The following is a 56,941-nucleotide window of genomic DNA, read 5'->3' on the forward strand; positions in this document are numbered from 1 at the left end:
CGTCGTTGGTTCCCTGGCCGGGAATACGCCACCCGCCATCCGTCTGGATGTCAGTGAGAACGAGGAAGCCTATCAGGTTAGCGCTGAAGTGCCTGGCATCAATAAAGAAGATGTGCATGTCAGCGTTGATGGCAATATTGTCTCTATCAAGGTAGAGAGCCGGCGCACCCATGAAGAGAAAGAGGGTGATACGGTGTTGCGCAGTGAGCGCTACTATGGGGTGCAGACCCGTCGCTTCAGTCTGGCGCAGGATATTGACGAGGCGCGAGCCAGCGCTAAATGCGAAAACGGAGTATTGGAACTGGTTCTGCCCAAGAAAAAGAGCGGAACCGGGGCCAAAAAGCTGGAAGTTCGCTAAGCCTGTGCTGTCAACAAAAAACCGCGCCGTTCTGGCGCGGTTTTTTGTTTTATGCGCGGCATGCAGAGCGACTGCAGGCGTTCGTTATCACCTGTCCACGCCCCGGCCCAGACATCCCCGTATCAAGGAGTGTGGTTGTCGAGCATATAAGTCAATGAACTGGCCAGCAAAGCACGCGTTCCGATGCGCAGGGCCTTTTCATCAATCATGAACTCAGGTGAATGATTGGGCGCACCCATTTTATCCGGATAGGGTGAGGCATTAAGCCGCCAGAAAACCACGGGTACGTTCTTGCCAAACGCGCCAAAATCCTCCGAACCCATACCTGGCGGCACCTCTTTGGCCCCGATACGGTCGCTGGCCAGTTCCAGAGCAGGGATGATGGTTTGAGTCACGTTGGGATCGCTGACCAGGACCTCATAGCCCGTGTCGATGCGAACGGTCGCTTTCACATCATGGTTGGCTGCAATATTTTGGGCATATCGTTCAATCAACTCGTGAGCCCTTGTCTGATTTTGTTTAGACAGTGAGCGCACCGTGCCGCTGATATCCGCAGTTTCAGGCAACACATTTGGACGGTTACCACTTTGCAACAAGCCTACCGTCACCACTGTTGTGCCATCCTGTGGGTTCGTTCGCTGGGCGATGATGCTATTTAGCGCCACCACCGTCTCGGCAGCGGCAACAAGCGGGGAGGCGGCCGTCCAGGGCGAGGAACCGTGGCCGCCTTTACCCGCCAGAGAAATGGAAAACACATCACCACTGGCCATCAGGCTGCCTTTTCGGTAGCCAATGCTCCCTGCGGGGTAAGAAGGTCCGATGTGCTGGCCCATGACCACATCCACTTTAGGCTTGTCCAGTACGCCTTCGGCCATCATGGCATTGGCGCCGCTCAAGGGCTTACCAGGACCTTGCTCTTCGGCGGGCTGAAACAAGAGCACAATCGTACCCGGCAGTTCCTCACGCATGTCGGAAAAAACTTGGGCAGCACCCAACAGCATGGCAACGTGCGTATCGTGGCCGCACGCGTGCGATACCGACACTTCCTTGCCTTGCCAGGTGCCTTTGGCAACGGACTTGAAGGGCAGGTCATTGCGTTCCTGTACAGGCAGGGCGTCCATATCGGCACGCAAGGCTACGACAGGGCCAGGCTTTCCGCCTTTCAAGACGGCCTTGATCCCGGTCTGTGCAATCCCGCTTTGAATCTGATAGCCGGGCATGCTCTCCAGTGCCGCTTTAATATAAGCCGCCGTATTATGCTCTTGATAAGAAAGCTCAGGATTCTGATGCAGGTGGCGTCGCCACTCGATCACCTTTTCCTCCAGGGCATCGGCCTTGCCCATCGCTGTTTCCACCATCGGATGGCTGGTTTGTGCCAACGCCGTCCCGGCCAGCAGGCAACTCGTCACCAATAGGCTCAGGCGAAATGCGTGTCCCATACTGTCTCCTCGCTTTTTTAGTGTCATAGCGATTGATCATAGCACCGGCCCAGCCTGTCACCGGCGCAGTTAATTGACACCTATACCACTGTGAATGCCCGAATGCCCTCGGGCCAGTCCCGTGTGTTCTTTGAAGAAAGCGATAAAAGCACTGTCACTGGCAAAACCCAGGTTCGAGGCCAGCCACGTCACGCGCTGCTCGCTCGCAAGCTGTTCGATCGCCTTGAATACACGCCATTGCTGTCGCCACTGCTGATAATTCAGGCCTGTGTCCCGTTTAAACAGACGACTGATTATTTTTTCGCTAAGGCCCAGCTCCACCGACAGGTCTTTCAGGGCCGGTGGCAGCTTGGCCCCAGCCAGCGGCCGCAAACGACTATCACGAGGCAAGGGCAGAAAAAGAGCCCGCTCGTGCGCGGCTTGCAGCTCATTGAGCAACAGCAATATCAGATGCTGTCGTGGCGGCTGCTCTCAATCCGCGGCCAGATAAACCGAGCGGTACTTGACCTGTTCGCTCAGTTGTACCTGAGGGGCAAGCAGAGCCGGAATCCAGATCAAGCAGCTTGGCGGCAACAAACACAGGTGTTGATCCAGAGTCACGGTCATGCAGCCGCTGTGAGTGTACAGAATCTGCCCTCAGGGGTAGCTGATGCATACCGGAATCATGCTGCGCCAGGCGCGCCGCGATGCCCAGCACATGACGTCCTGTCAGTTCGGGGAAAGGGTCATTGGCGTCCAACTGGGGCATTGTCTTGTTGATGGCTTGCGCCCTCGTTCCTACACATGGCTGGGCTAGTATACTGACGGCTCTGCTTTCCTGAGGCGGTACCCGCAGGACAGACTTCACCAAGGCATTATGAGCAAATCCCCCGTTTCCATCCTGGACAGCAATGTAGAGACCAATATGGCTTTTCAAATGGCCACCATTATCTACAAGCTGGACCAGACCCTTAGATCCACCACCCTGCGTGAACACAATATGACCTACGTGCATTTCAGGGTGCTGCAATACCTGTGGGATAAGGATGGGTGCAGCATAGGAGAAATTGCCAAGGCTATTGTGGTCCATAAGCCAGTCCTCAGTCGGGTGCTTGACCAAATGCAGGATCGTGGGCTGGTGCAGCGTCGCACGGATGAGACGGACAGTCGCTACATGCGCGTCTTTCTGAGCGACACAGGTCGCGAGCGCTACGCGCAGGTCTGGCCGCCTGCCAAGGCAATGATTGACAACGCCCTGTCTGTTCTGACCGTGGACGAGCGCCAGGATTTGGGCCGTATGTTGCGCTCAATGGCTACGCATCTGGCAAATTGACTGGACGCCTGCAAGCAGCCTGACCCGGTAGATTGGCCCGAATCAAACGACCTGCAATGGAGTCCGTATGGGGCAGGTCGGGCAAGGCGTCCTCTGGCCCGAACCAGCGCGCATCATTGATTTCGTCTGCCTGGATACACAATTCCCCGCCCGCATACTCGGCGGTATAAGCCACCATCAACGAATGCGGGAACGGCCAGGACTGGCTGCCGAAATACTGGATATTGTCCACGCGCAGCCCCACTTCTTCCATGACCTCGCGGTGAATGGCTTCTTCCAGGTTTTCTCCCGCCTCCACAAAACCAGCCAGGGCGGTGTAGCGCGCCGTTGCATAGGTGGAGTGGCTGGCCAGCAAGATACGGTTCTTGTCGCGGATCAGCACCATCATGGCCGGGGAGATTCGGGGATAAGCCGAGAAGCCACAAGAAGTACAACGAAAGCACAATTCATGCTTTACACGCTCCATGGCCGAACCACACACACCACAGTATCGATGGCTTCGAGCCCACTCGGATACCTGGAACGCCCGGTTGGCGATGCTGGCCAGTTCGTCCAGTTGCGACAGAACGCCACGCAGGGGACGAAAGGCAAAGCCATCGGGAGCAGGAGTCTGTGCAGCTACATGGCAGGCAAAATCCTGGCAATCCTCTCCCGAAAAAAGCGCATGCCATTGTGCCGGTGGGATATCCAGCGGGGGTTTGGCGGGAATCAAGGCCTGTCCGTCTTGACTGCTGACCAATATTTCATTTCCACGAAAAATGAAATTCATGTGTTTCCTGTCCTTTAATACGCCGCCTAAGCGCAGCACCGAGCCCGCTATTGTACGGGAAGGTACGGGACGCAAAACAGCGAAGAAAATCACCGCTGAAAAAGTGGAGAGGCGGGGTAGGGCGTAGCAAGAACCTGCGGTCCTAAAACAGGCAGCAACAGGAAAAAAGCTTGCATTGGTGTTCAAGCTCTCAAGAAAATAAGCGGGGAAAAGTTGAAAAATACTAGTTAGTGGGCATATGGTTAAGTGAAAATTAATTAAAAAAAGAAAATTAATTTTCAATCCCAAATATTTTTTTATTATTGAAAAAACCATGGTCGATTTTTTGTTTTAATTTTTTATTTTTAAAAATCCTATTTTATTTTTATATATTAAGGCGGCTGATAAAGTGTTTATGTTGTTTCGTCAATTTATCAGGCCACTTTAAAAAAACGAGACTATCTTATTGGGATAGGCTGCAAAAAGGCTCAAAAAAAAACCGTCTGCTTTGAGCAAGACGGCTTTTTGGAGAAAAAATGGCCTACCAGGAGACGGGGCGGTGCTGCGTGGCTGAAAAAAGCAAACCCCTCAGCAGCTAAAGGCAGCAGGCCCCTTGCTACTCAATATTCTGAGTCTGCTCTCGCAACTGCTCAATGCACAGCTTCAGATCAATCGAGGCCCGTGTCATGTCCATGCTAACGGCCTTGGAGCCCAAGGTATTGGCCTCTCGGTTCATCTCCTGAAACAGAAAGTCCAAGCGTTTGCCGGTACTGCCTTGCCGGGCGCTTTTCTTGCCGGGAGCGGCAAGCACGTCTCCGTTCAGGATCAATTCCAGTTCACTCAAGTGGGAACGCAAACGAGCCAGTTCCTCCGCCACATCAATACGCAGGGAAAAAACAGCCGCCTCTTGCGCCACCCGTGCTGACAACTCTTCCCCCGAGATCAGGGCAAAACCGTCGGGGCTGGCTTGCAGCAAGGCATCGTGTAAACGACTGGCGATCTTGTTCTTTTGCTCGGTCAAAATGGACGGCAAGTGCTGTTCAACTTCGTCGACAATCGCACTCATATCCTCACGGATTTCCAGCATGGCCTGAGCCAGACGTTGGCCTTCTCGCTCTCTTGTGGCCTGAAAATCCTGCAAAGCAGCCTGAAAAGCCTCACTGATCATCGGCAACCATAACTCCGGGTCCATGCCCGAATTATTACCACTCTGATTGCTCAACAAGGTTTGCAGCTCCGGTGCCGGCAGATCGGGAATGCTGACGCGGGCAATCTGCAGCATCTGTGCCGTGCGCTCGACCGCTTCCAGATCCAGGGTGCGTTGCTGATCGCTTCCGCTGCGGGCGAAGTTGACCCGAAGCTCCAGCTTGCCGCGTTGTACGCCTTGTGCGGCCAGCTCACGCAGCAGATTCTCCGCAAAACGCAGCTCCTCGGGCAAACGCAGATTCAGGTCCAGAAAGCGATTGTTGACGCTACGCATCTCGATAGTGATGGTGCCTGCTTCGGACTCGGCCTTGGCACTGCCAAACGCGGTCATGCTACGGATCATGGGGGTCACTTTAAGAATGGAATAAAGCCACCGATTGTACTCTTACGCCCCGGCTTTGGCGGCTCCCCAAGCGTCTGCAAAGCTCTATACTTTAGGCTTTTGGCCGATGGCGGCCAATTTTGTCCTTACACTCCCATCCGTACCGCAAAGGCAGGGCCGGGAAGCAGGGTGGTGACCGTTTTTTACCGCCTGTCTGCCCCACGGAGCCTTCCCTCCCTGAGGTGTGGCCGTCCCAGATAGGGGCCTGGGTTTTGGGCGTAACCGCCGAATTGCTCCTGCATGACTAGCGCTCCTACCAAGAGGGCGGCAGTTCACCGGTGCAACACGGAGGCTCTTTTTTAAGGCAAGCTGTCATGCTACGAATCTTGCATACCGCCGATTGGCAAATCGGGCGCCAATACGCGCGCTTTGAGCTGGAGGACGCGGCTGCCCTGGCTGAGGCGCGTTTCAAGGCTATCGAGAAGCTGGCCGCGCTGGCCACCGAGCATCGCGTGAACCTGCTGATGGTGGCGGGTGATGTGTTCGACTCCCAGACCTTGAGTGATCGCAATCTGCGCCGCAGCTTCAATGCCATGGCCGGATTCAAAGGGCCGTGGCTTTTGCTGCCTGGTAATCATGATGCGGCTCTGAGCGAAAGTGTCTGGACACGGGCCCGGCGCCTGAACTGCATTCCCGATCATGTGCATGTGCTCGATGCGCCCGAGCTGTTTCTGTTGGACTCCCTCAAGGTCGCCGTCCTGCCGGCCCCCCTGACTCAGCGCCAGACCTACCAGGATTTGAGCGACTGGTTCGATCAGGCGGAAAGCCCGGCCGGTTACTGGCGCCTGGGTCTGGCGCACGGCAGTGTCAGCGGCGTGTTGGAACATCTGGACAGCCATAACCTGATTGACCAAAACCGCGTGCAACGCGCCAAGCTGGATTATCTGGCACTGGGCGACTGGCACGGCACGGTCAAAGTCAACGAGCGCTGTTACTACAGCGGTACGCCCGAGCCGGATCGCTTTCGGGATAATGACTCAGGCCAGGCCTTGCTGGTGGACATCAGCGAACCGGGCGCCACGCCCGTCGTTCAAGCCTTGCCGGTTGCGCAGCACCTGTGGCGCAGCATTCAATACCATCTGAATGACGACACGGATCTGGACCTGCTGGAGCGGGAGCTCAATGCGTTGGCCGATCAAAGCGTGGTGGAGCTGGAACTATCGGGCCAGTTGAGCCTGAGTGGTTTTGAGCGGCTGGAGAGTCTTCTGGGACAGTCCCAGGCCCGGTGCCGCGCCTGGGACTGCCAGCGCGAGGCCTTGCGGCTGGCGCCTTCCGAAGAAGACCTGGATGCCTTGCAAGCGGATGGCTATCTGCAGGCCGCATTGAACCAATTGCAGGCGCTGCGTCACGGCAGCCAGCAGCAGGCTGCCGAGGATGCCTTGCTGATTCTGGCCAGTCTGCTGCGCGACAAGGAAGGTGGTCATGCACATTAAGTCTTTACGTGTTGAACAATTCAAACGTTTTCGCCAGCCTGTATCACTGGACAAGCTGGAACCGGGCCTGAATATCATCAGCGCGCCGAACGAAGCGGGTAAAAGCACCTTGGCCGAAGCCCTGCGTACGGTGTTTTTCGAGCGTTATGGCACCGGTAGCCTGACAAAAATCCTGCCCTGGGGCGATTCATCGGCCGCGCCAGAAATCGAATTGGATTTCAGTCTGAACGGCCAGGAGATGCGCCTGAGCAAGCGTTTCCTGAAGCGCAAACGCTGCGATTTATACATAGGCAATCACCATCTGGATAATGATGAGGCCGAGCAGTACTTGGCCCAGCAAATGGGGTTTGAGTATGCCGCCAAAGGCAGTAGTCAGCCCCGTAACTGGGGTGTGCCGGGCCTTTTGTGGATTGAGCAAGGGCAAGGCCAGGACCTGCGTAGCTCGGTCGAGCACGCCAGCGGCACCCTGCAGCAGGCGTTGGGTAGCGAAATTGCCGATCTGACTAGTGCAGACGGGGATTATCTGATCGAACAGGCCCAGCAACAGCTGGACCAATATGTGACCCAGGCTCAAGGACAGCCTCGTGGCGTCTGGTTGGCAGCGCAGAAGGAAGCCAAGGAGCTGGAAGACCAGTTGCAGAGCCAGCAATCCGCCTTGCAGCAATATCAGCAATGGGTGGACGAACTGGCGCAGGCCCGCAAGCACATTGCCCACGCCGAAGCGAAGCGCCCTTGGGAACAACTGCGTGAGCAGGCCAAACAGGTACAGGTTCAGTTGCTTCAAGCCCGCCAATTGCAGGAGCGAGCCAAAGAGTTGCAACAAACCCTGACCATGCTGGCGGAGCGTGAAAAGCTCTATCAACAAGCCGGGGAACGCGACCAGGAGTGGGCCAGCCAACGTAGTCAGCGTGCTGAGCAGGTGAAATCCCTGCGTGCCAAACTGGAGCTGGAACAGAGCCTGCTCAGCAGCCTGAGCCAGCGCCTGCAGCAGGCGCGCAGCCATAAAGACGCCAGTCTGCAGGAGCAGGAACGCGCCCGTACCTGGCAACAATGGTTTCAAGATCAAGCCAGCTTTGACAGCACACAGCAGCAGCTGCAGCAGATGCAAGGGCAACTGGAGGAACTGGGTAAGCTGGAAGCCCAACTGGCGCAATGCGGTGCCGCCTTGGTCCAGCTGAAAATCGCCGACGAGGCCCTGGAGCAATTGCGTCAGCAGCACCAGCTCATTCAGCGCTTGCAACACCAGCTGGAGACGATTTCCACCGAAGTACAGATCGAACTGCAAGACGGAGCCAGTCTGGTGCTGGATGGCGAATCCATTCAAGGCCGACACCGCGCTCACCTGAGCGTCAGCACCCTGATTGAACTGCCCGGAATGGGCCAGCTACGCATCATTCCCGGTGGTCGAGACCTGGGTAAAGTGCAACAGCAGTTGGCGAAAACTCAGCAAGAATACGCACAGGCACTTGGACAGTTGGGCGGAAGAAGCCTGGAAGAACTGGAACGCCGCCGCGAGCAATATCGGGAACAAGAACAACAGGACCGACTGTTACGCAGTTCCATGAAAGCGCTGGCTCCGCAAGGAAAAGCACATTTGCAAGGTCTGGTTCAGGCAGCCCAACAGCGCCTCGCACCGCTGCGTCCACAAGGCGAAGCGATTGAGGCGTCGGAATTGAGCCGTATCGTCCAAGCTGCCACTTTGGCTGAGCAGCAGTACCGGGCGCTCGAAAGTGAGTGGCATGATGCCCGCGAGGCCGTTGCCCGCACTCAGGCCCGTCTGGAACAGGCCCAGGCCGAAGCCAATAGTCTGGAACAGCAATGGGCGGACCCGCAACGCCAGCGGGCGCAGCAGGAGCGCGAACAGCAGTGGGGACAGTTGCGCCTGCAACGCGATCAACTGCTGGCCGATCAGAAAGCCTTGGACGCTGAACTTGCCTCCCTGCCGTTGGCCGTGTTGGAACAAGACTTGCAGCGGCTGGAGCGCAGCGCCCAGCAGCAGGAGCAGAGCTACAACGAGGCCTGCCTGGCTGCCCAGCTTGTGCAAACCAAGCTGGAAACGCACGGCGCCCAAGGTCTGGAAGAACAAATCGATCAGACCGTGCTGCGACTGAACGACTGTCGGCGCCGCTGCACAGCGTACGAACGCCGCGTGCAAGCGCTACGGCTGTTGCTATCTGTACTGCGTGAACAGCGCAGCGCCTTGACCCAGCAACTGCACGAACCCTTGCAAAAGCACATCAACCACTATCTACGCCTGCTGCTGGGCAAAGCACGCGTCGAGCTGGACGAGCACCTGGCTCCACGCTGGCTGCAGCGCGACAGTGGGCAAGGCCTGGCCGACGATATTGATGGCCTGAGTTTTGGCGCACGCGAGCAAATCGGCCTGATTGCTCGTCTGGCCTATGCGGATTTGCTGCAGCAGGCAGGCCGTCCTACCTTGCTGATTCTGGATGACGTGCTGGTCCACAGTGACAACGATCGCCTCGAAGCCATGAAACGCATCATTCACGATGCGGCACAGCGCCATCAGATCCTGCTTTTCACCTGCCAGGCCGACAAGTGGATGGACATGGGAGTGGCGCTACGGCCCGTGCCGCAAGGCGTACAATAGATGTTTTCAATTTTGTACGGAGCCTAGCCTTGTCTGAAAACGCTACGATTGCACGCCCCTCGGGTCGATCTGCCACACAATGCCGTCCTGTCGAACTGGTGACTGGTTTCACTCGTCACGCCGAAGGTTCGGTGCTGATCCGCTTGGGCGAGACCCATGTTCTGTGCAATGCCAGCGTGCTCGACAAAGTGCCTCCCTTTCTGAAAGGCAAGGAGCAGGGCTGGGTAACCGCGGAATACGGCATGCTGCCACGCTCCACCCACACCCGTTCCGACCGGGAGGCGGCCCGTGGCAAGCAAAATGGCCGCACCCAGGAAATTCAGCGCCTGATTGGCCGCAGCCTGCGCGCCGTTTTTGATCTGAAGGCCTTGGGCGAGCGCACCATCCATATTGACTGCGACGTTCTACAAGCCGACGGCGGAACCCGCTGCGCGAGCATCACCGGTGCCTGGGTTGCCGCCAGTCTGGCGGTACGCAACCTGCAAGAGCAGGGCAAACTGCAAGCCTCGCCCATTCTGGATCAATTGGCGGCCGTTTCGGTCGGTGTATTCGAATCCCACCCCGTGCTGGATCTGGACTATCTGGAAGACTCCGCCTGCGGCGTGGATATGAATATCGTCATGACAGGCAGCGGCAATCTGGTGGAAGTGCAGGGCACCGCTGAAGGCCAAACTTTTGCGCGCCCCACCTTGAACCGCTTGCTGGATCTGGCCGAGCAGGGCATTGCCGAGCTGATGCAAGCCCAGAAACAGGCCTTGCAGGGCTGATCACGATGAAACGGGTCTGTCCTGCTCCCTTCGCGACACCGCCAGACAGCGTGACAAACCGCTATTGGGACGCCGTCCCATGCAGCACACACTGCCTGGCACGGCGCTTTGTCCTTTTTACTGAACAGGGCGCTTTGCCGCCTGTTGCCACTTATGAACACTACATCCAAGCGTGTTGTCCTGGCCTCCAACAATGCCGGCAAGCTCAAGGAGTTTTCCGCCATCCTGGCCCAGGCCGGTATCAGCATGATTCCGCAAGGCCAATTGAACATTCCCGAAGCCGAGGAGCCCTTTGCCACTTTTATCGAGAATGCGCTGGCCAAGGCCCGTCATGCCAGCCAGTTAAGCGGTTTGCCCGCCTTGGCTGACGACTCTGGCCTGTGCGTGCGCGCCTTGGACGAAGCCCCCGGCGTGTACTCCGCCCGATTTGCCGCTCGCGAGCTAGGTGGTGAGAAGTCCGACTCTGCCAATAACGCCTTGCTGGTCCAGCGTCTGCAAGGACAAAGCGACCGCCGCGCCTGTTATGTGGCCGTTCTGGTGTATGTGCGCCATGCTCAGGACCCACGGCCCATCGTGATTGAAGGGGTCTGGGAAGGAGAGATTCAGGATCAGCCCGCCGGCGAGCACGGCTTTGGCTATGACCCGCACTTTTATCTTCCCGAACTTGGGCAAACCGCTGCACAGCTCGCGCCCGAGGTGAAAAACCAATATAGCCATCGGGCGCAGGCCATGCGAGCGTTGCTGCATCGTCTGGCGGCCGAGTAAAGACATGAGCGTTTTTTCTCCCGAAGTACGAATCCGGCCCGGCTCGGGGCCGGCGACTCTCTTGCCCAGCCTGCCTCCCTTATCGGTCTATGTGCATGTGCCCTGGTGTGTCCGCAAGTGCCCGTACTGTGACTTCAACTCACACGAAGCACCGGCGCAGTTGCCCGAAAACGAGTACCTGGACGCCTTGCAAGCCGACCTGGAGCAAACCTTGCCCCTGGTCTGGGGCCGACAGGTCATTTCCGTCTTTATCGGCGGCGGCACACCCAGTCTTTTATCGGCTCAGGCGCTAGACCGCATGTTGGCCATGCTGCGCGCTCATCTGAACCTGCTGCCCGATGCTGAAATTACACTGGAAGCCAATCCCGGCGCTTCGGAAGCCTCGCGTTTCATGGACTATGCGCACAGTGGCGTAAACCGTATCTCTCTGGGCATCCAAAGCTTTAACGATCAGGCCCTGAAAGCGCTCGGACGCATTCACGATAGTCAGCAAGCACGCCAGGCCATCGAGGCCGCCCTGAAAGCGGTAGACCGCGTGAACCTGGACGTGATGTACGCCTTGCCGGGGCAAACACCCGCCCAGTCCGAACACGACATCTTGCAAGCCATGTCTTACGAAACGGAGCATTTGTCGCTGTATCACTTGACGCTGGAACCCAATACCGTCTTTGCCAAATATCCGCCTGCCTTGCCTGATGACGATGACAGCGCGGCCATGCAGGACAGGCTGATCGAGTTGACGACCAGTCGCGGCTGGGAGCAGTATGAAATATCCGCCTACAGCAAGCGGGGTGGTCACAGCCGCCATAATCTGAATTACTGGGAGTTTGGCGACTACATCGGTATCGGTCCCGGTGCGCATGGCAAATTGTCCTTTCACGACCGTATTATTCGTACCGCCACGACCCGCAGCCCAGCCCAGTGGATGCAGACCGCCGTCAAACGGGATGGCAGCCACTATGCGCACAATGCGCGTGTGTCCCCTCAGGACCTGCCCTTTGAGTTCATGCTGAACGCGTTGCGTCTGAAAGCCGGGGTGCCGTCCCAATACTTTCAGGAGCGCACGGGCGTGCCACTGGCACAGATCCTGCCCACCATCAGGCGCAATATTGAAAAAGGTTTGCTGGCTGCCGATCCGCTGCGTATTCGAACTACGGATTTAGGCTGGCGCTTTCTAAATGACTTACAGGAAGCATTCCTTCCTGATGCAGGTTCCTGACATTTAATTGTTTATTTAAGACATTTTTTATTGTGCATCTGCACAATTGCTCTACAATTAATTTCTGGTAAGTCCTATGCCATAACTACTTTATCGAAATCGGCCTGTTTGGATCAATTCAGATCTGATCCCGGTAAACGTAATTAAGACCTGCCGTAGTGGGTTACACAATGATCCGCGCCACTCCTCCTCACTTTTTGTTAACGTCATTGACGCTGGAGTAACCATGTCCACCCCCGAAGATGTTCTGAAGATCATCGCCGAACGCGAAATCACGTTTGTCGATTTCCGCTTTACCGATACCCTGGGCCGTGAGCACCACTTGACCACCCCCGCACACGCGGTGGACGAGGATCGCTTTGAGTCCGGCGTCGCGTTTGACGGCTCTTCCTTGCCTGGTTGGAAAGGAATTGAAGCCTCGGACATGTTGCTCATCCCGGACGCCAAAACCGCGCGTATGGACCCGTTCCGTGAAGAGCCCACCCTGATTCTGACCTGCGATGTGGTCGAACCGTCCGACCTGAAAGGGTATGACCGCGATCCCCGTTCGCTGGCCAAGCGTGCCGAAGCCTACCTGCGCTCCAGCGGCCTGGGCGATACCGCGTACTTTGGTCCCGAGCCAGAATTCTTCGTGTTCGATGGGATTACCTGGAACGACGACATGTCGGGCAGCTTCGTGAAGATTCGCTCCGAAGAAGCCCCTTGGTCGCGCGGTCTGGAACTCAATGGCAACAACCTGGGTCATCGCCCAGGGGTCAAAGGCGGTTACGTTCCTGTGTCACCCACAGACTCTTTTGCCGATCTGCGCGCAGAAATGTGTTTGTTGATGGAGCAGCAGGGCGTTCCTGTTGAAATCCATCACCACGAAGTGGCGGCTCCCGGTCAGCTGGAAATCGGCACGCGTTTCTCGACCCTGGTCGAGCGCGCAGACTGGAATCAGATCATGAAGTACACCATCCATAACGTGGCTCACGTATATGGAAAAACGGCAACCTTCATGCCCAAGCCTGTCGTGGGCGACAACGGTTCGGGCATGCACGTTCACCAGTCCATCTGGAAAGATGGCCAGAACTTGTTTGCAGGTAATGAATACGCCGGGCTGTCCGAGTTTGCCTTGTTCTACATTGGCGGCATCATCAAGCACGCTCGCGCTCTGAACGCCATCACCAACCCCACGACCAACTCCTACAAGCGTCTGGTTCCGCACTTTGAAGCACCGGTCAAACTGGCGTATTCCGCCCGTAACCGTTCGGCCTCGATCCGCATTCCTTACGTCAGCAACCCCAAGGCTCGGCGTGTGGAAGCACGTTTCCCCGACCCAATGGCCAACCCTTATCTGGCTTTCTCGGCCTTGATGATGGCCGGTTTGGACGGTGTGCAAAACAAGATCCATCCTGGCGATCCTGCCGACAAGAACTTGTACGATCTGCCTCCCGAAGAAGATGCAAAGATCCCAACCGTGTGCGCTTCTCTGGAACAGGCCATCGAGTCTCTGGACAAGGATCGCGAGTTCCTGACCCGGGGCGGTGTGTTCAGCAACGAAATGCTGGATGCCTTCATCGAGCTGAAACAAGCCGAAATCACCCGTTTGCGCATGGTGCCGCATCCGGTCGAATTCGACATGTACTACAGCCTGTAAGATCGCGGGCGCTGGCTTGTGCCAGTGCGGTCAAAAAGAGCGGCCTTCGGCCGCTCTTTTTATGGACACGGCAAATGCAGAAACGGTGTCACTGAGCAATCCGCAGCCTCAGTAACCGCGCTGCTCAAGCCGCCCGGAGCGCCTGGGCTCTGGCAATTTATGCTTGCGACTCGTGCCCAGACCATGACCCTACGCAATCACGCAAACCCTATCGATATGGAAGTAAAGATGACCCTGGATTTTCAATGGAAACGACTGGATGATCTCTCCTCTCGGGAGATGTACGCCCTCATCCAGGTTCGCGAAGCCGTGTTTGTGGTGGAGCAGCAGTGCGCCTATCAGGAAGCAGACGGTCTGGATCTGACTGCCTGGCACTTGTCGGTGTTCAAGGATGGAGAGCTGGCGGCCTATGCCCGCGTTGTCGAGCCGGGACTGAAGTATGCCGAACCGTCCATTGGCCGCGTCCTGACTGTGGCCAAGTTTCGCAGTTTGAAGATCGGTTATGCCCTAGTGGCTGAGGCTATACGATTTACGCATGCTCAGTATCCTGGCGAGGATATTCGCATTGGCGCACAGGCTCATTTGCAGAAGTTCTACGGGTCTTTAGGGTTTGAACCCGTCGGTGAAATCTACGACGAAGATGGCATTGCTCATATTGACATGGTCAAGCCAGCGACTCCCGCCGATGGCAGTATGGATGCTCATCAAGACCACCCGGCTAGGCGTTTAGGTTTGTAGCAATCCAGCGTGCAACGCCCACAGACAGAAAAGGGCACCCTGTGCGGTCAGGGCCGCGGCGCGGGAGAACGCGACCCCAGTCACAGCTCCACGGGCTCCCCACGTAAAAAGGCCTGGGCACGCTGCGCCATAATGGCCTCCCGCCGGATGAAGTCCGCGACAAAGTCATTCACGGGATGATGATGCAGGCTGTAGGGCGTATCCCATTGGATAATCTTGCCCGCCTGCATCACGCCGATGCGGTCAGCAATCGCGAAGGCCTCTGCCTGATTATGCGTCACCAATATTGCCGTGATGCCGGCCTTTTTTAAAATCTCGCGCACCTCAAAGGCCAGCCGCTCACGGGTATCCACATCCAGATTGGAAAACGGCTCGTCAAGCAATAATAAGGAGGGCTTGGGAGCCAGCGCTCGCGCCAGAGCAACACGCTGTTGCTGACCACCGGACAATTCATGCGGATAGCGCTGTGCCAAGCGGGACAGATCCACCAACTCCAACATGTCGTGTACCCGCTCTTGTCGTTCGTTCCGGCCCCATTTGCGCATGCCAAACGCCACATTCTTCTCTACGGTCAGATGAGGGAAAAGCGCGTAATCCTGAAACATCATGCCGACATGCCGGTCTTCCGGTGGAACCTGTTGAGAAACAGCGGATAGCACACGGCCATTGAGCAAAATATGCCCGGCGCGCAAAGGCTCAAAGCCGGCGATCGCACGCAGAACCGTGGTCTTGCCACAGCCGGACGCGCCAAGCAAACAGCCAATTTCCCCTTGTGGCAGGTGCAAACTGAGTTGGTCGACGACCGGCCGAAATCCCTCGGACGTATCGTAGGACAGGGTAATAGCCTGTAAATCCAGAAAATCATTCATGATGCGCGTGGGCCAGAGGCCATCAATTGAGTACGAGCCAATAAAATAACGGGGATCAAACCGGCCAGCACAATGGCCAGAGCCGCCACCGCGCCTTCCTCATAGGTTCCCCGCGCCGCTTCCGCATACAACCAGGTTGCCAGGGTCTCGAAATTCATCGGACGCAGCAGCAAGGTAGCCGGAAGCTCCTTCATGGCATCCACAAAAATCAGCAGGGCAGCCGCACCCATGGCCGGGCGCAGCAAAGGCAAATGCACGCGCTTGAGCGTGCCGGCCGGCGTTTCACCCAATAGGCGGGAGGCCTGCTCCAAGGAAGCGGGAATACGAGCCAGGCCAGCCTCGATGCCGCCAATCGAGATCGCCAGAAAGCGCAAGGTATACGCGAGCACCAAGGCCAGAGTAGAGCCCATCAAGAGCAGTCCGCTTGACGAAATGCCCAACCAGGACAGGAGCTGGTTGTAAAAAGAATCGAACATCACCAGGGGAGTCAACAGACCAATCGCCAACACCGTCCCGGGAATGGCGTAGCCCAGACTGCTGACACCGGCCAGAAAACGGGCTAGACGAGGCTTGCGTCCCGAACGGACGGCGCGGGCAGCCCAGGCAACCACGAGACCACAGAACAGAGTCGCAAGCGTAGCCAGGGCAGCGATATACAGGGTGTTCCAGGCACTGTTGAGCAGTTGCGCCGAGATGCCGCCGGTTTGCGTCACATGTTTGATTGTCTCGTTAAGCAGATACAGGGAAGGAGCCACAAACCCTACCAGCACGGGGGCCGCACCCAAGGCAATCGCGATGCAGGCCGCCGAGCCTTTCAACCGAGTGGGTCGAATAGGCTCGGAGCGTTGATTACTGGAATACGCCTGGCGACGACGGCCATAACGCTCAATGCTGATCAAGGCCGCCACCAGACAGAGCATGGAAACAGCGATTTGAGCGGCACCTGCCAGATCAGAACGGGTCACCCAGGTGGTGTAGATCGATACCGTCAAGGTCTGCACACCCAGAAACTCGGAAGCGCCGATATCATTCAAGGTTTCCAGCAAGGCCAGACTGACGCCCACAGCAATCGCGGGGCGGGCCATCGGCAGCACAACCCGGAAAAAGACACTGCGTCCGGACTCCCCCATAATGCGTGCCGCTTCGAGCAGACTGGCCGACTGAGTGGCAAACATGGCTCGTGTACTCAGGTAAACATAAGGATAGAGCACCGAGCCCAGCAGAAAAATGGCCCCGCCCAGGGAGCGCAGGTCCGGCAGACGAAATTCACGCGGGCTGCTGTAACCCAGCACATAGCGTATGGCCGATTGAATCGGCCCGATCGGATGCAGCAAATCCAGATAAGCAAAGGCCACGATATAGGTCGGGACCGCCAAAGGCAGCAGCAACGCCCATTGCAGAACCCGCCTACCTGGAAACTCGTAGGCGGTAATCAGCCAGGCAGCGCCCACCCCTAAACAGCTGACCACCACTCCCACCCCCAGGAGCAGCAATAAGGTATTGCTCATGGCGTGGGGCAACACGAACTGGAACAGGTGCGACCAGTGCTCGGTCGAGCCGCCTAAGGCGTGGGTCAGCAGGGTAATCACAGGCGCAGCCACAATCAGGGCAATCACAGCAGCGGCCAGGGACCAAAGAGGCAGACGACGAAAAAAGGGCATTATGAAAGGCTAGGTGTTACAGGCGCTTCAATGCGCGACGACCGCCGCTCTGATTTCTCAAAGCTGGCGGTCGTAGAAAAAGAGTAGGGCGATTTTAGTTGTCGAAGCCAACTTTATCCACCAACTCGCTGGCTTGCTTGCGATGCTTGGCGATTTCAGTCAGCGGCAAGGGATCGACCTTCAAGGGCCCAAAGCTGGCCACGACCGGGTCCAGTTCAACACCGGCGCGCACGGGGTATTCGTAATTGGCCTTGGCATACAGGCTCTGCGCTTTCTCGGAAACCAGGTATTCCAGCAATTTGACGGCATTGTCCTTGTTGGGAGCATGCTTGGCCACCGCCGCACCGGAAATGTTCACGTGCGTGCCGCCACTTTTGGTGTCCGCGAAGGTGGGACGCACCACATTAATGGCTTCACCCCATTTGTAGGCGTCGCTACCTGGCTCGGCATTTTTCATGCGGCCCACGTAGTAGGCATTGGCGATACCGATATCACAAATCCCGCCCAGAATGTCGCGGGCAACGTCACGGTCCCCTCCGGCGGCTTTGCGACCCAGATTGTCCTTGACGCCACGCAACCATTTTTCCGTTGCTTCGGCCCCATCATGAGCAATCATGGCGGCGACCAAGGCCGTGTTGTAAGGGTGTTGGCCCGAACGGATGCACACTTTGCCTTTCCACTTGGGGTCGGCGAAATCTTCGTAGTGAATGCTTTTCACATCCACGTCCTTGGCAACATAAGCGACGCGATCACGCAAGGACAGGGAATACCATTGTTTGTCCGCGCCGCGCAGATTGGCGGGAATGGCACTGTCCAGGGCTGCGGATTCCACCGGCTGGGTAATACCCGCTTCGACCAGATCCAGCAGATTGCCAATGTCTACCGTCATCAGAATGTCGGCAGGGGATTTGTCACCTTCTGTCTTGACACGCTCGATCAGGCCATCTTTCACAAACACGGTATTGACCTTCACACCCGTGTCTTTGCTAAAGGTTTCCAACAGAGGAGTAATCAGTCCGGGTTCGCGGGTGGTGTAGAGATTGACTTCGCCAGAAGCAAAAGCCGCCATCGACACAGTACCCATCGCGGACAGAAGCAGGGCTTGGGTCAGGGCACGACTACGAAGAGTAAAGCGCATCATCAACACTCCAGAAACAGGCGCAGTTAGCTTAAAGCCGGAAAATGTGAATGATTATCAAACGTATGCAGGAAGTAGGCAAGAATTATTTGGGCAGTCAGTACGCAAAACAGTCAAATCTGCGGTTCAGCAGCCCGCCCGGAGAGCGACAATTCCTCGTCTGAAAACTTAATGGTTTGTCCTGATTGCGATCAAATCGCATTGATGTTCGAGCATGGATTTACCTGCTGAACTCGGTACAATGGGCAGATATTTGCTTACTGATCCGGGCTTTGTGGCCCCTTTACACGATAACTACCATGGCAGCTTTCAATACCGAACAAGTGCTTAGCGTCCACCACTGGAACGACACCTTGTTCTCCTTTACCACTACCCGCGACGCCGCCCTGCGATTTCATAACGGGCACTTTGTCATGATCGGTCTGGAAGTCGATGGCAAGCCGCTGATGCGTGCTTACAGTATCGCCAGCGCCAATTACGAAGAGAACCTGGAGTTTCTCAGTATCAAGGTGCCGGACGGCCCATTAACCTCGCGCCTGCAGCACCTGAAAGAAGGCGACACCATTTTGGTCAGCCGCAAGCCTGTGGGCACGCTGGTCATCGACGACCTGCGGGCCGGGCGCAATCTGTTCCTGTTTGGCACGGGCACCGGTCTGGCTCCTTTCATGAGCATCATCAAAGATCCGGACACGTATGAGCGCTTTGAGAAAGTGATCCTGGTACACGGTGTTCGCTATGTGAGCGAATTGGCCTACTCGGATTTCATCCAGCACGAGCTGCCCCAAAACGAGTACTTTGGCGAGATGGTGCGCGAAAAGCTGCTGTATTACCCCACGGTTACGCGCGAGGCGTTCCGCAATACGGGCCGCATCACGGAACTGATCGAAACCGGCAAGCTGTGCCAGGATTTGGGCATTGCCCCGTTGGACCCTGCTCAGGATCGCGCCATGCTGTGCGGCAGCCCCGCCATGTTGGCCGACATCAGCGCCATGCTCGATGAGCGCGGCTTTGAAGTATCGCCTGGTGTTGGACAACCCGGCGACTACGTGATTGAACGCGCCTTCGTGGAAAAATAATCACGCCAAGATCTGTTAATTTTAGCTATAGGCGCTTAAACTCTGATAGTACAACACTCATCAGAGGTTTCTTATGACTAAGCAAGTTGTCTTCACCGACGCCGCTCCGGCTGCCGTAGGCCCTTATTCTCAGGCCATCATTGCATCGGGCGGCAAGACCGTGTTTCTGTCTGGTCAAATCGGTTTGGAGCCGGCCACCGGCGAACTGGTATCTGAAAATTTTGAAGGTCAGGTACGTCAGGCATTCGCCAATCTGGAAGCCGTGGTCAAAGAAGCTGGCGCCAGCCTGACCGACATCGTCAAACTGACGCTGTTTCTGACAGACCTGTCCCGCTTTGCCAGCGCCAATGCCATCATGGCCGAACTGATTCCGCAGCCTTTCCCCGCACGCTCGACCATCGGTGTGGCCAGCCTGCCCAAAGGCGCTCAGTTCGAGGTCGAGGCAATCCTCAATTTCTAAAGACGTATTGCCATGACCGCAGGTCGACCTGCGCCTCAGGCCAAACGGACTGCGCCTCGTAAAGCGCTCAGTCTGGACCAGAAATTTGAAAAGCTCGGTCTGCGAGAGCCTGCCGACTTCGTGGTCCATCTGCCTTTGCGCTACGAGGACGAAACCCAGGTCGAGCCTATTGCCCATCTTTACCCTGGCAAGATGGCGCAGATCGAAGGACGTATTCTCAGCACAGATGTCCAGGCTCGGCCTCGGGCGCAGCTACATGCCCGTATTGCCGATGAAAGTGGCGAGCTGGCCTTGCGCTGGCTGCATTTCTATCCCAGCCAGCTCAAACAACTGCAAAGCGATTTGCCCTTGCGGGTGCGTGGCGAGGTGCGCCAGGGCTTTCATGGCCTGGAAATGGTGCATCCCAAAGTCACCAAAGCCGGCCAACCCCTGGCGCGCGCACTAACGCCCGTTTATCCCACCACGGACGGCTTAAGTCAGACCCAACTGCGCAAAGCCATTGCCGATGCGCTCAATACCGCGGACCTGCGCGACACGCTTCCCGAGCAAGTCCGTGCCGAATATGGCCTGATGCCGTTTAACGAGGCCATCCGGCTCTTGCATTACCCGCCGCCAGAGCTCAGCTACGACGAATTGTTCGAGCAGGGCCATCCCGCCTGGAGCCGCATCAAGTTTGATGAGCTGTTGGCTCAGCAGCTCTCCTTGGCGCAAGCTCGCGCGGCCCGTCAGGCTCAACGCGCCAAGCCGATGCGTGAAGCCAAGAGCGATTTGCTCCAATCCCTGCTGGCCTCCTTGCCGTTTAGCCTGACGGCAGCTCAGCAGCGCTGCGTTAAAGAGATCAGTGCGGACCTGAAGCGCTCCTATCCCATGCACCGGCTTTTACAAGGCGACGTGGGTAGCGGAAAAACCATTGTCTCGGCTATTGCTGCGGTGCAGGCCATTGCCAGCGGTTTCCAGGTAGCCCTGATGGCACCCACAGAGATCCTGGCCGAGCAGCACTATCTGAAAATGCGTACGTGGCTGGAACCGCTGGGCGTGGAACTAGCCTGGTTAAGCGGCAGTTTGGGCGTGAAGGCCAAACGCCTTGCGTATGAGGCCATTCGTTCTGGGCAAGCGCGTCTGGCAATCGGCACCCAGGCCCTGATTCAGGACAATGTTCAGTTTCATAAGCTGGGGCTGGTGATCCTGGACGAGCAGCACCGCTTTGGAGTGGGCCAGCGTCTGGAGCTGAACCGCAAGGGCGATGCACAGGACAACAAAGGCCAAGCCTATTTGCCCCACCAACTCAATATGAGTGCGACCCCTATCCCGCGCACGCTGGCCATGGCGTTTTTTGCGGATCTGGATGTGTCCGCGATTGACGAGTTGCCGCCCGGGCGCAGTCCCATCATCACAAAACTGGCGGCGGACAATCGTCGTGATGAGATCATGGCCCGCGTGCGAGCCGAAGTTGCTCAGGGACGACAAGCTTATTGGGTTTGTCCCCTGGTCGAGGAAAGCGAGGCCCTGCAGTTACAAACCGCTGTCGACACCCATGCGGCACTGGAACAAGCCCTGGCCCCTTTGCGGGTCGGCCTGATTCATGGCCGTTTGTCCTCGGCAGAAAAAGCGGAGGTCATGGAAGCCTTTCGCAGCGGAAATCTGGACGTGCTGGTCGCCACGACCGTCATCGAAGTGGGGGTGGATGTCCCTAACGCTTCTTTGATGATTATTGAGCATGCCGAGCGTTTCGGTCTGGCTCAACTGCACCAGCTGCGCGGTCGGGTAGGGCGCGGGCAGATCCAGTCCGTTTGTGTACTGCTGTACCAGGCACCGCTCTCGGCAGTGGCCCGCTTGCGCTTACGGGCCATGTATGAAACCACGGATGGCTTTGAGATCGCCCGCCGCGACCTGGAACAACGCGGCCCTGGCGAGTTTATGGGCATGCGCCAGTCCGGACAGGCCGGCCTGCGTTTTGCCAGTTTGCAGTCTGATGAGGACCTGATCGAACAGGCCCAACACTTGGCCAGCTCCTTTCGACGTGATTATCCAGACCACGCTCACCAGCATTTGCAGCGCTGGATGAAGGGACGGGAAGAGTTACTGCGTAGTTGACCATGAGCCTGCCTACAAGCTTCACCGTTTACGGCGTGCTAAGCCAGGCAGGATGGATATGGCGCCATAGGCGCCCCTGTATTGTGGTGAAGATGCTCAGCCTGTCCGGCCAGCGCTCTTTACCCAAGGTCTTAATGCTGTTTTGCACAAGGAATTGTCATGACATTGACCGAGCTGAAGTACATCGTTGCCGTGGCACGCGAACGCCATTTTGGGCGTGCCGCCGAAGCCTGCTTTGTGAGCCAGCCCACCTTATCGGTGGCCATCAAGAAGCTGGAAGACGAATTAGGCGTGGTCATCTTCGAGCGTGGCGGGCCCGAAGTGGCGATTACCCCGATCGGGCTGCGTATTGTTACCCAGGCACAGAAGGTCCTGGAAGAGGGGGCCAATTTGCGCGAAATTGCCCGACAGGGCCATGACCCCCTGGCCGGTCCATTGCGCGTGGGCATTATCTACACCGTAGCGCCGTATCTGCTGCCAAAGCTGGTTCCCAAGCAGATCGAACTGACTCCGCAAATGCCGCTGTTATTGCAGGAAAATTTTACGGTGCGCCTGCTGGAGCTGCTGCGTCAAGGTGAGATTGATTGTGCAATTGTGGCCCTGCCTTTGCCCGAGACAGGTCTGGTCATCCGCGAGCTGTATGACGAACCCTTTGTGGTGGCTATGCCGCATGATCATGCCTGGGCCAAGCGTAAGGAAATCGACCCCGAGCAACTGAAAGACCAAACCATGTTGCTGCTGGGCGCCGGCCACTGCTTTCGCGACCAGGTGCTGGATGTCTGCCCCGAGCTATCCCGTTTTTCGGCCTCCAGTGAAGGGATACAGCGCACCTTTGAAGGATCGTCGCTGGAAACCATCCGACATATGGTCGCCACCGGCATCGGTTTGACGGTCCTGCCTGCCAGTTCACTGACGGCCCCCGGACAGGCTAACGAACTGCTGGCCTACGTTCCCTTCAAAAAACCCATTCCAGATCGGCGCATTGCCTTGGTCTGGCGCAAAAGTTTTCCACGTCTCTCGGCCATTGATGCGCTGACCCGTGGGATCATGGAAAGCGGGTTAGCTGGTGTGAACTACTTAAAAGTCGAATACAACAGCAATTTCCCGTATCCTGAACTAGCGTAAGCCGCGCAGCCACTGCGTGTTATTCTGCTTCAGTATTTATTTAGCCCTCTGTTTAACAGGAGTCCACTATGGCAAAAGCCGTGAAAGCAGTGAGTAAAACCGCCAAGGTCAACAAGGCCGAAGAAGCCCCGAACACTGATACCAAGGTCGCAGTTGCAGCCGATGCAAAGGCTGAAGCAAAACCGGCCCCCGCCAAGAAAGTGACTGCTAAAAAGGCCGTCGCCAAAAAGCCTGCTACAGCGGCGGCCAAACCCGCCGCCGCCCGTAAACCGGCGGCTGCAAAACCGGCCGCCACCAAACCTGCTGCCCCCGCGACGTCCACCAGCAGCGCGCTGAAGATTGATATCGGCATTTCCACGGCAGATCGTGCTGCGGTGGTCAATGAGCTGTCCAAGGTGCTGGCCGACTCTTATACCGTCTACCTGATGACACACAACTTCCACTGGAACGTCACTGGCCCCATGTTCAAGACTCTGCACGAGCTGTTCATGACCCAGTACACGGAACTGTGGCAGGCTCTGGACGACATCGCTGAGCGTATCCGCGCGTTGGGTCATTACGCGCCAGGCACCTACGCCGAATTCCAGAAGCTCTCCTCGATTACGCAGCCCACTTCCGTGCCGGATGCCACCACCATGATCGAATTGCTGGTCAAGGGTAACGAAGCGCTGGCTCGTACCGCCCGTACGGCTTTTGATCGCGCCGACTCTGCCGACGACCAGCCCACGGCTGATTTGTTGACCCAGCGTCTGGACGTGCACGAGAAAAACGCCTGGATGCTGCGCAGTTTGCTGCAGTAATTCGTTCGTTGTCGCTGTCCAAGCGCAAGAAAAAGGGCCGCCGCAAGGTGGCCCTTCTTTTTTCCACTATAGAAAACCCTGAATTGGGTCGCAAGGCAGGCATAAAGCCTCGTTATCGGTGTATGCTTTCCTGCATATTCACGGAGGTGTTTTCTATGAAAATTCGTTTCACTCCTGTTGCAGCGGCCATGAGCCTGGCAACGGGTCTGCTCTTGTCCGGTGCTGCTCACGCTGACAATATCCGTATCGCGCTGGCGGGCCCTTTTACAGGCTCGGTCACCCAATACGGCGATATGGTCAAACAAGGTGTCGACACAGCCATCGAACAGATCAATGCCAGCGGTGGCGTTCTGGGCAAACAGCTCGAACTGGTCACTGTTGACGACGCCTGCGAACCCAAGCAAGGGCCTGTCGCCGCTAACCGTATCGTGAATGACAAGATCCATTATGTTGTCGGCCACGTGTGTTCGGGTGCGACCATCGCGGCCACGGACATTTACAACAACGAAGGCGTATTGATGGTCACCCCATCGGCTACGGCTCCTGCGGTCACCGATGGCAAAGGCTATGAAATGATCCTGCGCACCATCGGTCGCGATGATCAGCAAGGTCCGGCTGCTGCCAAGTTCATTCTGGAACAGATCAAACCCACCAAAGTAGCGGTGCTGCACGACAAGCAGTCCTACGGTCAGGGTATTGCCGCCTCGGTCCGCTCTGAACTGCAAAAAGCCGGTACGGACGTGGTCCTGTTCGAAGGGATCAATGCGGGCGACAGTGATTACTCGGCTGTAATCACCAAACTGAAATCCACGGGTGTGGACTTCGTGTACTTTGGCGGCTATCACCCCGAAATGGGGCTGTTGCTGCGTCAGGCAGCTGAGCAAGGCGTGAAAGTTCATTTCATGGGCCCAGAAGGGGTAGGCAACCCCGATATCAACGCCATTGCCGGCAAGGCCGTGGAAGGTATGCTGCTGACCTTGCCTGCGGACTTCTCGCAAGATCCCGACAACCAGGCCATCGTACAAGCCTTCAAGGACAAGAAGCGCGATCCTAGCGGTGCGTTCCAGTTGTCCGCCTATGCTGCCACCTTGGCTATTGCCGAAGGCATCAAGGGCGCTGGCGCTGACGACCCCGTCAAGGTGGCAGAGTACCTGCATGCCAACAGTGTGAAAACACCTATCGGTCTTATCAGCTGGAACAAGCAGGGCGACCTGAACGACTTCAAATTTGATGTGTTCAGCTGGCACGCAGACGGTAGCAAATCGGTCTACGGCAAGTAATCTCTGATACTTGTGTGCAAAAAAAAACCGACCTTCGGGTCGGTTTTTTTTATTAGGGTTTTGCGCTCAAGCCCATTCAGGCATCAATACGCAACCCCGTCTCGCGATCGAACCAGTGCAAAGGGTGGGGGGGCATGTGACCAATCTGGATGGCCTCCCCAATTTGAATCGGATACTCGCGCGTTTGTTCAATCGGACAGCGCACAATAATGCGGTAGTCGCCACAACCCAGATGCAAGAGCTGCTCGGAGCCCAGAACTTCGACCATTTCAACTTGCGTCGTCACACCCGGCACATGCAGCCTGATGTGTTCAGGGCGAATGCCCAAAAACACCTTGCGGCCTCGGACGGAGGCAGGCACCATCTCAGGGCCAAACTGCACAGACTGGCCATTGTCCTGCAGAATCTGACCTTGCTCGCTCACTTGCACCGGTAACAGGTTCATGGGCGGCGAGCCAATAAACGTGGCCACAAACACCGAGGCCGGTTTTTCAAACACCTCGACCGGAGTGCCGATCTGCTCGGGCATGCCCTGGTTCATCACAATCATGCGCTCAGCCAAGGTCATGGCCTCAATCTGATCGTGCGTCACATACAGACTGGTGGTTTTCAGGCGACGATGCAGTTTCTGAATTTCCAGGCGCATCTGGACTCGCAGCTTGGCATCCAGGTTTGACAACGGCTCATCAAACAGAAACACCTTGGGCTCACGCACAATCGCACGACCCATCGCCACCCGTTGGCGCTGACCACCGGATAGCTGGCCGGGACGCCGCTCAAGCAGCGCACCCAACTCCAGAATGGCCGCCGCCGCATTGACCCGTTGCTTGATCTCGTCCTTGGAGAATTTCCGGATCTTCAGACCATAGGCCATATTGTCAAAGACCGACATATGAGGGTAGAGGGCGTAGTTCTGAAACACCATGGCGATGTCGCGTTCAGCCGGTTCCAGATCATTGACTACTTTACCGTCAATCAGAACCTGGCCCGCCGTAACGGATTCCAGGCCTGCCACCATACGCATCAAGGTCGATTTCCCGCAGCCGGAAGGGCCCACAATGACCACGAACTCGCCATCGTTCACGTCCACATCAATGCCGTGAATAACGACCGTCCCGTTCGGGTAGGTTTTCTTGACGCCTTCAAATCGTAAGCTAGCCATTCAATAAAGCCTGTAGAGAATTACTTTTCAGAGTCGATAAGACCTTTGACGAACCATTTTTGCATCAGCATCACCACCAGTGCGGGCGGGATCATCGCCAAAAGGGCCGTTGCCATCACCACATTCCATTCAGTCACGCTGTCACCACCGGAAATCATGCGCCGGATACCGACCACAATCGGGTACATATCCTCTTTGGTGGTGATAATCAACGGCCACAGATACTGGTTCCAGCCGTAAATGAACTGAATCACAAACAAAGCGGCAATGCTGGTTTTGGATAGAGGCAGCAACACATCCTTGAAAAACCGCATCGGGCCAGCCCCATCAATACGCGCTGCCTCGATCAACTCATCCGGCACGGTCAGAAAGAACTGGCGAAACAGGAAGGTGGCCGTTGCCGAGGCGATCAGAGGCAAAATAAGGCCTCCGTAGCTATCGAGCAATTGCAAATCGGCCACCACCTTGTAAGTGGGCATGATTCGCACTTCCACAGGCAGCATCAGGGTGATGAAAATCATCCAGAAAAACAGCATGCGAAAGGGGAAGCGGAAATACACCACGGCAAATGCCGAGAGCATGGAAATAATGATCTTGCCAACCGCAATGCCCAGCGCCATCACCATGCTGACCAGCAGCATGCGACCCACGGGCGGAGAATTGGTCGCCGTGCCTTGCAAGGCGGTCAGGTAGTTCTCCACCATGTGCGAGCCCGGCCAGAGCGACATGGGCGCACGGGCCACTTCGGCACTGGTCTGGGTCGAGGCCACAAAGGTGATGTACAGGGGCAGGGCGATCACGATCACACCCAGGATCAGGATAAGATGCGTGAAAAAATCGAGAAGAGGGCGTCGTTCAACCATGACTGTGTTCCTTGCTGCGCATTAGCTGTACGTCACTTTGCGATCGATGTAGCGGAACTGAATCACGGTCAGTGCCACCACAATCGCCATCAGCACCACGGACTGAGCCGCCGAGGAGCCAATATCCAGGCCTCGAAAGCCGGTGTTATAGACTCGGTAGACCAGGATCGACGTTGCTTCACCTGGGCCGCCTTGGCTGACGACATCAATGATGGCGAACGTATCAAAGAAGGCATAAATAATATTGACGACCAACAGGAAAAAGGTCGTGGGCGCCAGCAGGGGAAACACAATGCCCCAAAAACGGCGCATTGGCCCGGCACCGTCCATGGCGGCTGCTTCAATCAGAGAGCGAGGGATTGCTTGCAGACCCGCTAGAAAGAACAAAAAATTGTAAGAGATCTGTTTCCACACCGAGGCAATCACCACCAACAACATGGCATCATTACCATTCAAACGCGGGTTCCACTCAAAGCCCTGCTCCAGCAGAAAAACCGCCACAATCCCCACGGACGGCGAAAACAGAAATAGCCATAACACACCGGCCACGGCGGTTGCCACGGCATAAGGCCAGATCAGCAGGCTGCGATACAGCAGGGCGCCACGCACCACACGATTTGCCATTACCGCCAACAGCAACGCCACCACCAGGCCCAGAACGGACACGGCAAGGGAAAACACGGCGGTCGTCTTGAACGAGGCCCTGTATTCCGTACTGCTGAACAGCTCGGTAAAGTTGGCCAGGCCGACAAACTGCGAGGACAGACCAAACGGATCTTCCAAATGAAAAGCCTGCCACAGCGCTTGCCCGGCAGGCAGGAAAAAAAAGATCACAGTAATGGCCAGCTGCGGAGCAAGTAGCAGGTAGGGAAGTGTCTTATGACGAAAGACGACACGTTTTTCCATAGGTTCGCGCGCAAGGGGAAAGGAGCGCCACCATCAGGGTGGACAGATTTCAGGTGAAACGAAAAGCGTATGAGCAGCCAGGACGGCCTGCTGACGGTTTAGTAGGGCCAGGGGCCGGAAGGAACGTCGTCAGGCGCTGCGCTCATACGCTCGATTGTAAACCACCCGCACAAGGCGGGCCCGGCTTACTTCACGCTCTTTTCAAAGCGCTCCAGCAGTTCATTGCCACGGTTTTGCATGGCTTTCAAACCTTCTTCAGGCGTGACTTTACCTGCAAAAATCTGTTCCATCACACCGTCCTCGATATCGCGAATCTGGGGCAAATAACCCAGTCGGATACCGCGGGAGTTATCGGTCGTGCTGGCATCGAGCTGTTTGACCGCCACATCCGCACCTACGTTTTTAGCGTAGAAATCGGACTCCTTGGTCTTTTCAAAGCCGGCCTTGGTCACAGGGACATAACCGGTGTTCTGGTGCCAGGCAGCAGCCTGCTCAGGGCTGGAGATGAACTGGAAGAATTCGGTAACGCCTTTGTAGACATCATCCGACTTTTTGGCAAATACCCAGAGGGAGGCGCCACCAATAATGGAGTTCTGAGGGGCGCCTTGCACATCGCTGTAATAGGGCAGGCTGCTGGTACCAAACTCAAACTCGCCGGTTTTGATGATGTTGGCGCGGTTGCCGCTGGAGCCGGTAAACATGCCGCACTTGCCGCTGGTAAACAGGGCGTTGGCCGTATCACCCCGACCGCCGTACGAGAAGGAGCCGTCCTTGGACATATCCGCCAGGAAGGTCATGTGCTTGAGAAACAGCGGATTGTCCAGCTGCAGGCGGGCACCGGGGCCACCAAAGCCGTTGTTTTCACTGGCATACGGAATGTTGTGCCAGGCCGCAAAGTTTTCCAGCAAAATCCACGATGGCCAGGACGAGGTATAGCCACACTCCTGACCGGACTCACGCAGTTTTTTGGCGGTGGCATGCAGTTCCTGCCAGGTCTTGGGTGGGTTTTCGGGGTCCAGGCCAGCCTTTTTGAACGCATCCTTGTTGTAGTAGAGCACGGGAGTGGAGCTGTTGAACGGCATGGAGATCAGCTTGCCCTCGTTCGAGGAGTAGTAGCCGGCCACAGCTCCCAGAAAATCAGCGGGGTTGATCGGTTTGCCCACTTTTTCGGACATCTCCTGAACGGGCTGAATAGCGCCTTTGGCTGCCATCATGGTGGCTGTGCCCACTTCAAAGACTTGCAGGATATCGGGTGCATTTCCCGCCCGGAAAGCGGCCACGCCAGCATTCATGGACTCGCCATAATTGCCTTTATACGAAGCCTTAACCTGGTAGTCCGACTGAGATGCGTTAAAGTCTTTGACTAATGCATTAACCCGTTCGCCCAAGGCTCCTTCCATTGAGTGCCAGAACTGAATTTCCGTGGCCGCTTGCGCAGTGCCAATCGAAGCAATCAGACCGGCCAGAGACAGAGCAAATAGTTTTGTTCGCATCAGGTTTTCTCCTGTATAAAAGGTGCCGCTAAGGTGTAGCAGGTTTTAAAACTCAAGCTTATGACTTGTTTATGACGCTCTCGTGAATGTATCCATGGGTTCGTCATATAAGCAATGACTAATTACCCTCAAACGCTAAGAAAACGTGTCAGAGGACAGATTTTAAATGGGAGCGATGATGAATCCACACGATACCTCTTTTAAGCTGGCGTTTATCGGCGCAGGCAATATGGCTAGCGCGCTGGCCGCTGGTTTGATCGGGAAACGCTGCGGCGGCTCGGACGTTTTGGCAATCGATATCTACCCGCCCGCCCTGGAGTCCTGGGCCCAGCAAGGCGTACACATCGCCCATGAGCCCGGTCCGGCCCTGTCCAGGCAACGTATCTGGGTTTTCGCCGTCAAGCCCCAGGTCATGAAAGAGACCGTGCTGGCCTGCAAACCCTATCTGCAGGACGATACCTTGGTGATCAGTGTCGCTGCCGGTATCCCCGCCACCGCGCTGGCCCAGTGGCTGGGTGAGCCTGGCAAGCCGTACCAGCGTGTTATCCGCTGCATGCCCAATACGCCGGCCTTTATTGGCTGTGGCATTACCGGTCTGATGGCTCTGGAACAGGTGGATGACAGCGACAAATCCATTGCTCAGCAATTGTTGAAGTCCGTTGGCGAGGTGGTTTGGGTTGAGGACGATGCAGCCATTGATGCCGTCACCGCCGTTTCGGGCAGTGGCCCAGCTTACGTCTTTTTGTTCATCGAAGCCTTGATCAAAGCCGGAATTGAGCAGGGCTTGTCGCCCGAACAGGCCCGCCAGCTCTCACTGGCGACCTTGCATGGAGCCACCCAGCTGGCAACCCTGTCTCCCGAAGCGCCCTCCGTCTTGCGCGAGCGGGTCACCTCCAAGGGCGGTACCACGGCTGCAGCTTTGGCTGTTTTTAACGAAGGGGGTTTTACGCCACTGGTACAACAAGCGGTCAAGGCTGCCAAACTGCGGGCCGGTGAACTGGCTAAAGAGTTTTCCTGATACCTGCTTGATTTTCTTTACCCCAAGCGGAATTAATCGGGCGCCCTGAACAGGCAAAACAAAAAGCATCCTCCGGGATGCTTTTTGTCTTTTAGCCATAAGGCCTTGAACAGGCGAGGTATTTTCAGGAAACAGGTTTTTAACAAAGCAGGCTTATTCGGAAAACACCGTTGCGCGGCGCTAGGGCTTATACGAAGTGACAACGTTTAGGCGGCTACCCCAAAATGGGTTCCCCTGGTGCAGAACAACGATTATCCAGGCACCAGAAAAAGCACTTTCTAAAAAGCAATGCCGGTAGACCCCGGCCTCGGGAGACAGCTGCTATGACCTTTACTCGACGCTTTACCCCCGCTCTGACCGCCCTGGCCACGGTAATGGCCATGGGTACCGCCTACGCGGCGGACACCATCAAAATCGGTATTCCTCAACCCATGACCGGCCCATCGACTCAATACGGGGACCAGATCCAGGCCGGTGCCTTGACCGCGATTGACGCGATCAATGCAGCAGGGGGGGTCAAGGGCAAAAAGCTGGAGGCCGTTCTGATTGACGATGCCTGTGAACCCAAGCAGGCCGTACCGGCTGCCAACCGCGTGGTCAACTCCGGCGCCAAGTTCGCCGTCGCCCATGCGTGCTCGGGCACGACCGTACCAGCTGTCAACATCTACGAACAGGAAGGGATTGTGGCGATTACTCCCGGCGCCACCTCGCCGCTGGTGACCGACACCATCAAACCTCATTACTTTTTCCGCACCATCGGGCGCGATGACCAGCAAGGCCCTTTTGCGGCCGACTACATTGCTGATGTGCTCAAGCCCAAGAGCATTGCCGTGCTGCATGACAAGCAAACCTACGGCTCGGGCGTGGCCACGCAAGTGCGTGACGCACTCAAGAAAAAGAACATGAACATCGTCATGTACGAAGGCATCAACGTCGGTGACAGCGATTATTCAGCCGTGATCACCAAGCTCAAGGGCGTCAATCCAGACCTGATTTATTTTGGCGGCTATCACGCCGAACTGGGTCTGTTACTGCGTCAGGCTCGTGAGCAGGGCATGACAAACACCTTCATGGGACCGGAAGGCGTTGCCAACCGTGACCTGGTCGCCATTGCCGGCCCGGCAGTGGAAGGATTGCTGGTGACCTTGCCAACTGATTTCACCAAGATGCCGGCCAACAAAGAGGTGATGGAGAACTTCAGCAAATACAAGCGCAACCCTAACGGGGCCTTCACGTTCCCGGCCTATGCGGCCGTACAAATTATTGCCGATACGATCAACGCCGTCGGCGAGGATTCGGCCAAGGGCGCGGACTACATGCACGCAAATGCGTTCAATACCGCCATTGGCGAGGTAGAATACGACGCCAAGGGTGATTTGAAGCACTTCGAATTTGCCGTTTTCAAGTGGGATAAAGATGGCAACTTTGATCTAGTTGAGAAATAAGACTGGATGATGTGCCCCCGCTCTTTATGAAGAACGGGGGCATTGCTTTTGGATGCCCACAAAGCCTCAGAACAAAACGACGGACTCAACGGAAAAAAACAAGCATGTCTGATTTACTCCCTCAGATCGTGCAACAGCTGTTCAATGGATTATCCTTGGGCGCTATTTATGCACTGATCGCCATCGGCTACACAATGGTCTATGGCATTATCGGAATGATTAACTTTGCCCACGGCGAGATCTATATGATCGGCGCCTATGTCGGGCTGGTGACCCTGACTGCGATTGGCGTAGGCTCGGGTCTGCCCATCTGGCTGATCATTCTTATCATGTTGCTGGTTGCCATCCTGGTAACCGCCGTTTACGGCTATGCGATTGAAAAAGTCGCCTATGCGCCGTTGCGTGGCAGCCCCCGGCTGGTTCCGCTGATCTCGGCCATTGGTATGTCCATTTTTCTGCAGAACTGGGTGGCCCTGGGTCAGGGCGCGCGCGACATGGCCGTACCAACGCTGCTGTCGGGTTCCTTCCAGTTCAGCCTGGGCTCGGACGGCTTTACCGTTACAGCGCCATACTCGCGTGTCATGATTATCGTCGTGACCGTGGTGCTGATGATCATGCTCAGCCTCTACATCAAGTATTCGCGACTGGGGAGGGCTTCGCGCGCGTGTTCCCAAGACTTGCGCATGGCCAATCTGCTTGGTATTGATACCAACAAAATCATTTCCTTTACCTTCATCATCGGTGCCATGCTGGCCGCCGTGGGCGGCGTGCTGATTGCCACCGCGATTGGCAAACTGAACCCCTTTATTGGCTTTATCGCCGGCATCAAAGCCTTTACCGCCGCCGTGCTGGGCGGGATTGGCAGCATCCCTGGCGCCATGCTGGGTGGTGTCTTGCTGGGTTTGGCAGAAACCTTTGCGGCTGCCTTTATTTCGTCGCAGTACAAGGACATCGTGGCCTTTTTGCTGTTGGTCTTTATCCTGCTGTTCCGCCCCACGGGCCTGCTGGGTAAACCCGAGGTGGAGAAAGTCTGATGATGAACCGCTTTAGCAATGCATTTATCGCCGCTGTTCTGGCAGGCATCATTGTGGCTCCCGTCTTTGGGCTGCAAATTGTGCGCTCCGGAATGACTACCCATCTGGAGAGCGATTGGCAGATCGTCCTGATTGGCATGGCCCTGGTATTTGTGGTTCAGCTGATCCGGCCCAACGTCAATCGCACCAAAGTGCGAGAAAGCCGTTGGACACTGCCGACGCTAAGCATGCAGCACAAAAAGATTCTGCTGTATATCGTGATTGCCTGCGCCGTGGTCTGGCCCTTTTTTGGCGGTCGAGCCCAAGTGGACATTGCCACCCTGGTGCTGATCTACATCATGCTCGGTCTGGGCTTGAACATTGTGGTGGGCTTTGCCGGCCTGCTGGACCTGGGTTTTGTGGGTTTCTACGCGGTGGGTGCCTACACCTACGCCTTGCTCTATCACTACGCAGGCTGGGGCTTCTGGGAAGCACTGCCGCTGGCTGGTGGCATGGCGGCCCTGTTTGGCTTTCTGCTGGGTTTCCCCGTGCTGCGCTTGCGTGGCGACTATCTGGCCATCGTCACTCTGGGTTTTGGCGAAATCATCCGCCTCTTGCTCATCAATATGTATGACCTGACCGGCGGCCCTGACGGGATTTCCGGCATACCCAAACCAACCGTATTCGGTTTCCCCATGGCGCGTCGTGCGCCAGAAGGGCAGACCACGTTCCACGACTTGATGGGCTGGACCTTCAGCAACCAGGACGTGGTGGTGTATCTGTACTTGATGGCCCTGGCTTTGGCCCTGATTACCTTGCTGGTCTCCAGCCGCGTGGTGCGTATGCCCATTGGCCGTGCCTGGGAAGCCTTGCGCGAGGACGAGATTGCCTGCCGTTCGCTGGGGCTGAACCCGACCACCATCAAGCTGTCTGCCTTTACCATGGGCGCCATGTTTGCCGGCTTTGGCGGGGCATTCTTCGCTGCCCGTCAGGGTCTGGTCAATCCAGAGTCTTTCACCTTTATTGAATCCGCCCTGATCCTGGCCATTGTGGTGCTGGGTGGCATGGGTTCACAAATCGGCGTCATCCTGGCGGCCATTGTGCTGACCGTGGTCCCTGAGCTGGCCCGAGAGTTTGCGGAGTATCGGATGTTGATTTTTGGTCTGGTCATGGTGGCCATGATGGTATGGCGTCCGCAGGGCTTGTTGCCTGTGCAGCGTCCTCATGTGGAGTTGCGCACATGAGTCCATTACTGCAAGTATCAGACCTGTCCATGCGTTTTGGCGGCTTGCTGGCGGTGGATTCCGTCAGCTTTGATGTGGCCAAAGACGAGGTATTTGCCATCATCGGGCCCAACGGGGCAGGCAAGACTACGGTGTTTAACTGCGTAGGCGGTTTTTACAATCCCACCTCCGGCTCGGTCACTCTGGAAGGTCAGCCCATTCACGGCCTGCCCAGCCACAAAGTGGCTCAGAAAGGGCTGGTGCGCACTTTCCAGAACGTGCGTCTGTTCAAGAAGCTGACCGTGCTGGAGAACCTACTCGTTGCCCAGCACAGCCAGCTCAAGGCCGGGTTCCTGTCGGGGCTGCTGAATCTGTCACGATACAAACAGTCCGAGAAGCAGGCCAAAGAACGTGCCGTGCAATGGCTGGATTTCATGGGGCTGACTGACCTGGCCAATCGCGAGGCCGGCAACCTGGCCTACGGTCACCAGCGCCGCCTGGAAATCGCGCGTTGCATGATTACCCAGCCGCGCCTGTTGATGCTGGACGAACCGGCTGCCGGCCTGAACCCCCAGGAAAAACGTGACCTGCAGGCTCTGATCGACCAATTGCGTCGCGAATTTGGCGTGGCCGTCTTGCTGATCGAGCACGATATGAGCCTGGTTATGGGCGTATCGGACCGGATTCTGGTGATGGAGTATGGCAAACCCATTGCCACCGGCCTACCTGAAGAAGTGCGCAATGATCCGCGCGTCATCAAAGCCTATCTGGGGGAAGAATAAGTGCTCAAGCTGGACTCCGTATCTACCCATTACGGCGCGATTCAGGCGCTGGACCAAGTCAGCGTGGACGTCAATCAGGGCGAGATCGTCACCCTGATTGGCGCGAACGGCGCAGGCAAAACCACCTTGCTCATGACGGTATGCGGTTCGCCCCGAGCCAGCTCGGGCAGCATCAGCTTCATGGGAGAGGACATCACGCACGCTGACACGCACCGCATCATGCGCAAAGGCATCGCCATTTCCCCGGAAGGCCGCCGCGTCTTTCCGGACCTGACCGTGTCGGAAAACCTGAAGATGGGCGGTTTCTTTCTGAACCGCAGCGAGATCGAAGAAGGGGAAGAGCATGTCTACAAACTGTTTCCCCGTCTCAAAGAGCGCGCCTCCCAGCGTGCCGGGACCATGTCCGGTGGTGAACAGCAAATGCTGGCTATTGGTCGTGCCCTGATGAGCAAACCCTCTTTGCTCTTGCTGGATGAACCGACGCTGGGGCTGGCTCCGCTGATCATCGCGCAGATCTTTGACATCATCCGCACCATTCGTGATGAAGGCGTGACGGTGTTCCTGGTCGAGCAGAACGCCAACAAGGCCCTGCAAGTCGCAGACCGTGGCTATGTGCTGGAAACCGGGAAGGTGGTGATGCAGGATACCGGGGCCAATCTGTTGGCCAATCCGGATATTCGCAAGGCGTACTTGGGCGCGTAAACAGCCAGCCCTCATAGCCTCAGCGCCGTACCGCACCGCGCATTTGAAGTATCGCTTTAATTGACGGGCTGTAAAAAAAACCTGAATCTCAGCTTGAGCTGGATTCAGGTTTTTTATTCGGAGAGTCAGCAGGGACAAGGATGGCGGCACCAACGCTAAAAGCCGTCGACATTCCTGCCCACAGTGTCAGGGGAGTAAAGCACGGCCGTATCCCCTGAACGCCTGAATCGCTAGCTGCTATACAACTTAATCCTTCAACAAGCCTTCACCACGCAGCGCCGCCTTCACACCTTCGTTCTGCTCCATGCGAGCAAAGAAAGCGTTCAGGTTCTTCATGCCTGACAGGTCCAGCTTCATCAGACCCGCCCAGCGCAGCACCACGTACAGATAAGCATCAGCCACAGACAAGGAACCCGACAGGGTTTCTTTGCCTTCCAGGTGCTTGTCGATCACACCAAGCTGCTTGGTCAGCAGGACAGCCGTCTTGGCTTTGATTTCGGCCTGTGTCGATTCCTGATCTGCATAGCGATGCGTACCAAACATGACACCTACGTTGCGGTGGATTTCGGCATTCAGGAACGCCAACCAGCGGCGGGCCTCAAAGCGTTGTTCGATGGTGTTGCCCAGCAGATTGGCCTGAGGAAATTTTTCGTTCAGGTACTCCAGAATAGCGATGCTTTGCGTCAGGACCAAATCACCATCGACCAGAACCGGCACGGCCCCGTTAGGGTTCAGCTTCAAGAATGCCTCTTGCTGCAGCTCGTCGCGGCTGACGCGCTGAGCTTCAAACGGTGTGCCGATCCACTCCAGTGCGATGCGGGTCACCAAAGGACAAGCGCCTGTCATGTAATACAGTTTCATACGTTCTCTTTCCAAAAGTGCGGTAAACAAATGGCGCGAGCTCATCGCGCCACTCCAAAACTATCGAGCTTGAAGGTGGCGGGCCAGGAAGCGCTCCATGCGTTCGTAAAACTCGAACTTGTTCTCGTCATTGTGAAAGCCGTGGCCTTCGTTGTCCTTGACCATATACTCCACATCCACGCCGCGAGCCTTCAAGGCCTCTACCATTTGATCACTTTCTGCCTTGTTCACCCGTGGGTCGTGGGCGCCCTGGGCAATAAATAACGGGGTGCGGATCCTGTCGGCATGCAAAACAGGCGAATTGGCTTCCAGCAGCTCCTTGTCTTTGACGGGATCACCCACCATCGCATGCATCTTCACCAGCATCGGTTTCCAGTAGGGCGGAATGGTGTTCATGAAGGTCAGAAGATTGGACACGCCTACATAGTCCACTGCCGCTGCGTACAAGTCAGGGGTTTTGACAATACCGGCCAAGGTCGCGTAACCACCGTAGCTGGCACCGTAAATAGCAATGCGTTTGGGGTCAGCAATCTTTTGATCGATCAGCCACTGAACGCCATCGCTAATGTCGTCCTGCATGCTCAACCCCCATTGTTTGAAGCCCGCTTCCCAGAACTTGCGACCATAACCGGTCGAACTACGGAAGTTGATCTGCAAAACAGCGTAGCCACGGTTGGCCAGGAACTGGACTTCGGGGTTAAAGCCCCAATAGTCCCGCGTCCAAGGCCCCCCGTGCGGATTGATGACCACCGGCAGGTCGCGGCTGGGCACACCCAAAGGCAGGCTCAAGTAGCCATGAATCTTCATGCCATCGCGGGCCGTAAATTCGATGGGCCGCATCACCGCCATATCACTTTCCGGCAAAGCACTATTGATGACGGCCAGCTTGTGCAGGCTGTTGCTGTCCACATCGTACAAATAGCGCGAGCCAGGGTTGCGGTCGCTGTAGCTGGCCACAATCATTTTCTTCTCGTCGCGTGTCATGGACTGCACGCTGATTTCATAGCCCGGCAATTGACGGGCGATCGCGGCGTGAATTTTCTCGCTTTGCTCATCAAAGAAATGCTGACCGGGCTTGTCGGTATAGTAATCCACCGACGTCAGCACCTGACGCAGGCGTGAATACCCGGCCCCCATCAGGTCATAATCGGGCAGCTCATAAACATTCTCTTCCACGTCGGGTCTGGCAGGGTCAATCAAGACCAATGCCAAGGTGTCACGCCCACGATTGCTCAGGGCATAAAAGCGCTGGTTATCGGCGTGAAAAAAGAGGGGGCTGACTTCGGTGCGGAAATCTGTTTGCAAAATGCTGCGGAAGGGCTCGGATTCGCTGTCACGATAACGCAGTTCGGAATCCACACCGGAAATGGCCATGGCCAGGCGTACGCGGCCCTGATGGTCCGTGCTCCAGCCCAGCACATCTCCCGGATTCTCGGCCGCCAGCGTGCTTTCACCGGTCAGCACGTTGACCTTGTAGACATCAAAGACTTCCGGGTTGCGACCATTGTGCGAGACCAGAATATGGTCCGGATCATCGGGCAAATCATCTTGCACGCCCGCTCGCACCCCTTTCAAAGGCGTCAAGTCCGTGATCTTGCCCGTATTCACATTGACGGCCAGAACGTGATAGTTCTCGTCGCCATTGACATCCTTGGCGTAAATTACGGTCTCGTCGCCTTTCCAGAAGTACTCGGCAATATCGCGTTGATGCTCGGCGGTCACGCGACGAGGCTCGCCGACCGGTTCACTGCCTTCCAGCTCTTGCACAAAAATATTCTGACGAGCGGGTTGTCCGTCGATCTTGACCGGCTCCATAAAGCCGATCATGCGCCCTTGATCAGAAATCCGGAAACCGCTGCGTTTGGGGTTCTGAAAAAAATCCCGAATGTCGTACAGGGGAGGAGTGACGCTGGCGACGTTCTCCGGTACCAGGGCATGCGCGCCCAAAGAAAGCAAGAGGGACAAGAGCATAAGCACGAACCTATAAAACAGGGTTATGGAAGGAGACCAGGGACAAGCCTGCATCAATCCCATTACTATATCGGATGATGATCCCAAGCAAAGGCAAGAACCCGCTGATAATAGGGCCGCAACGTACCGCTACCGCTCAGGACAAGGACAGGCATGACTTCTTTGACTCGTATCGTTTTTCTGGATAGGGAAACACTGTCTGACAGCGTCAAGCTGCCGCAGGTTCCCTTTAAGCATGAACTGCAAGTGTACGGACGTACGGCTCCCGATCAAGTGGCCGAACGTATTGCTGATGCCGACATTGTCATCAGCAATAAAGTGGCGCTGCGACGCGAGCATATGCAGGCCGCGCCCCACTTGAAAATGATCGCACTGGCCGCCACGGGTAGCGACAACATTGACCTTGATGCCGCCCACGAACGTCAGATTGTGGTCAGCAATATCCGCGACTATGCCGTACGCAGTGTCCCAGAACACGTTTTTGCACTGATCTTTGCCTTGCGTCGTAATATCTGCGCCTACCGCCAGTCCGTCAAGGAAGGACGCTGGCAAGAAGCCCAGCAGTTTTGTTATTTCGACTATCCCATCCGCGATCTGGCCGGCTCCACCCTGGGTGTGATTGGCTCAGGCTCTTTGGGTCAGGCCGTCGCCACCATGGGCCGAGCATTGGGGATGAAAGTCATCTTTGCGCAGCGCCGTGGTCAGACCATCGTTAGCAATGCCGATGACCGCTTGCCCTTTGAGCAAGTGCTAGAACAAGCCGACATTCTCTCGTTGCATTGCCCCTTGACCGCTGACACGCAGAACATGCTGGGTATGGCCGAATTCGAACGCATGGCCCCCCGCCGTCCCTTGCTGATCAATACTGCCCGTGGCGGGCTGATTGACAATCAGGCGCTGGAACACGCCTTGCGACAAGGCTGGCTGGGAGGCGCAGGGATTGATGTTTGCACGCCCGAGCCGCCACCCGCTGACCATACCCTGATGCGCTTGTTAGACTTACCCAATTACATTTTGACCCCGCACATAGGCTGGGCCAGTCAGGAAGCCATGCAGGCTTTGGCAAACCAGCTGATCGACAACATTGCGGCTTTCCATCGTGGCCAAGCACGCCATACGCTGTAAATAATGATTGATTTACGCTCCTATCAAGCCAATTTTTCCCTGGCCGGTCGCTGCGCTCTGGTTACCGGCTCGTCCGCCGGCCTGGGCCTGGACATCGCCCGTGCCTACGCCGCTCACGGCGCCCATGTGATTCTGCATGGCCGTCACGCCAGCAAGCTCCTGCCGATTGCCGAGGAATTGAAAACCGCCGGTGCCCAGGTCGATACCTGGGAACAGGATCTGGCCGATCTGGACGCCTTGCCTGACTCTTACCAGGCCCTATGTCAGCGCGTCGGCACGCCCGATATTCTGGTGAACAATGTCGGCGTGCGATTGCGCAGCAGCTTGCAGGAGGCGGCCTGGGACGATATTGAGCATTTGCTGCAGGTAGACCTGCTGGCGACGCTGAAACTATCAAAGTACGCCGCCCAGGCCATGCTGCAAGCCCAAGCCCGACAAGGTCGTATTGTTACCTTGACCTCCATCGCTGGCCCCCTGGCTCGACCAGGCGACGCCATTTACCCCGTTGCCAAGCAGGGACTGGCAGGGATGGTGCGAGCGCTGGCGGTAGAATTTGGCGGGCAGGGCATTACCAGCAACGGCATCGCCCCCGGCACCTTTGCCACCGAGAGCAATGCGGCTCTGGCCCAGGACCCGGTCAAAGGCCCGCTGGTAGTTGGCCGCAACCCCCTGGGGCGGTGGGCCAGGCCGGATGAAATCCGCGCTGCCGCTGTGTTTCTGGCCTCACCGGCTGCCTCCTATGTCAATGGCCATATTGTGGTTGTAGACGGCGGATTTTCCATTACTTTCTGAGTTTCTCCGATCATGCCGCTACCTCGTCCCATCCGCATCGCGATCAATGGCTATGGCCGCATCGGCCGTTGCCTGCTGCGTGCCATTTACGAATCTCCACGACGCCAGGAATTTGAAGTCGTCGTCATCAACGAGCCAGCTACGATTGCCACCATGGCCTACCTGACCCGTTTTGACTCGACCCACGGCGTCTTTCCGGCGCCGGTAGAGCACAATGAGCACGAGCTGATTGTGGCCGGCACCGCCATACGAGTGCTGCACGAAACCGACCCCAAAGCGATTGATTGGGCCGCCCTGGAGCTGGATATGCTGATCGAATGCAGTGGCGCTTTTGGCAGCCGTGCGGGGCTGCAGCAGTTTCTGGATGCTGGATGCCCGCGTGTGCTGCTCTCCAATCCGGGCAACAGCGCTCATGACGTCGATTTCACCGCTGTGCTGGGCATTAACCATGAGCAGTTGCAGGGCGATGAGCGTATTGTCTCCAACGCTTCATGCACCACCAATGCCATCATTCCGGTCTTGGCCGAGCTGGATAAAACGTTCGGCATTCGTCACGCTTTTTTAAGTACGCTGCATTCGGTGATGAACGATCAGCCCATGATTGATGGCTACCACAGCAGCGATCTGGCCCGTACCCGCTCGGCTCTGCAGTCCATGATTCCGGTCTCTACGGGCCTGGCAACTGGGGTGGAGCGTCTCTTGCCACAGCTCAAGGGCAAGGTACAGGCCAAGTCCATTCGCGTGCCAATTCTGAACGTGTCTGCGATTGATCTGATGGTCAACCTGGAGCGCGACACCAGTCGGGACGAAATCAACCGCTTGTTTCAGCAGGCGGCGCAACGCTTACCGGGTATTTTGGACTACTCCGATCAGGCCCATGCTTCGATCGACTTCAATCACAACCCGCACTCTGGTGTGGTGGACGGTTCGCAAACCCGAACCAATGGGGACGGGCTGGTCAATATGCTGGTCTGGTTTGACAACGAATGGGGATTCTCCAACCGCATGGTCGATATTGCCTGTGTGTGGGCTGCGCGCTTTTTGCGCCAGCCGTGAACACCCCTTTTTCACACTAAGCTGTCATCCTAATTTTTTCAGGAGCCATGATGAGTACGACACGTATTGAACAGGATTCCATGGGGACCATTGAGGTTCCGGCCGAACACTATTGGGGCGCGCAGACACAGCGCTCCATCCAGAACTTTCCGATTGGCCGTGACCGCTTCCAGTGGGGTCGCAGCATGATCGAGTCGCTGGGCATCCTGAAGAAATCGACAGCGCTGGCCAATCAGGAGCTGGGCGAGCTTCCCGAGGATCTGGCCCGCCTGATCGTGCAGGCGGCCGATGAAGTCATCGCAGGCAAATGGGACTCTGAGTTCCCGCTGGTGGTGTTCCAGACCGGCTCGGGCACCCAAAGCAATATGAACGTCAACGAGGTCATCTCCAACCGCGCCATTGAGCTGGCCGGTGGCGAGAAGGGCAGCAAAAAACCCGTCCACCCCAATGACCACGTGAACCGCGGCCAATCTTCCAACGATACCTTCCCCACGGCCATGTACATCGCTGTGGGTCTGGAATGTCAGCGCCGTTTGCGCAAAGACGTGGGCCAGTTGCGCGACACGCTGGCGGCCAAGGCCAGGCAGTTTAATACTATTGTAAAAACCGGCCGCACCCACTTGCAGGATGCCACACCCATTACGCTCGGCCAGGAAATTGGGGCATGGGTTGCGCAGATCGATTTTGGCCTGCAAACGGTGGATAAGGCCCTGGACGGTATTTACCAGCTGGCTATTGGTGGAACCGCCGTGGGAACTGGCCTGAACGCTCATCCCCAGTTTGGCGAACGCACCGCAGCCCATATTGCCAGAATCACCGGTCTGCCATTCCAGGCTGCCGAAAACAAGTTTTTTGCTCTGTCGGCCCACGACGCGCTGGTGAACCTGTCGGCGTCCCTGCGCACCCTGGCCGGCGCCTTGATGAAAATGGCCAATGACGTGCGCTGGCTGGCCAGTGGCCCTCGTTGCGGAATTGGCGAGCTGCAAATCCCCGAGAACGAGCCCGGCTCCTCCATCATGCCCGGCAAGGTCAACCCCACTCAGTGCGAAGCACTGACCATGGTGGCCGTTCAGGTCTACGGTAACGACGCGGCTGTGGGTTTTGCGGGCAGTCAGGGCAACTTCCAATTGAACGTCTACAAGCCGGTGATGGTTCACAATGTGCTGGAAAGCATTGCTCTGATCAGCGATGCATGCCTGGCCTTTGACGAGCATTGCGCTCAGGGTCTGGAGCCGGTCATGGAGAAAATCCAGCACAATCTGGATCAGAATCTGATGCTCGTGACGGCCTTGAACCGCCATATCGGCTACGACAAAGCCGCTGCGATTGCAAAAACGGCCCACAAAGAAGGGCTGACACTGCGCGAATCCGCCCTGAAATCGGGCTACCTGACCCAGGAGCAGTACGACCAGTGGATTGTGCCGCTGGACATGACCCACCCAGGCTAAGCACCTGCCTGGCTTGGGCTTGAGCATATTCGTCCCCGTCAGGGGACGAATATGTAACAAAGCGGTTTTTGTCCCTATGAAAGACTAGGGGAGTGTTGATCCCACCTGTCTGCCTTTCACTGCCTTATGCGTATAACGAAGAATTTCAGCTTGTCTTTGGCAATAGTCGCCACCACACTGGGACTGCTAGCAGCCCTGGCCCCCCTAGCGGGCCGCGCACAATCTGACCCCGTTCCGGCAATCGAAGGGCCAGCGGTCTCGGTAGAGACAGTGGTCAGCGGACTGGAACACCCCTGGGGCATGGCTTTTTTGCCAAATGACGCAGGCATTCTGATTACGGAGCGTCCCGGTACACTGCGCGTCTGGACCAAGGAGAACGGCCTGTCCGCCCCTATCAGCGGCGTGCCTAAAGTCCACGCCCAAGGGCAGGGGGGGCTGCTGGATGTCGCCCTGGCACCAGATTTTTTTCGTAGCCGTCGTGTTTATCTGGCGTACGCCGAGCGTCGCGACAAACAGCACTCAGCCACCACCGTGGGTTTTGGGGTCCTGTCTTCCGACCTGACACGGCTGGACGCCTTTCGTCCCATATTCCGTCAAGAGCCCGCCCTGTCGACCGGGCAACACTACGGTGTGCGCATGGCTTTCGATCCGGGTGGTCGGGACTTGTATATCGCTTTGGGTGAGAACAATCAGCCTCCCACCGCCCAGCAACTGGATCACTTGCAGGGCAAGGTTATTCGCATCCGCCCTGATGGCATGGTGCCAAGGGACAATCCTTTTCGTAGTCAGCGCGGCGCCAGAGGGGAAATCTGGAGTTATGGACACCGCAACCCCCAAGGCCTGGCCTGGAACCCCTGGACGAATGAATTGTGGGTGGCCGAACATGGTCCACAAGGCGGGGATGAACTAAACGTCATTCAGGCCGGGGCAAATTATGGCTGGCCCTTGCGTACCGAAGGCCTGGGCTACGACGGAAAGCCTGTTCCAAACGCCAGCGCGACCCCACTTGAAGGCTTTACCGAACCGTTGCACTATTGGTCTGTTTCACCGGCCATCAGCGGCATGGCTTTTTATGACAGGCAAGAGGTCCCGGGCTGGCAATACAGTCTGTTTGTGGGGGCCCTGAAAGAGCAGGCGCTGATTCGCCTGCAGTTTGACGAGGAAGACGGCTACCTTGTCGGTGAAGAACGACTGCTTGAAGATCTGCAGCAGCGCATCCGGGATGTTCGGATCGGACCAGACGGTGCAGTCTACGTGCTGACCGATGACCAGAACGGCCAGCTCCTGCGGATTCAAGCCAAGCCGTGAACCAGGCACGACACGGTTCCGCTGATCCCTGCCCGGAGCTCAGTAAAGGGGCCGCCCTGTTGGCGACAGAGGCACGCCGCATATTGTCGATGGCCTACATCCGTTCAAAAAACGCCAGCCCAGGCGGCGCCCAATAGAAAGGCCGTCTCAAGGACGGCCTTCACAAAGCAAACGCTCAGTTCAACTTATTTGATCAAGGTCACCGGCACTTTCACCAGGCTCAACACCTTGGTCGTGACCGAACCCAATACCAGGCCGGGCAGGGCGCTCAAGCCACGGGTACCCATGACGATATGGTCAATATTGTTATTGTCCACATACTCTTTGATGGTCTGGGCGGCGTTGCCGGCAATAATACTTTCCTTAACATTCAAGGGCGAATTGGCGAGCACGGCACGAGCGGGCAGCAAGGCATTGCTTCCTTCATCCTGGTAGTAGGCTTGCAACACGTCTTCCGAAAAAAATCGTTTGACGTTGCCAGAAACGATAGGGGTAGGAACGGCCAGCACGTGCAAAGTGGCTTCCGGCTTGCCCGTTAGTATGTCAACCGCTGTTTTCAGAGCGCGCGTGGAAGCATCAGATCCATCGACAGGAACGAGAACATTAAGCATGAAGACCTCTTGTGGTGTGTGAACTGTTTAAATATGAAGCAATAACTTCTACTAGGACATTACAGAATAAGCGGACTGGCTCGCTTGATTCGCATCAAGCGCAACCGCTATTTGTAAAAGACGGTTCTATCATAACCGTATGATCACCCTATGAATGCCACCCTGTGCGTCTTATGCACGGAAAAAAAGCGTAGAGGCATCATGCCCCCTTCCTTTCCAACTTCGTTTTACTCAGGAGAACCTCTTATGGCCTTCAAGCAGTGGCTGGTCTGTACGGCTTTACTAAGTACCGCGTTCAACGCCTCGGCGGCTGATGCTGGTTTGGAGGCAGTCAAAGACATACTGACAAGAAACGCCTGTCTGTCCTGTCATACCGTCGAGCGAAAGGTGGTGGGACCGGCCTACCGGGATATTGCAGCCAAGCGTAAAGACGATCCGGCCAACGCTGAAATACTTGTCCAACATATACGGCAAGGCAGCAAAGGGGTGTACGGCCCCTTGCCCATGCCGGCCAACCCGGTCATCTCGGATAAGGACATCCAAGCCGTGGTCGACTGGATCATGGCGGGTGCCCCCCAATAGCAGGAATCAAGGCCACTGCGCCCAGATACGGCCGTCTGTGAAGGGCCGTATGTTTTAGGCTGCGTGGCCCGGCTGATCGCTATGTCAGAGTCAGGACTGATGCCCCTGTTGCTTCATCTTCTCGGCATAGTGAGCCGGCTGAAAACGCCAGGCCATTACCGCCACCAACAAAGCCATGGCTGCATGCAGTATCCAACCGGCCTGAAAGCCATTGCTCAACTCGCGCAGCTGCACGCTGATCATAGGAAACAGAGCGGCGATCGGGAAACCCCCACCTTGCATTAACGCGCTTAAGGTACCGGCACGGGCAGCGTCGGGAAAATGATCCAGAGCCACCAGCAGCAGCAGGGAAAAGCAGCCCCCTAAACCAATACCGATCACAATCGCCCAGGTATACGGTGCCAGATCAGGAACAAAGGCAAAAGCCAGAAAGCCGGCCACCTGGCAAGCCAGCGCCAGCCATACCCACCGGCGCCGATCCTTGTTCCTGGCGGCCAGCGTAGGCAGGCCAAAGGCGGCAAAGGCCTGTGCAACCGAGAGCACCGCCACCAAGCTACCGCTGCTCTCTGCCGTCCAGCCCCGATCTTGATAAAAGGTGGCCAGCCAGGTCACCAAGGAGGCATAGCCGCCATTAATCAGACCAAAGCACACGATCAGCGTCCAGGTGCGGGGTCGGGCCAGCAAGGACAAGGAGGGGGGAGACAGCTGCGCGCCAGGAGCCTGCCGGGGCACGACTTTCCAGGCAATCCACAAAGCGACACTGATGGGCAGGGCCCAAAAGGCCAGGGCAATACGCCAGCTATCGGTCAGGGAACTTACCCAAGGGGTAATCTGCGCGCCCAGCGCACCGCCACCCATCAGGGTCGCTGAATACACCCCCGTTACCTGCGCAATATGACGCGGGAACTGCTCCTTGATCAGACCGGGCATCCCCGCCTGCAGCAAAGACACACCCAAACCACAAAGCAGTGCCGTTGCGATCAGGCTGGCACCATTGGGCACAAACCAGCGCAACGCGCAGCCCAGGCACAGCAACCACAAAGAGGTGATCAGGACATGGCGCAGGGCCAGAACCCGCCGCAGCGAGGGCATGCAAAACGCGCCCAGGCCCATCACCATCATAGGCAATAAGGTCAGCCATGCCAGACTGCCCAAGGGCATGTCCAATCCTTGGGCTACCTGACGGGCCAGGGTGCCACTGGAAGTAAAAAACGGGCGCAGGTTCAGGCCCACCAAAATGACGAAAGCCAGCCACAAACCGGGGCTGGCCTGTGCGCCCGTCGACGTGGCGGACGGGGCGGTCTGAAAAGAAGACATAAAATGCGTGTTGTGATTGGAAGAAAAATAAGCGGCAACCATGCCGAACTTAGGGTCTGGCGCCGGCCTGCTCCAAGATTTCGGCCATTTCGGTCTGGCTGCGCTGACGCGCCAGACTCAGGGGACGCACGCCCTGACGATCGGGCAGATTCACATCGGCCCCGGCCTGGATCAACAGTCGCAATACCTCTTGATGCGCCGGCCCTCCGTCAGAGAGCACAATGGCTTCATGCAAAGCTGTCCAGCCCAAATAATTGACATGATTCGGGTCCACACCAGCCTTGAGCAAAAGACGAACGACCTCTACATACCCATGCTCAGCCGCCGGAATCAGCGCCGTCCCCCCATAACGATTCACACTGCGCAAATCCGCCCCGTTTTCCAGGGTCATACGCAAAATCTCCAGCCGGCCTTGTGCACCAGCAAGCAGATAGGGGCTGTCATGGATAGCGTCGGCCTGATTCACATCGGCCCCCGCACGAATCAGTTGTCGGGCAATATCGATATGGTTTAACCATGTAGCGCGCAGCAAAGGGCTCTGCCCCTGATCGTCGGCAATGTTCACCGTCGTCCGCGCCCGCTTGTCCGATAGAATTTCGCGCACTTTGGCGCTGTCACCTTGCTCTACGGCTTCCAGCAAAACGGTTTGTGCCCCGACACTGCCACTGCCCAAGATCAGGCTCATCGCCAGCCCGGTCAGCAAGCTTTGCAATGTTCCTCTCATGCGTCCCCCTGTCATCACCGCAGTCCTCATGGACCAGAGGCCTATAAATAGCATAGTTAGACCATGGCCAACACCGATTCCAGGCTATAGCCCTTATTTTTTATGGATACGCCTGCCCGGCGGCCGCCACATCCAGCTCCGCGTGAGACATCAATCTGTCCAGCTCACTGCGCAAATAATTCAGAAACACCCGGGTTTTCTGAGGCATCAGACGCGACGGCAACAGGGCCAGAACAGGGAAGGGGGCAAACTCCCAATCGGGCAAGACACGCTCGAGCTGGGCACAATCGGGGTCAAGACGGCGCTCCAGCAAAGAAGAGGCGGTAATTCCCAAATCATGCACCGCCAGCTTGCGCATCATGATCGCGTTATTGACGGTAATCGAGCCGTCCACGATGGCGTCGTACCGTTCCTGATTGGGACCTCGCAAGGACCAGAGCCGATCTGGACCGGAAGGACGCGCACAGATGCAGGTGTGCCCGGTCAATTCCGAGGGATGCTTGGGGCGACCCTTGCGGTCCAGATAGTTGCGGGTGGCGTACAGACCCAGACGAATTTGCCCGAGCAATGTGGCCACGGCACTGGAGTCGGGCTGGGCGCCCACCCGAATGACGCAATCGTAATTATCCGATTGCAAGTCAATGGGCCGGATGGTCAGATCAAACTCCAGTTCGATATCAGGATACTGCTGATTAAAGCCACGAATAATGGCCGGCATCAGCACAATGCTGAAACTGGCCGGCATGGAAACTCGCAAGCGTCCTTTAGGTGTTTGCGCCACGTCCAGCAATTGCTCATGAGCCAGACGGGCTTGCTCGACGATCGCCAGACAACGCTCGAAATACACTTGCCCAGCCTCGGTGACATCTACATTGCGGGTGCTGCGTTTGAGCAAGGCCACACCCACTTCTTTTTCCAATTCACGAATACGACGTGACACGGTGGAGACAGGCATGCCCAGGGCCTGGGCAGCGCGGCTAAAGTGGCGGGCACGGGCCACTTCCACGAAAATCGCGATGTCGTTTAATAAGGGACCAGCGATAATGGTACTCATTTGAATTGTTCCATGAATGGAAATACGTTTGCAATATTAAGGGTTTTTACTAGGTTTAGAAAGGCTCATACTCCATCTAACGATTCGCATTGAAGACAAGGCGAACGACCGAAAAACACACCATAGACTTGGAGTAAATAATGAAAAACATCACACGTGCCACCGTTGCCAGCCTGATTTTGGGCGCCACTGCGTTGAGCAGCACCGCCATGGCAGCCATCAATAACGACGCCACCGGGGAGAACCTGAATTACCCCACGATTCAGTCGAACGATGCCCCATTGAGCCGACAGCAAGTCGTGCAGGAATTGGCAGCAGCCCAGGAACAAGGCTTTATCAGCACAGGTTCCATGGTCGACTATCCCCGTATTGACACCCGCTCGCAGCTGAGCCGTGATCAGGTTAGCGCCGAAGCAAAAGACTGGAACAACAATAACGGCGGCTTCGTCGCTTATTGAATGTGCTCAGCACTGAGCAGTCCTGACTTCCCCCTTAAAACGCCTCCAAGGAGGCGTTTTTTTCGTAACGAGTTGACCTTACCATCGGGTCAAGCCCTAAAGTGACTTCATTCATGATTCATTGAAGGGTGATTTCGATGACAACAAGCGCTTCAAATAAGAACTCGCATCTGACATTGGATGTTGAAGGCATGACTTGCGCTTCCTGCGTGAGCCGAGTGGAAAAAATAATTGGCAAGGTCCCTGGCGTGCAGTCGGTTCAAGTGAACCTGGCCACCAACAAAGCCACCATCCAGTTTCAGGGCTCTGCCCCCACCGACGCTATTATGCAGGCAGTGGAAAAGGGTGGCTATCAAGTGACTCTCCAGGAGATGGTTCTGGACGTCCAGGACATGAGCTGCGCCTCCTGCGTAGGCCGGGTGGAAAAAGCTCTGTTGAAAGTGCCAGGCGTTCACAAAGCCTCGGTCAATCTGGCCACGGGCAAAGCCCATGTGCAGCTCGTCCAGGGCGTCAAGCCTGCCGAGCTGATTCAGGCGCTGGGCAAAGCCGGCTATCCCGCTCGTCTGGCTCAGGCTGCTGCCAGCAACGATCAGTTTGAGCGTGCCGAGCAAAGCTACGAGACCTTGCGCAAGCGCTTCTGGCTGGCCACGGTGCTGGCCTTGCCGGTCTTTATTTTAGAGATGGGCGGACATATGGTGCCCGCCTTTCATCATTGGGTTGCAGGCACGATCGGGACACAAAACAGCTGGCTGATCCAGTTTGTCCTCACCACGCTGGTTTTACTGTTTCCCGGTCGTGAGTTTTATACCAAAGGCATTCCTGTTTTGCTGCGAGGCAGCCCGGATATGAATTCGCTGGTGGCGGTTGGTACCTTGGCCGCGTACACATTCTCGCTGGTGGCCACCTTCGCACCACACTGGCTGCCTGCCGAATCGGTCTATGTGTACTTTGAAGCTGCCGCCGTCATTGTGGCCTTGATCCTGTTAGGCCGCATGATGGAAGCGCGCGCCAAGGGTCGCACTTCCGAAGCCATTCAACGCTTGTTAAGCCTGCAGCCGCCAACAGCCCGAGTCCGTCGCCAGGGCCAAGAACTGGAGTTGCCGCTGGCCGATCTGCTCACAGGCGATATTGTGCTGGTCAGACCCGGCGAGCGCATTCCCGTCGATGGTGACGTAGTCGCTGGCCAAAGCTATGTGGATGAATCCATGGTGACAGGAGAGCCCATAGCCGTATCCAAGTCTCAAGGCGACGCGCTCATCGGGGGAACCGTCAACCAAAAGGGCTCGCTGGAATTTAAGGCGACCGCCGTAGGCCAGGACACGGTACTCGCTAATATTGTGTCCATGGTTGAACAGGCTCAAGGCGCCAAACTGCCTATTCAAGCAGTGGTCGATAAAATTACCCTGTGGTTTGTCCCTGCTGTCATGGCGCTGGCAGTCTTGACGGCGATTGTCTGGCTGATTATTGGTCCGTCGCCGGCCCTAAGCTTTGCGCTGGTCAACGCGGTTGCTGTGTTGATTATCGCGTGTCCTTGCGCGATGGGCCTGGCAACGCCCACCTCAATCATGGTGGGAACAGGACGTGCTGCGCAAGCCGGCGTGCTCTTTCGTAAAGGGGACTCGCTGCAAGCCTTGCGTGATGTGAAAGTGGTCGCCGTAGATAAAACCGGCACGCTGACCAAAGGCGCGCCTGAGCTGAGCAATTTTATTTGCGTCTCTGGAGAGGATGAGGCTCAGGATCTGGCAGCCATTGCGGCCCTTGAGAATTACTCTGAACACCCAATTGCCCAGGCTATTGTCAGCGCCGCCCGAAGCAGACAACTGAGCCTTCCTGCAGCCGAACAATTTGAATCCCTGACCGGTCTAGGGGTGAGAGCTCAGATTGGTACTGATCAATGGCACGTCGGCGCCGACCGCTTGATGACGCAGCTGGGTGCTGACGTGTCCGACTTCAGCGAACAGGCTCAGATCCTGGCCCAAGAAGGTAAGACACCCATGTACGCGGCCCGCAACAAGCAGGTGATCGCGTTACTGGCTGTGGCAGATCCGATCAAGGAGACCACACCACGCGCGATTGAACAGTTACATGCCCGCGGCATCAAGGTGGTCATGATTACCGGCGACAACCGCCACACGGCCCATGCGATCGCCCGTCGTCTGAACATTGACGAGGTGGTCGCCGAAGTGATGCCAGACGGTAAAGTGCAGGCGGTTCAGACCTTGCGTCAAGCTCATCAGCACCTGGCCTATGTGGGCGATGGCATTAACGATGCTCCTGCCTTGGCCGCAGCCGACGTGGGAATTGCGATTGGCACCGGCACCGATATCGCCATTGAAGCGGCGGATGTGGTCTTGATGTCGGGCGATATGCAGGGCGTGGTCACCGCCATCTCCCTGTCTCACGCCACCATGCGTAATATTCGTCAGAACCTGTTCTGGGCATTTGCCTACAATGTCGCCCTGATTCCAGTCGCCGCCGGCGTTCTGTACCCCGTAAATGGCACCTTGCTCTCACCGATGTTCGCTGCGGGGGCCATGGCCCTGTCCAGTGTTTTTGTGGTCAGCAATGCCCTGCGTTTACGCCGGGTGAAGCTGCAGGAATAACCGTTCAGGCCTCAGCGCCCCTGAGGCTCATGAACCCGTTGTCAGTAGAGCAGCGGGTTTTACTGCCTGCAAACCCGAAAAAATGCCGCCCGAGATGGGCGGCAGGACGATGACTCAGTGGTGCTGTCGATGACACACAATGAGCGGACCGAGCATCAGGCCTTCAGCGTGTAGCGCAAAATTTCGACCACTTGCTCAGGAGTACTTGCCCAGGCTTGTGCACTGGCATCCACCTCTTTCAAGGGGTGAATGATATCTTCGGCATGCAAGGTGACATAGGGCTTGCCCAAGGCGGCACAGAATCCAGCATCAAAAGCGGCATTCCACTGTTTGTATTTATCCCCAAAGCGCACCACCACCAAATCCGCCTGTTCAATCAAGGCTCGGGTACGGATGGCATTAATCTTGGAGGATTTGTGGTCACGCCAGAACCCTTCGCTGGCAGGGCCCAAGTGATCGCCCGCCGCATCGCTGGCATCGTGGTCCGTGACAGGGCTGGTAAAGAGGATATCCAGTCCAGCGGCGTTGGCTCCTTGAGCAATCTGCTCGCGCCAGTCGGTGTGAATTTCGCCGGACAGATACACGGTGTAAGTCATTACGCACTCCATAAAGAAAAGCCGGACGCCTTTTGTTCAGGCGCCCGGCGCATTCAAACCCGCTTAACAGTAGCACATTGAACGCCGCCCGGCAGCAGGCAAACACGATAGTGCTTATCCAGCATCGACACAGAAGCAAGCGCAAGGACCGACATAAGCGCAGCCATCGCTCCCGCTCTGAGCCAAGCCTTCAGTCCCAGCCCAGACGATGTGATTGCTCTAGCGCGCGGTGGCGTTGATCGTCATCCGCATGTAGATAGATATTGGTGGTGGCGATGGATTCGTGGCCCAGGGTGTCACGGATGATCCGTAAATCCACCCCCTGATCCGCCAAATGAGAGCCCGCCGAGTGGCGCAACCAGTGTGCCGAAGCCTGCTCAAGCACACGGGCCTGGGACTCCTGATCGGGGTACAAACTCCGTAAACGATCGGCACTGCCTTGAAAAACCTGTTTGACCAACACATGCGCCATCGCACGGCTCAAGTGTTTATCACTCGCCCCCGATGACATCAGCAAAGGATATGGCTCCAAGGCCTGGGGAGGCCCCTGCAAATCATGCGCTTGTCGATAACGCATCAACTCTTCATACAGCTCTTGCGTCAAGGGCACGCGCCGCCACTTGTCTCCCTTGCCATGAATCTGCAGCCACCACTGCGCGGATGACGGGGCATCTGGCCGCTGTTGAACATCAGCCATACGGGCCTGGATCAATTCAGAGATACGCAAGGCGCCGCCATACAAAATGGAAAAAAGCCAGCGCACGCGGGCTTTATGGCGATGTTCGCTGGGGGTGTCCTCGGGCAAGGATTGAATATAGTCCTGTACCCAACGCCACTGCTGCCGACTCAAATAGCGTTGCTGTGGCGCAAACGCTTTCTTCTGACGTCGGCCTTGATGAGACAGAGCCAGGGGATTTCCCGCCAGATAACCAGCCTGGACCAGCCAACTGAACAAGGAGTTCAGAATCAACAAAGCCTGATTGCGACTGCTTTCAGACAAGGGGCCTGCGAAGGGGCGCCAGGCTGCATGATGACGGGCAGGGCGCGCGCGACCTTGCGCCACCCAGCGATGAGCGGGCTGCGGATCTGCCAGAAACAGGCGATAGGCCAGAATGTCTTCCAGACTCAGAGAGGACAAATCCTTGCGACGCTCAAGTACCGCCCATAACAAAAGACGTTCGGCCTCTTTACGGTAGTTCGCGTAGGTGCGTGGGCTATCGATATAGCGCGCCAGCCAGGCTCGTAGCGCTTCGATATCGGTTTGAGCTTCAATCTGGGCCCGTCCACTCATAGAGCGGTTAACACCTTGCCGCCCGTCAAACCGAGCCAGTAGTTGCGCAATATCGTCCGAACCCAATTCGGTGGACGACGAGGAGGGGATTATTTCCATGCAAACAGGGAAAGAAGGAGAAAAAAGGGAGGTGGGCGCGGCCCAAGGCCGTATCGCAGCCGTCAAGGACCTAAGACACTTAATAATTTGACATTATAGAGATAATGTCAAATTTATAAATCCATTTAGTTGATAATTTTATATATTACGTTGTATTATTAACTAAATAATTAATGAGAGTATGAAAATGGAGCCCAAGCAGCCTAATGAGTCGCAAATTCTGGCTGACGTCGCTGAATTACGGGATCGCTTCAGCCATACGCAGACCTTGTACAAAGAAGTGGCGGCATTGCTTTTTTTTCGCTATGGCGTCACACCCACCGCCAACAAGCTGTATCAGCTGGTCCGCAAGGGCAGCATGAGCGCACCCGCTCAGGCGCTACAGACGTTCTGGGAGGAGTTGCGCGACAAAAGCCGGGTTCGCCTGGACGTGGCCGATATGCCGGAAGAGTTGCAAGCGCTGACGGGGGAGCTATTGGCTCGTATCTGGCAAGAGGCCTTGAGCCACTCAAAACAGCAGATGGAGCATTACCAAATCCAGGCTGACGAGCGGGTTGCCCAGGCCCAGGCACAGACTCGGCAAGCGCAAAGCGAACTGGAGGCAGGGCAGGGCGATCTAAAACGCGCCCAGGCACAGATAGCGCAGTATCACGACAATTTGCAAAGAGCAGGGCAGGAACAGGCGGCTTTGAAACAAGACTTGCTGCACGCAAACCAGCGTCAAAATGAGCTGGAAATCGAGAAACAAGGCCTGCAGCAAGAGCTTCGTCGTCAAAGCGAACAGTTCACCCTGGACCTGGAACGACTGCAAAAAGCCATTGAATTGACCGAGGAGCGAGCACAGGCTAACGAACGCCGAGCCTTGTTGGAGATCGACAAGGAACGCTCGATTCAGACACGATTGCGTCAGCACATCGAAGAGGCCGAGCAAACGAATAAAGCCTTGCGTCAGGCTCACGAGCAAGAACTGAACCAGCAACAAGACCTCCTGCAAAAGCTGCGTCAGGAATTGGGACAGGAGCAGGGCGAACGCCGTGCCCTGCAAGCTGCTCTGGATATCAGCCATAGTCTGGCCAAAGAACTACAAGGACAGGTGCAGATGCTGCGCACTCGTACCGCTTTGCTAGAGCGCGAAAATGACGAGTTACGCAAGAAATCCCAGTTGCTCAGCCAGGAACTGAAACAGGCACAGTCACAACCCGTCAGATCGCTGCGCTTGAAGCGGCGCCTGATCAAGAGTGATCCTGAAAAATAAATAGTCCTGGCTCGTCACGCAGTGAACGCTAGAAAACAGATCGGATGGCGCTGTAACACCTGAACAAGCCGAGGCAGGGCCTTGCCATCATGGCAGTCCTTTGAACGCTGTAGAATCTGGATTAATCCGCCGGGTGGCCAGTCTTCGATCGCAGCAGCACGCGGTGTAACGGACTGTTTTAAGAGCAACGAGAGCCGCAAGGCCCATGCTAAGCTTTATCGCATGTTGCACACGCCCATTTCTCCTCGCAAAACCGTCGGCTGGCTCTTATTGACCGGCCTGCTGGTGCTGCTGTTGGGTATGGGTTTGAGTATTGGCCGAGACGCACAGGCAGCAAGGATTCACGATGCAGGGCATCCTGTTGCTCACGCGCAATCCTCCGTTTTGGGCCAATCACCTCATCGTGCCCCCCATCATTGCAACACCCCACTCAAAATAAGCTGCTGTGCCTGTCTGGCTAGTCAGGTGAGCTTGCCGGCCGCGACTGTAGCACAGGCAGCTTTTCCGCCAGCACCTTTGCATCAACACTATCTCTCGCGGCTGTTTGGCCCCGCACAACCGCCTCCACGCGCGTCCTGATCTCCTCCATTCCATTGCCGATCCGCACCTCCATGCTCTTTGCTAGGGAAAGGCGGACGGCCCATGAACAGTGATGATCTACTGGGGCAAACCCATGAAAAGACGCGATTTTTTTAAACTGAGCGTGACCGCAAGCCTGTTGGGCAGCTTGCCGTTACGGAGCTGGGCACAAAGCAGGATGGGGCATCACAACCCCATGTCACACGGGATGGCCGAACAGGGCGTGACCACCCGTACGGGCTTGATGCCTGTAGAGAAAATGCCAGCCGGCCAGGCCCTGCAGGCCTTGCCTGTGCTTCAAAACCGCAGCGATAAACCTGGTCTGTTTCAGGCCAACATTACCGCCGCCGCTCATCGACGAGTATTGGCGGATGGCCAAAACACAGAACTTTGGCTGTATAACGGGCAAATGCCAGGGCCCTTGATTGAACTGTATGAGGGCGATCAAGTAGAAATTGAATTTGAAAACCGTTTGGATCAGGCAACCACCCTGCATTGGCATGGCTTGCCAGTTCCCTCTGATCAGGACGGCAATCCTCAAGACACCGTTTTACCCGGACAACGGCGTCACTACCGTTTTACCTTGCCAGAGGGAAGTGCCGGAACCTATTGGTACCACCCACACCCACATGGCAAAAGCGGAGAGCAGGTCGCACACGGACTGGGCGGAACCATTATCGTACGCTCGCACGCTGACTCACTCAGAGAGTTCGCGGAGCAACATTGGGCTATCAGCGACATACGACTGGACAACACGGGCCATATTCCGCCCAATACGGGCCTGGACTGGATGAACGGTAGGGAGGGGCAGTTTGTCTTACTGAATGGCCAGCGCCAGCCAGTGATACAAACCCGCTCCCGAGAGCGCATCCGCGTATGGAATACCTGCTCAGCCCGTTATTTGAACTTGCATATTCCCGGCGCTCGCCTGATTCAGGTGGGCACGGACGGCGGCCTGCTGGAGCAGCCCTTGGAGGCGGTCGACTCCATTCTCCTTGCACCAGCCGAACGGGTCGAGTTTTTCATTCAGACTGATCGAAATCTGGAGAGCACCCTGCAAGCCCTGTACTACGACAGACAAAAAATGATGGTCCAGGAGCAGCCCACAACATTGACCCTCGCACACCTGACAATACGCCAGGAGGAACTCGTCCTTCCACAGCAGTTACGGGCCATTCCCCTTGTGCCCGGTGCCTCCAACACCACGAAAGTGGTCTTTAGCGAATTGATGCCCATGGATCATGACATGCCCATGTCGTCAGAACACGGCTCAGGGGCGACATCGAACCAGCACCATCAGAACATGGGCGCAATGAATATCGCCAGCACCATGGACGGCGATGCCATGATGCCTGGAATGGCAGCTTTGCGTTCCATGTTCCGCATCAACGATCAGGTTTATGACATGAACCGCATAGACCTGCGCTGTCCGACCGGGCAATGGCAGTACTGGGACGTGATCAACGACTCTCACATGGACCATC

General features: G+C 56.6%; 52 protein-coding genes (2 of these 52 only partly in view). 32 read left to right on the forward strand and 20 right to left on the reverse strand.

Annotated features, from left to right (window positions below; all coding sequences use genetic code 11):
• Positions 1-358, forward strand: the 3' portion of a protein-coding gene (locus tag ACOZ42_RS08035; RefSeq protein ID WP_003800089.1) for an Hsp20/alpha crystallin family protein. Its footprint begins 92 nt before the window's first position; 358 of the gene's 450 nt are visible here — the last part of the coding sequence; its start codon lies beyond the left edge, outside the window; its stop codon occupies positions 356-358.
• 122 nt (positions 359-480) lie between these two features.
• Here ACOZ42_RS08035 and ACOZ42_RS08040 read toward each other — a convergent pair whose 3' ends face one another.
• The 3 genes from ACOZ42_RS08040 to ACOZ42_RS08050 all read right to left on the reverse strand — a co-directional run bounded on the left by ACOZ42_RS08040 (position 481) and on the right by ACOZ42_RS08050 (position 2,403).
• A complete protein-coding gene (locus tag ACOZ42_RS08040; RefSeq protein WP_426345802.1) occupies positions 481-1,797 on the reverse strand; it encodes a M20 metallopeptidase family protein in 1,317 nt (438 codons plus the stop codon).
• Positions 1,798-1,866: 69 nt separating this feature from the next.
• Positions 1,867-2,241, reverse strand: coding sequence for a helix-turn-helix domain-containing protein (locus ACOZ42_RS08045; protein WP_207307418.1), 375 nt, complete (start codon positions 2,239-2,241; stop codon positions 1,867-1,869).
• 27 nt (positions 2,242-2,268) lie between these two features.
• Positions 2,269-2,403 (reverse strand): hypothetical protein, encoded by a 135-nt coding sequence (locus ACOZ42_RS08050; RefSeq protein WP_268885619.1) that lies wholly within the window; start codon positions 2,401-2,403, stop codon positions 2,269-2,271.
• A 43-nt stretch (positions 2,404-2,446) separates the two neighbouring features.
• On the opposite strand from ACOZ42_RS08050, the gene ACOZ42_RS08055 reads away from it, so the two are divergent.
• A complete protein-coding gene (locus ACOZ42_RS08055) occupies positions 2,447-2,593 on the forward strand; it encodes a hypothetical protein (protein WP_336579535.1) in 147 nt (48 codons plus the stop codon).
• A 60-nt stretch (positions 2,594-2,653) separates the two neighbouring features.
• The gene (locus ACOZ42_RS08060) at positions 2,654-3,109 is read left to right on the forward strand and encodes a MarR family winged helix-turn-helix transcriptional regulator (RefSeq protein ID WP_426345803.1); all 456 of its coding nucleotides are present in this window, start codon (positions 2,654-2,656) and stop codon (positions 3,107-3,109) included.
• Here ACOZ42_RS08060 and nudC read toward each other — a convergent pair.
• Together nudC and ACOZ42_RS08070 are read right to left on the reverse strand one after the other, a co-directional pair.
• On the reverse strand, positions 3,090-3,878 hold the full coding sequence (nudC, locus tag ACOZ42_RS08065) for an NAD(+) diphosphatase (protein ID WP_426345804.1): 789 nt from the start codon (positions 3,876-3,878) through the stop codon (positions 3,090-3,092). The genes ACOZ42_RS08060 and nudC overlap by 20 nt on opposite strands.
• 595 nt (positions 3,879-4,473) lie before the next feature.
• Positions 4,474-5,406 carry a YicC/YloC family endoribonuclease gene (locus ACOZ42_RS08070; protein WP_426345805.1) on the reverse strand — a complete coding sequence of 311 codons (933 nt, stop codon included), beginning with the start codon at positions 5,404-5,406 and terminating at the stop codon, positions 4,474-4,476.
• Positions 5,407-5,759: 353 nt separating this feature from the next.
• On the opposite strand from ACOZ42_RS08070, the gene ACOZ42_RS08075 reads away from it, so the two are divergent.
• From ACOZ42_RS08075 to ACOZ42_RS08105, 7 genes are all read left to right on the forward strand, one after another.
• Positions 5,760-6,878, forward strand: a complete 1,119-nt coding sequence (locus tag ACOZ42_RS08075; RefSeq protein ID WP_131071781.1) for a metallophosphoesterase family protein — start codon at positions 5,760-5,762, stop codon at positions 6,876-6,878.
• On the forward strand, positions 6,868-9,489 hold the full coding sequence (locus ACOZ42_RS08080; RefSeq protein WP_426345806.1) for an AAA family ATPase: 2,622 nt from the start codon (positions 6,868-6,870) through the stop codon (positions 9,487-9,489). Before ACOZ42_RS08075 ends, ACOZ42_RS08080 begins: the two co-directional genes overlap by 11 nt.
• Before the next feature lie 29 nt (positions 9,490-9,518).
• Complete coding sequence (rph, locus tag ACOZ42_RS08085; RefSeq protein ID WP_059317637.1) at positions 9,519-10,256, forward strand: ribonuclease PH; 738 nt, start codon at positions 9,519-9,521, stop codon at positions 10,254-10,256.
• Positions 10,257-10,409: 153 nt separating this feature from the next.
• On the forward strand, positions 10,410-11,021 hold the full coding sequence (gene rdgB / locus ACOZ42_RS08090; protein ID WP_131071783.1) for an RdgB/HAM1 family non-canonical purine NTP pyrophosphatase: 612 nt from the start codon (positions 10,410-10,412) through the stop codon (positions 11,019-11,021).
• A 4-nt stretch (positions 11,022-11,025) separates the two neighbouring features.
• Positions 11,026-12,240: a radical SAM family heme chaperone HemW gene (hemW, locus tag ACOZ42_RS08095; protein WP_240208700.1), complete on the forward strand. Its 1,215-nt coding sequence runs from the start codon at positions 11,026-11,028 to the stop codon at positions 12,238-12,240.
• Between the two features lie 226 nt (positions 12,241-12,466).
• Positions 12,467-13,879 carry a type I glutamate--ammonia ligase gene (gene glnA, locus ACOZ42_RS08100; RefSeq protein ID WP_059317635.1) on the forward strand — a complete coding sequence of 471 codons (1,413 nt, stop codon included), beginning with the start codon at positions 12,467-12,469 and terminating at the stop codon, positions 13,877-13,879.
• Between the two features lie 159 nt (positions 13,880-14,038).
• Positions 14,039-14,617, forward strand: a complete 579-nt coding sequence (locus ACOZ42_RS08105) for a GNAT family N-acetyltransferase (RefSeq protein ID WP_426345807.1) — start codon at positions 14,039-14,041, stop codon at positions 14,615-14,617.
• An 80-nt stretch (positions 14,618-14,697) separates the two neighbouring features.
• On the opposite strand, the gene ACOZ42_RS08110 is transcribed toward ACOZ42_RS08105, so the two are convergent.
• From ACOZ42_RS08110 to ACOZ42_RS08120, 3 genes are all read right to left on the reverse strand, one after another.
• A complete protein-coding gene (locus tag ACOZ42_RS08110) occupies positions 14,698-15,486 on the reverse strand; it encodes an ABC transporter ATP-binding protein (RefSeq protein WP_426345808.1) in 789 nt (262 codons plus the stop codon).
• Positions 15,483-17,147 carry an ABC transporter permease gene (locus ACOZ42_RS08115; protein WP_003800069.1) on the reverse strand — a complete coding sequence of 555 codons (1,665 nt, stop codon included), beginning with the start codon at positions 17,145-17,147 and terminating at the stop codon, positions 15,483-15,485. Before ACOZ42_RS08115 ends, ACOZ42_RS08110 begins: the two co-directional genes overlap by 4 nt.
• A gap of 94 nt (positions 17,148-17,241) precedes the next feature.
• Positions 17,242-18,285: a Fe(3+) ABC transporter substrate-binding protein gene (locus ACOZ42_RS08120; RefSeq protein ID WP_003800067.1), complete on the reverse strand. Its 1,044-nt coding sequence runs from the start codon at positions 18,283-18,285 to the stop codon at positions 17,242-17,244.
• A gap of 299 nt (positions 18,286-18,584) precedes the next feature.
• On the opposite strand from ACOZ42_RS08120, the gene ACOZ42_RS08125 reads away from it, so the two are divergent.
• The 6 genes from ACOZ42_RS08125 to ACOZ42_RS08150 all read left to right on the forward strand — a co-directional run bounded on the left by ACOZ42_RS08125 (position 18,585) and on the right by ACOZ42_RS08150 (position 25,120).
• Positions 18,585-19,361, forward strand: a complete 777-nt coding sequence (locus ACOZ42_RS08125) for a ferredoxin--NADP reductase (RefSeq protein WP_131071787.1) — start codon at positions 18,585-18,587, stop codon at positions 19,359-19,361.
• A 73-nt stretch (positions 19,362-19,434) separates the two neighbouring features.
• Positions 19,435-19,821: a Rid family detoxifying hydrolase gene (locus tag ACOZ42_RS08130; RefSeq protein WP_003800063.1), complete on the forward strand. Its 387-nt coding sequence runs from the start codon at positions 19,435-19,437 to the stop codon at positions 19,819-19,821.
• Positions 19,822-19,833: 12 nt separating this feature from the next.
• Positions 19,834-21,915, forward strand: coding sequence for an ATP-dependent DNA helicase RecG (gene recG / locus ACOZ42_RS08135; RefSeq protein WP_426345809.1), 2,082 nt, complete (start codon positions 19,834-19,836; stop codon positions 21,913-21,915).
• A gap of 159 nt (positions 21,916-22,074) precedes the next feature.
• Positions 22,075-23,040, forward strand: a complete 966-nt coding sequence (locus ACOZ42_RS08140; protein WP_003800059.1) for a LysR substrate-binding domain-containing protein — start codon at positions 22,075-22,077, stop codon at positions 23,038-23,040.
• A gap of 332 nt (positions 23,041-23,372) precedes the next feature.
• On the forward strand, positions 23,373-23,840 hold the full coding sequence (locus ACOZ42_RS08145; protein WP_039943084.1) for a Dps family protein: 468 nt from the start codon (positions 23,373-23,375) through the stop codon (positions 23,838-23,840).
• A 155-nt stretch (positions 23,841-23,995) separates the two neighbouring features.
• The gene (locus ACOZ42_RS08150; RefSeq protein ID WP_003800055.1) at positions 23,996-25,120 is read left to right on the forward strand and encodes a branched-chain amino acid ABC transporter substrate-binding protein; all 1,125 of its coding nucleotides are present in this window, start codon (positions 23,996-23,998) and stop codon (positions 25,118-25,120) included.
• 76 nt (positions 25,121-25,196) lie between these two features.
• Here the strand turns inward: ACOZ42_RS08150 and ACOZ42_RS08155 are convergent, their stop codons facing one another.
• From ACOZ42_RS08155 to ugpB, 4 genes are all read right to left on the reverse strand, one after another.
• On the reverse strand, positions 25,197-26,282 hold the full coding sequence (locus tag ACOZ42_RS08155) for a sn-glycerol-3-phosphate import ATP-binding protein UgpC (RefSeq protein ID WP_003800053.1): 1,086 nt from the start codon (positions 26,280-26,282) through the stop codon (positions 25,197-25,199).
• Positions 26,283-26,302: 20 nt separating this feature from the next.
• Positions 26,303-27,145, reverse strand: a complete 843-nt coding sequence (gene ugpE, locus ACOZ42_RS08160; RefSeq protein ID WP_003800051.1) for a sn-glycerol-3-phosphate ABC transporter permease UgpE — start codon at positions 27,143-27,145, stop codon at positions 26,303-26,305.
• A gap of 21 nt (positions 27,146-27,166) precedes the next feature.
• Positions 27,167-28,051 (reverse strand): sn-glycerol-3-phosphate ABC transporter permease UgpA, encoded by an 885-nt coding sequence (ugpA, locus tag ACOZ42_RS08165; RefSeq protein WP_003800049.1) that lies wholly within the window; start codon positions 28,049-28,051, stop codon positions 27,167-27,169.
• Positions 28,052-28,236: 185 nt separating this feature from the next.
• Positions 28,237-29,544: a sn-glycerol-3-phosphate ABC transporter substrate-binding protein UgpB gene (gene ugpB / locus ACOZ42_RS08170; protein ID WP_059317629.1), complete on the reverse strand. Its 1,308-nt coding sequence runs from the start codon at positions 29,542-29,544 to the stop codon at positions 28,237-28,239.
• A 166-nt stretch (positions 29,545-29,710) separates the two neighbouring features.
• On the opposite strand from ugpB, the gene proC reads away from it, so the two are divergent.
• From proC to ACOZ42_RS08200, 6 genes are all read left to right on the forward strand, one after another.
• Complete coding sequence (gene proC / locus ACOZ42_RS08175) at positions 29,711-30,562, forward strand: pyrroline-5-carboxylate reductase (RefSeq protein WP_131071790.1); 852 nt, start codon at positions 29,711-29,713, stop codon at positions 30,560-30,562.
• Positions 30,563-30,885: 323 nt separating this feature from the next.
• Positions 30,886-32,007 carry a high-affinity branched-chain amino acid ABC transporter substrate-binding protein gene (locus ACOZ42_RS08180; protein WP_003800044.1) on the forward strand — a complete coding sequence of 374 codons (1,122 nt, stop codon included), beginning with the start codon at positions 30,886-30,888 and terminating at the stop codon, positions 32,005-32,007.
• Positions 32,008-32,111: 104 nt separating this feature from the next.
• Positions 32,112-33,041 (forward strand): high-affinity branched-chain amino acid ABC transporter permease LivH, encoded by a 930-nt coding sequence (gene livH / locus ACOZ42_RS08185; RefSeq protein ID WP_003800042.1) that lies wholly within the window; start codon positions 32,112-32,114, stop codon positions 33,039-33,041.
• Positions 33,041-34,264, forward strand: coding sequence for a high-affinity branched-chain amino acid ABC transporter permease LivM (livM, locus tag ACOZ42_RS08190; protein ID WP_039942987.1), 1,224 nt, complete (start codon positions 33,041-33,043; stop codon positions 34,262-34,264). The genes livH and livM overlap by 1 nt, the downstream gene beginning before the upstream one ends.
• Positions 34,261-35,025 carry a high-affinity branched-chain amino acid ABC transporter ATP-binding protein LivG gene (livG, locus tag ACOZ42_RS08195; RefSeq protein ID WP_003800036.1) on the forward strand — a complete coding sequence of 255 codons (765 nt, stop codon included), beginning with the start codon at positions 34,261-34,263 and terminating at the stop codon, positions 35,023-35,025. Before livM ends, livG begins: the two co-directional genes overlap by 4 nt.
• Entirely contained in the window at positions 35,026-35,727 is a 702-nt protein-coding gene (locus tag ACOZ42_RS08200) for an ABC transporter ATP-binding protein (RefSeq protein WP_003800034.1), read from the forward strand.
• 246 nt (positions 35,728-35,973) lie between these two features.
• Here ACOZ42_RS08200 and ACOZ42_RS08205 read toward each other — a convergent pair whose 3' ends face one another.
• Together ACOZ42_RS08205 and ACOZ42_RS08210 are read right to left on the reverse strand one after the other, a co-directional pair.
• A complete protein-coding gene (locus ACOZ42_RS08205) occupies positions 35,974-36,588 on the reverse strand; it encodes a glutathione S-transferase family protein (protein WP_039942985.1) in 615 nt (204 codons plus the stop codon).
• Positions 36,589-36,648: 60 nt separating this feature from the next.
• A complete protein-coding gene (locus tag ACOZ42_RS08210) occupies positions 36,649-38,559 on the reverse strand; it encodes an alpha/beta hydrolase family protein (RefSeq protein ID WP_426345810.1) in 1,911 nt (636 codons plus the stop codon).
• A 153-nt stretch (positions 38,560-38,712) separates the two neighbouring features.
• On the opposite strand from ACOZ42_RS08210, the gene ACOZ42_RS08215 reads away from it, so the two are divergent.
• The 5 genes from ACOZ42_RS08215 to ACOZ42_RS08235 all read left to right on the forward strand — a co-directional run bounded on the left by ACOZ42_RS08215 (position 38,713) and on the right by ACOZ42_RS08235 (position 44,288).
• Complete coding sequence (locus ACOZ42_RS08215) at positions 38,713-39,684, forward strand: D-2-hydroxyacid dehydrogenase (protein WP_003800028.1); 972 nt, start codon at positions 38,713-38,715, stop codon at positions 39,682-39,684.
• Positions 39,685-39,687: 3 nt separating this feature from the next.
• Positions 39,688-40,476, forward strand: coding sequence for an SDR family oxidoreductase (locus ACOZ42_RS08220; protein ID WP_131071792.1), 789 nt, complete (start codon positions 39,688-39,690; stop codon positions 40,474-40,476).
• A gap of 12 nt (positions 40,477-40,488) precedes the next feature.
• Positions 40,489-41,532, forward strand: a complete 1,044-nt coding sequence (locus ACOZ42_RS08225; RefSeq protein ID WP_336579524.1) for a type I glyceraldehyde-3-phosphate dehydrogenase — start codon at positions 40,489-40,491, stop codon at positions 41,530-41,532.
• A gap of 50 nt (positions 41,533-41,582) precedes the next feature.
• Positions 41,583-42,980: a class II fumarate hydratase gene (fumC, locus tag ACOZ42_RS08230; protein WP_131071794.1), complete on the forward strand. Its 1,398-nt coding sequence runs from the start codon at positions 41,583-41,585 to the stop codon at positions 42,978-42,980.
• A gap of 126 nt (positions 42,981-43,106) precedes the next feature.
• Positions 43,107-44,288, forward strand: a complete 1,182-nt coding sequence (locus tag ACOZ42_RS08235; protein ID WP_426345811.1) for a PQQ-dependent sugar dehydrogenase — start codon at positions 43,107-43,109, stop codon at positions 44,286-44,288.
• A gap of 185 nt (positions 44,289-44,473) precedes the next feature.
• Here the strand turns inward: ACOZ42_RS08235 and ACOZ42_RS08240 are convergent, their stop codons facing one another.
• Entirely contained in the window at positions 44,474-44,899 is a 426-nt protein-coding gene (locus ACOZ42_RS08240) for a universal stress protein (protein WP_003800016.1), read from the reverse strand.
• A gap of 246 nt (positions 44,900-45,145) precedes the next feature.
• Between ACOZ42_RS08240 and ACOZ42_RS08245 the strand changes: the two genes are divergently transcribed.
• Positions 45,146-45,481 (forward strand): c-type cytochrome, encoded by a 336-nt coding sequence (locus tag ACOZ42_RS08245; protein WP_003800014.1) that lies wholly within the window; start codon positions 45,146-45,148, stop codon positions 45,479-45,481.
• A 90-nt stretch (positions 45,482-45,571) separates the two neighbouring features.
• Here ACOZ42_RS08245 and ACOZ42_RS08250 read toward each other — a convergent pair whose 3' ends face one another.
• The 3 genes from ACOZ42_RS08250 to ACOZ42_RS08260 form a co-directional block, all read right to left on the reverse strand.
• Complete coding sequence (locus ACOZ42_RS08250) at positions 45,572-46,798, reverse strand: cyanate transporter (protein ID WP_426345812.1); 1,227 nt, start codon at positions 46,796-46,798, stop codon at positions 45,572-45,574.
• 49 nt (positions 46,799-46,847) lie between these two features.
• On the reverse strand, positions 46,848-47,522 hold the full coding sequence (locus ACOZ42_RS08255) for an ankyrin repeat domain-containing protein (RefSeq protein WP_051010394.1): 675 nt from the start codon (positions 47,520-47,522) through the stop codon (positions 46,848-46,850).
• A 100-nt stretch (positions 47,523-47,622) separates the two neighbouring features.
• On the reverse strand, positions 47,623-48,576 hold the full coding sequence (locus ACOZ42_RS08260) for a LysR family transcriptional regulator (RefSeq protein ID WP_240208691.1): 954 nt from the start codon (positions 48,574-48,576) through the stop codon (positions 47,623-47,625).
• 140 nt (positions 48,577-48,716) lie between these two features.
• Here ACOZ42_RS08260 and ACOZ42_RS08265 point away from each other — a divergent pair, with 140 nt between their 5' ends.
• Entirely contained in the window at positions 48,717-49,034 is a 318-nt protein-coding gene (locus ACOZ42_RS08265; protein ID WP_240208690.1) for a DUF4148 domain-containing protein, read from the forward strand.
• A gap of 191 nt (positions 49,035-49,225) precedes the next feature.
• The gene (locus tag ACOZ42_RS08270; RefSeq protein WP_426345813.1) at positions 49,226-51,637 is read left to right on the forward strand and encodes a heavy metal translocating P-type ATPase; all 2,412 of its coding nucleotides are present in this window, start codon (positions 49,226-49,228) and stop codon (positions 51,635-51,637) included.
• 155 nt (positions 51,638-51,792) lie between these two features.
• Here ACOZ42_RS08270 and ACOZ42_RS08275 read toward each other — a convergent pair whose 3' ends face one another.
• Together ACOZ42_RS08275 and ACOZ42_RS08280 are read right to left on the reverse strand one after the other, a co-directional pair.
• On the reverse strand, positions 51,793-52,233 hold the full coding sequence (locus ACOZ42_RS08275) for a YtoQ family protein (protein WP_003800002.1): 441 nt from the start codon (positions 52,231-52,233) through the stop codon (positions 51,793-51,795).
• A 190-nt stretch (positions 52,234-52,423) separates the two neighbouring features.
• Positions 52,424-53,623, reverse strand: coding sequence for a tyrosine-type recombinase/integrase (locus tag ACOZ42_RS08280; protein ID WP_426345814.1), 1,200 nt, complete (start codon positions 53,621-53,623; stop codon positions 52,424-52,426).
• A gap of 187 nt (positions 53,624-53,810) precedes the next feature.
• On the opposite strand from ACOZ42_RS08280, the gene ACOZ42_RS08285 reads away from it, so the two are divergent.
• Together ACOZ42_RS08285 and ACOZ42_RS08290 are read left to right on the forward strand one after the other, a co-directional pair.
• Positions 53,811-54,878: a DNA-binding protein gene (locus tag ACOZ42_RS08285; protein ID WP_426345815.1), complete on the forward strand. Its 1,068-nt coding sequence runs from the start codon at positions 53,811-53,813 to the stop codon at positions 54,876-54,878.
• A gap of 775 nt (positions 54,879-55,653) precedes the next feature.
• Positions 55,654-56,941, forward strand: the 5' portion of a protein-coding gene (locus ACOZ42_RS08290) for a multicopper oxidase family protein (RefSeq protein WP_426345816.1). Its footprint extends 221 nt past the window's final position; only the first 1,288 of its 1,509 coding nucleotides appear in the window; its start codon is at positions 55,654-55,656; the stop codon falls past the right edge of the window.

This window comes from Alcaligenes sp. HNGD-HTN06, assembly GCF_049932565.1.
GTDB lineage: Bacteria > Pseudomonadota > Gammaproteobacteria > Burkholderiales > Burkholderiaceae_B > Alcaligenes > Alcaligenes ammonioxydans.

Bases quoted from the DNA above. Each gene is read 5' to 3' on its own strand.
- ACOZ42_RS08210 (WP_426345810.1), bottom strand. From the start codon at position 38,559: ATGCTCTTGTCCCTCTTGCTTTCTTTGGGCGCGCATGCCCTGGTACCG.
- ACOZ42_RS08070 (WP_426345805.1), bottom strand. From the start codon at position 5,406: ATGATCCGTAGCATGACCGCGTTTGGCAGTGCCAAGGCCGAGTCCGAA.
- hemW (WP_240208700.1), top strand. From the start codon at position 11,026: ATGAGCGTTTTTTCTCCCGAAGTACGAATCCGGCCCGGCTCGGGGCCG.
- ACOZ42_RS08235 (WP_426345811.1), top strand. From the start codon at position 43,107: ATGCGTATAACGAAGAATTTCAGCTTGTCTTTGGCAATAGTCGCCACC.
- ACOZ42_RS08125 (WP_131071787.1), top strand. From the start codon at position 18,585: ATGGCAGCTTTCAATACCGAACAAGTGCTTAGCGTCCACCACTGGAAC.
- ACOZ42_RS08120 (WP_003800067.1), bottom strand. From the start codon at position 18,285: ATGCGCTTTACTCTTCGTAGTCGTGCCCTGACCCAAGCCCTGCTTCTG.
- ugpA (WP_003800049.1), bottom strand. From the start codon at position 28,051: ATGGAAAAACGTGTCGTCTTTCGTCATAAGACACTTCCCTACCTGCTA.
- ACOZ42_RS08205 (WP_039942985.1), bottom strand. From the start codon at position 36,588: ATGAAACTGTATTACATGACAGGCGCTTGTCCTTTGGTGACCCGCATC.
- ACOZ42_RS08105 (WP_426345807.1), top strand. From the start codon at position 14,039: ATGCTTGCGACTCGTGCCCAGACCATGACCCTACGCAATCACGCAAAC.
- ACOZ42_RS08260 (WP_240208691.1), bottom strand. From the start codon at position 48,576: ATGAGTACCATTATCGCTGGTCCCTTATTAAACGACATCGCGATTTTC.
- ACOZ42_RS08040 (WP_426345802.1), bottom strand. From the start codon at position 1,797: ATGGGACACGCATTTCGCCTGAGCCTATTGGTGACGAGTTGCCTGCTG.
- ACOZ42_RS08215 (WP_003800028.1), top strand. From the start codon at position 38,713: ATGACTTCTTTGACTCGTATCGTTTTTCTGGATAGGGAAACACTGTCT.
- ACOZ42_RS08180 (WP_003800044.1), top strand. From the start codon at position 30,886: ATGACCTTTACTCGACGCTTTACCCCCGCTCTGACCGCCCTGGCCACG.
- ACOZ42_RS08270 (WP_426345813.1), top strand. From the start codon at position 49,226: ATGACTTGCGCTTCCTGCGTGAGCCGAGTGGAAAAAATAATTGGCAAG.
- ACOZ42_RS08075 (WP_131071781.1), top strand. From the start codon at position 5,760: ATGCTACGAATCTTGCATACCGCCGATTGGCAAATCGGGCGCCAATAC.
- ACOZ42_RS08255 (WP_051010394.1), bottom strand. From the start codon at position 47,522: ATGAGAGGAACATTGCAAAGCTTGCTGACCGGGCTGGCGATGAGCCTG.
- recG (WP_426345809.1), top strand. From the start codon at position 19,834: ATGACCGCAGGTCGACCTGCGCCTCAGGCCAAACGGACTGCGCCTCGT.
- ACOZ42_RS08050 (WP_268885619.1), bottom strand. From the start codon at position 2,403: ATGACCGTGACTCTGGATCAACACCTGTGTTTGTTGCCGCCAAGCTGC.
- glnA (WP_059317635.1), top strand. From the start codon at position 12,467: ATGTCCACCCCCGAAGATGTTCTGAAGATCATCGCCGAACGCGAAATC.
- ACOZ42_RS08220 (WP_131071792.1), top strand. From the start codon at position 39,688: ATGATTGATTTACGCTCCTATCAAGCCAATTTTTCCCTGGCCGGTCGC.
- ACOZ42_RS08130 (WP_003800063.1), top strand. From the start codon at position 19,435: ATGACTAAGCAAGTTGTCTTCACCGACGCCGCTCCGGCTGCCGTAGGC.
- ugpE (WP_003800051.1), bottom strand. From the start codon at position 27,145: ATGGTTGAACGACGCCCTCTTCTCGATTTTTTCACGCATCTTATCCTG.
- ACOZ42_RS08245 (WP_003800014.1), top strand. From the start codon at position 45,146: ATGGCCTTCAAGCAGTGGCTGGTCTGTACGGCTTTACTAAGTACCGCG.
- ACOZ42_RS08240 (WP_003800016.1), bottom strand. From the start codon at position 44,899: ATGCTTAATGTTCTCGTTCCTGTCGATGGATCTGATGCTTCCACGCGC.
- ACOZ42_RS08060 (WP_426345803.1), top strand. From the start codon at position 2,654: ATGAGCAAATCCCCCGTTTCCATCCTGGACAGCAATGTAGAGACCAAT.
- ACOZ42_RS08150 (WP_003800055.1), top strand. From the start codon at position 23,996: ATGAAAATTCGTTTCACTCCTGTTGCAGCGGCCATGAGCCTGGCAACG.
- ugpB (WP_059317629.1), bottom strand. From the start codon at position 29,544: ATGCGAACAAAACTATTTGCTCTGTCTCTGGCCGGTCTGATTGCTTCG.
- ACOZ42_RS08250 (WP_426345812.1), bottom strand. From the start codon at position 46,798: ATGTCTTCTTTTCAGACCGCCCCGTCCGCCACGTCGACGGGCGCACAG.
- fumC (WP_131071794.1), top strand. From the start codon at position 41,583: ATGAGTACGACACGTATTGAACAGGATTCCATGGGGACCATTGAGGTT.
- ACOZ42_RS08080 (WP_426345806.1), top strand. From the start codon at position 6,868: ATGCACATTAAGTCTTTACGTGTTGAACAATTCAAACGTTTTCGCCAG.
- nudC (WP_426345804.1), bottom strand. From the start codon at position 3,878: ATGAATTTCATTTTTCGTGGAAATGAAATATTGGTCAGCAGTCAAGAC.
- ACOZ42_RS08110 (WP_426345808.1), bottom strand. From the start codon at position 15,486: ATGAATGATTTTCTGGATTTACAGGCTATTACCCTGTCCTACGATACG.
- ACOZ42_RS08055 (WP_336579535.1), top strand. From the start codon at position 2,447: ATGCATACCGGAATCATGCTGCGCCAGGCGCGCCGCGATGCCCAGCAC.
- livG (WP_003800036.1), top strand. From the start codon at position 34,261: ATGAGTCCATTACTGCAAGTATCAGACCTGTCCATGCGTTTTGGCGGC.
- ACOZ42_RS08115 (WP_003800069.1), bottom strand. From the start codon at position 17,147: ATGCCCTTTTTTCGTCGTCTGCCTCTTTGGTCCCTGGCCGCTGCTGTG.
- ACOZ42_RS08225 (WP_336579524.1), top strand. From the start codon at position 40,489: ATGCCGCTACCTCGTCCCATCCGCATCGCGATCAATGGCTATGGCCGC.
- rdgB (WP_131071783.1), top strand. From the start codon at position 10,410: ATGAACACTACATCCAAGCGTGTTGTCCTGGCCTCCAACAATGCCGGC.
- livM (WP_039942987.1), top strand. From the start codon at position 33,041: ATGATGAACCGCTTTAGCAATGCATTTATCGCCGCTGTTCTGGCAGGC.
- ACOZ42_RS08280 (WP_426345814.1), bottom strand. From the start codon at position 53,623: ATGGAAATAATCCCCTCCTCGTCGTCCACCGAATTGGGTTCGGACGAT.
- ACOZ42_RS08140 (WP_003800059.1), top strand. From the start codon at position 22,075: ATGACATTGACCGAGCTGAAGTACATCGTTGCCGTGGCACGCGAACGC.
- proC (WP_131071790.1), top strand. From the start codon at position 29,711: ATGGGAGCGATGATGAATCCACACGATACCTCTTTTAAGCTGGCGTTT.
- ACOZ42_RS08285 (WP_426345815.1), top strand. From the start codon at position 53,811: ATGGAGCCCAAGCAGCCTAATGAGTCGCAAATTCTGGCTGACGTCGCT.
- livH (WP_003800042.1), top strand. From the start codon at position 32,112: ATGTCTGATTTACTCCCTCAGATCGTGCAACAGCTGTTCAATGGATTA.
- ACOZ42_RS08155 (WP_003800053.1), bottom strand. From the start codon at position 26,282: ATGGCTAGCTTACGATTTGAAGGCGTCAAGAAAACCTACCCGAACGGG.
- ACOZ42_RS08265 (WP_240208690.1), top strand. From the start codon at position 48,717: ATGAAAAACATCACACGTGCCACCGTTGCCAGCCTGATTTTGGGCGCC.
- ACOZ42_RS08275 (WP_003800002.1), bottom strand. From the start codon at position 52,233: ATGACTTACACCGTGTATCTGTCCGGCGAAATTCACACCGACTGGCGC.